Here is a 57,671-nt window from a genome sequence, read left to right on the forward strand (position 1 = left end):
TTTGACTCTTATTCTAAATAACCCTCCTCATTTCGAATTTTTTTATAATGCTCCCTATTATTTAAATTTGAAAACAATCCTTCGAAATCATTTGATACTTCAGTTAAATTTTTGACATTTTTTTCTGTTTGAATTTCAACTTTGTAATTACTGGAAGATATGCTAATAGCTCCAGAGATTGAACTTACACCGCCTATTATAGGCAGTATGAGCGAAATAAATTTTCTTTTGTGATTCATTGCGAACATCCTTAAATTATTTTTTTAGTTTATTTCTCCTTTTCTAAGCGAATTATCCCATTTTCCAATTTTTAATTCTTAATTTATTGAAATACAAAAAATTAGGGGATGTATGTAGCGATTTTGAACAAAAAAAGAAGTTTTTAATTAAAATATGACAAAGCTAACAATTCGAAACAAAAAATTTTGCGAAGCACAAAAGAATTGAAGCTAAAAAATTCAAGTTACAATTTATTTAAAAAATTTTTGAACAATCTAATAGACAAATAACTAAAGAATTGAAAATTTGCCCCATTGAAATTTCAATAAGGGAACACTTAATTAAAAAAGTGTTGCATTTTTTTATAATTAAAAAAATCCCCACCGACTAAGAAGGAGACTTATGAATTATTCACACATATATTATAGCGATAGATTGAAAATTGAACTAATGTTTAATCAATTAAAATTATCAATTAGAAAGATAGCTGAAAAACTTAAAATTAGTTCCTCGAGTGTTTCGAGAGAATTAAAACGCAATACAAATGAATATGGTTTTTATCTAGCAAAAGATGCGGAAAAAATCGCAGTGGAGAAAAGTCAGGTGAAGAGCATTTCATATTTCAGTAAAATACTAAAAATTTACTTCGATTTTTCTCGAAAAATTTGATAAGAAATATCACGGAATTAAGGCTACAGTTCATTACATAAAAGGGAGCTAACAATAATTAACGATCTTAGCAGAAAGAACCGTTTTTATTATGAAAAATGACTGGTCCCAAATCGCACGTACCCGGCCTTATTAAATTAGAAAAAATGATTTATGAAGTTAAAGGTTATTCATTTTTTAAATTCTAAAGCATACTCACTCTTAAATTAAATGCCCTTTATTTTAAAAAATATAAGTTTTTATTCAAAAAGTGTTTGTTCTCGCTAATAATTCATTTCTTTTATCCAGAAAAATCTTCAATTAGTGTCGAAAAATCTCTGAGATTGTGCTCTTTTACATTTAATGAATTAATGTCTTTTATTCCAATTGATGATTTATTTATGACTGTGATTTTTGTTTTCATTTCATATCAATTGTATTTCACATATGGTTGGTAGTAAGGGTAATCTCCTTCTTTTCAGCGTGATTCAATCAAATTTACGGTTTCTAATCAATTTATTGATTTGTCTTGGTTTGTTACTGAACTCAATTGTCTTATTATCAAATCACCTTTTGTCAAGTCTGCCTTAACATCGATTACTATGTCATTTTCAGGCATTGCCGATAGAATAATAAAATTGTCTGTAAAAAATTCATTATTGATTCCATTGAAATCTTCTAACTCATCTACAAATACATTTTTGTCTTTTAATAGATTTTTAATGATTTCGGACATACCTAAATCTTGTATCTCATTTTCTCTTATAGTTATATTTTTTGACAAAAATTCTTTAAACTGACCAAATGATTTGATAAGAATGTGATTACTTTCTGTTGATTCCATCACTCTGGTTTTATTAGTATGTGGCGATCTGTTCTCAATTATCAATTGATTTTCAAATAGCTTTTTGATAATGCTGGATGGTAAGCTACTTAGAATTTCCGAATTTGCTATTGTATCTATAAATCCAGAATAAAATAAACCATTATATTTAAGATCTAAGCTTTCCACACTTCTCTTTTGAAATTTATATTCTCCATTATTTTTAATAAGTATATGATTGTTATTAAAAATTGCTTTTAAGCCTCTTTTTTCATCCAATGTATCAACTCTATCTAATGATAAAAATGACATTGAAAGTCTATTTGCAATTTCTTCATTAGTTACTATTTTTTTTATTGGATTTTTATCTTTTATTGGTTTTATAACTCTTCCATCTGTATCTGCTGGATTTTTAATTGGATTTTTAATGTTGCTACTTGGTGGATTTTCAATTTGCTGATTACAAGAAACCAATGAGATAAATGAAATAACTGATATAACATTAAATAGTGTTAAATATCGATATTTTTTATTAAAATTTATTTTCATATTAAATATGTATAAGAAATTTTGTCAACATACTTGTACAATTTTTTGTTTTTCATTGTAGTAAGTCTTTTGACTCTTATTCTAAATAACCCTCCTCATTTCGAATTTTTTTATAATGCTCCCTATTATTTAAATTTGAAAACAAGCCTTCGAAATCATTTAATACTTCAGTTAAATTTTTACATTTTCATCTGTTCTAATTTTAACTTTGTAATTACTGGAAGATATGCTAATAGCTCCCGAGATTGAACTTATACCAACCATTAAAGGAAGTATAAGCGAAATAAAATTTTTTTGTGATTCGTTACGAACCTCCATAAATTATTTCATTTAGTTTAATTCTCCGTTTCTAAGCAAATTATCTCATTTTCTAATTTTTATTTCATAAACTTATTAAAATGTAGAAAAATTTTGAAAGTATTTTTCTCCCATTATTTATTAAAAAAAATATGCGTTTTTTCGGATAAGGATATTTTTTTGCATTTATAAGTAGGAGGGCACAAATGGAAAAAACAAAATCAAACCAAGCAGCCAAATTTAATGAATTTATTAAAAATCACAGTGACGGAAACACGATTGTAATAGATTCAATAGAAAAGTGAAGGGCATTATATGACTGACACGGAAAAGAAATTCAATTCAGAGTACTAAAAGATCACCGGCTTGAATTGCTAACATTATTTACTTACAAAGGTAAATATGCAAAAAACATAACTTATAAAGATTGAGTTTCACAATCTATTAAAGATATTACAAGTAAGGCTTCAGAACTCGAAGAAAAGGTTAAAAATGCGGAAATAAGAATCCGTTATTTAGAAATGAAAGTTAAAGAACTTGAAGAAAAACAAAAAAGAAATGAAAGTGACATTTTTATTCTAAAAGAAATACACCAAAAAATTTCTAGTGATGTTGCAAGGCTAAAAAGTTATCACAATTAATAAAATAAATAAAGCTTTAAATAATAATTAATGCAGCAAACAAATTGTTTTCGTTTTGCAAATAAATTAAAAGAATTGTTGTCTAAATTTAGAAGATGACAGTTCTTTTAATTCGCATCAGTATTGCTTAATACATTGATAAGTTGTAATATTTTTTTAGGAAATTGTAATTATTTGCAATTTCCTAAATATTAGTAACTTCATATTTTTAATTATGGCCGTTTAATTGTTAATTTAAATTTACATAAGTCATAATTTAAGTAAAAAATCTTAATTAATTATTTGCTCCTATTTTTTTGCTTGCAGAATGATTTATATTTTGATAAGTGAATTCAAAGTAAAAAATTTAAAAATATGCTAAAAAATTAAATAATGTCAAAAAAACATTGAAAAAGTGCATTTTTAAAATTAAAACACTATAATCAAGTTAAATAAATTATCAATTAATTCTAAGGAGTAGAAATGGAAATTATTAAATTAAAAATCGACGATATGCACTGTACTTCATGTGTATTTTCAATTGAAAAAATATTAGCAAAATTTGTTAAGGAATCTGGTTTAAAATTTACTCCGAATGTAGCAAAAAAGAGCTTAAAAATCGAATATGATAAATCTAAAGTGTCTAAAGAAACAATACTAGAAGCATTTACAAATAACGGTTTGCCATATGAGGAAATTTAGAAATAGATATTATCAAGTAATTAATAAAAAATATGAGTTTTACTTTGCTTGGATAATAGCAATAAGTCTATTATCCATTTTTATTGCAATGATTGTAGGTTCGGTTCGGGCTAGTTTTAATGATATGACTCTTATGCATCAACTTGAACATCCTGCTTTATTGATATACATGCTTATAGCAGCTACATATATTCAATTTTGAGTAGGATACAATTATTATTCTTTAATGTATAAAGAACTGTTTATCTGAAAATCACTTGGTATGAATACTTTGGTGGGGATGTCAACTCTTGTTGCATATTTGTATTCGGTTGTAGTTATGATTATGCGCTTTAGCAATTTGCAATTAGCTTTTCAAATGGAAATAGCTTTTGAAGCTGGAGCCTTAATTATTATGATTTTATTATCAGGTGATAAGATTGCTGATTTCATTAGAAATAAATCAATTAGTGATTTAGATGCTTTAGAAAAATTAAAAAGCAGAAACGCAATAAAGTTAGTTGATGGTCAAAATATAGAAGTAAGTGTTAACGATTTAATGATCGGTGATTTAATAGTAGTTGCAAAAGGTGCACTAATACCAGTTGATTCTGTAGTTGTAAAAGGACAAAGTGATTTTGATGAATCACTTTTAACTGGTGAATCATTACCAATTCATAAAAGTATTGGAGATAAAGCTATTTCTGGATCGATAAATTTAAATAATTCTGTAATTTTGAAAGTAGTCCGAATTGCACAAGATTCTTATATCAATCAAATAGTTGATAAAGTAGAAGAAATTCAGTCACAAAAAGGCAAAATCCAAAAACTTGCGGACAAAATTGCCAAATGATTTACTCCAACTGTAATTATTGTTGCTATTTTGGGATTTATTATTACTTACTTTTTAGGTGATAAATTAAACACAATTTATACACAAGCGGGCTTGGATACACATTTTTTAATAACCTGAAATTCAAATGCAATTAACGCAAATGCAGCAAGAATTTCATCTTCATTTTATGTTTTAATTTCTATATTGATTGCAGCATGTCCTTGTGCTATAGGTCTGGCAATTCCACTTGCTTTAGCAGTGGGTGTTTCAAAAGCGGCAAAAAGTGGAATTAGCGTTAATAATATTGAATCATTTGAAAAAATAAAAGAAGTTAAGGCAATTGCATTTGATAAAACTGGAACTATAACAACCGGTAAATTTAATGTCAATAAAGTTATTAATACAAGTGAGGATGAAGAAATATTGAAAACATTGGAAATGAATTCACTACATCCACTTGCAAAGTCAGTGGTTCAATTTTTAAATGATTATAAAAGCGTAGAATTGCAAGATATTAAAGAAGAGGCAGGAATCGGTGTATTTGGAAAATTTAACAATTTTGAATACTCAGCAACTAGTTTGAATTATGCTTTACAAAATAATTTCAATTTTAATGCAGTTAGTCAAAATACACTTAATGATGGAAGTGCAATTGTTTTTGCAAAAAATAACACCGTAATCAATGTCTATTTATTAAAAGATGAATTAAGAAAAAATACTACCCAGGCTCTAGCTAAATTAAATAATTTGAAAATAAAAAGTTTTTTAATAAGTGGCGATAAACTTGCTAACTACAAAAGAGTTTCGCAAGATTTAAATTTTGAAAGTACTTTTTTTGAAGTTAGTCCTGAACAGAAAGCTCAATTAATTGTTGACATAAAAAAAGAACATGGAAATACAGCATATGTAGGTGATGGAATTAATGATTTACTTGCTTTAGAAACAGCTGATTTTAAGATAACTTTTAATGAAGCAAGTGAAGCTGCTAAAAAAATTAGTGACATAATTTTATTAGATCCTGATTTGAATAATGTAAATGAATCAATTAAAATTGTTACTCAAATTAGAAGATTTGTAAAAAGCAATTTTGCGTGGGCATTTATTTACAACATCTTAGTTTTACCAATTTCGGTAATTGGCTTTATAAACCCGATTTTAGCTGCTTTATTAATGTCTATGAGTTCAATTTCAGTAGTATTTAACTCTTTGATTTTTAGACTAAGAAAAGTTAGAAAAGACTAGATATCTAAAATTAAACATATTATCAAAAAACCTGCTGATAAAAAAGCAGGTTTCCTAATTTTAATCTAATCTATCGTTGTAACTTCAACTAAATTCATGTGAAAAAATTCTAATTGTATCATTTTCTTTTACACCCATTTTTTGTAATTCATTTCAAATCCCCATTTTCTTTAAAATAGAATTAAATCTTCTTCAATTATCATCTGTAGTTAAGGGAATTCTATTGTATCAATATTCAACTTTTGAACCAAAAATATCGTAATCACCTTCATAGTTTTTTACAATTTCAAAATCTGGGTCATATGTAAATTCAACTTCTTTAGCTGTTTCTGCAGACGCTAAAGGTTTGTTAATTTCAACAAGCATTTTTCCAATTTCTAATTTTAATTTGTGTAGATCCGTTTGTAATAAACCAGAAGTTTTAAATACTTTTTTGTCAGGATATTTAGCTTTAAATTTTTTAAAATTAGCTTCGAAATCTTCTAAATCAAGTTTGTTGGCAATAATTATTTCTTCACGTTTAGTTAAATTGTTATCAAATTGATTTAATTCAAAAATTATTCTTTCATAATTTTCTATAACATTGATATTAGGAGTTCCAAAATCAATTACGTGTGCAATTAATTTACAGCGTTCAATATGTTGTAAAAAATTTAAACCTAATCCTTTACCTTGACTAGCACCTTGTATTAACCCAGGTAAATCAGCTACAACAAAGGAATTATCTCCTGCATCTACCATACCTAATTGAGGCACTAAAGTGGTAAAAGCATAATCTGCTATTTTAGGTTTAGCATTACTTATTACACTTAAAAGAGTGCTTTTGCCAGCATTTGGCAAACCAACAAAACCAACATCAGCTAATACTTTAAGAACTAATGTTAAATTTTTATTTTCACCTGGCATTCCTAATTCGTTTAAACGTGGTGCTTTATTTCTATCGGTTTTAAATTTAGCATTACCTCTACCACCTTTACCACCTTTAGCAATTAAATATTGATTTTCATCAATTACATCAGCAATTATTGAATCGCCTTCATAAACTAATGTACCAACTGGAACTTTAATAAAAGTATCTTCTCCATTAGCACCATAAAGGTTTTTTCTACCACCTTTTACTCCATCAAAACCAATTATATGCTTTTGTAAATATAAATGTAATAGTGTGTTTTTTCCTGTATCTCCGACAAAGTAAATATTACCACCGTTACCACCGTCTCCTCCTGAAGGACCACCTCTATCTACGTGTGCTTCTCTTCTAAAAGCGATCATTCCGTCTCCACCTTTTCCGGCTTTGACATTTAGTTTTACTTTATCGATAAATTTCATTTACTACTCCGTTTTAGCTTTTACTTTTACCTCATCACTTGGTATTATGCTATTTGCTACTTTTTCATCACCATCTTTTTCATCAGTTGAATTGAGAATAATATCGAAACTAACACTCGTATGATCGCTAATTATGTTCCCGAAGTAATCTTTTTCATTAGAATATTTTTTACCACGTTCTTTATCTTTTGCATCTTTAAATGCATCTCAATCAACTAATTTACTATCAGCTATAGAAAATAAATCTCATTTTCTTGCCGCTCTAGCTTGTAATGAACCTTTGTAAAAAATTTTATCATATGGGTTTGCATATTCACCAACTTTACTACTTAGAGTTGTAGCATCTTCTTTAGAATCATCAAATAAATTAACATACCCTTCATTAATTAAAGTTTCAAATGCTTTTGCTTCATTTCCCTGTCTAATATTAGTATCACCAAGAATAATTATTTCGTCATTTACGCCATCTATTCCATCAAATCATTTAGCTACTTCAGATAATTGTAATGCTTCTTCAACTTCTTGATTTCCTTGACCAGATAATTTAGTAGTTGCTAATTCGACTCTACTTTTATTTGTACCAGTATATTTACCAGGCGAATCTAGATGACCAGCAATAATTGTAAAATCATTGACAATATTACCTATAGTTTGAAATTTCATTCCAAAAGGCGGTCTTGCATAAATATAATCAATTTCTTTTTCAAATCTGCCTTTTCATGGCTCATTAATGTAGGCTTTACCAAAATCAGAATCTCCTTGGAATTTTAGAGGTTCTACTTTTGAACTTTTAAATAAGAAAATTATCCATTCTTTTTGAGATTCTTTGCCTTTACCTGATAATTGTGGCGAAATGAATCCATTTCATTTTGATTCTGGATCTAATTTTCTTAAACTTGTTAAAAGTGCATTAAGCGCTATTACATTACCTTGAGCATCTTTTTTATCATTTGAAATTTCATTAGCAGCAACAATATCAAAACCTTCACTAACCATTACTTTTGTTAAAATCTCAGTTTTATTTGCTTGTTTTTCATCACCACTATAATTCAATAAATTTCAAGAAGCAATTTTAATTTTTGTTGCTTCAATTGTCTCGTTATTTTCACCATTTCCAGGTTTAGGATCAGTTGTACCATCTTTAGGTGTTACTGGATTTGAGCTTTCATTACTTGGATCTTTTGGTGCAACCGGATTTGGATCACTTGGCTTTTCTGGCTTAGTTTCCTTATTATCAACTGGTTTTTTGTCATCAACTGGACCTTTATCTTTTTTATCAATATCAACAGGATTGGGTTGTTGGATAACTTCGACTATTTTAAAGCCGCTTATTTCCAATGTTACAAGTAAATAACGATCAGTTAAGTTTGTATCAGTAACTTTTACAGCAATATTTTTCTTACCTTCTTGATCGTTGTTAGTTGTAGAAACAATAGTTGCATTAACATTTGATTGTAAATTTATATCTAGATTTGTGTATTTGATTACATCGCTTCACGAACCAATAATGATTTCAGATGCAGTTAATGTATTATATTTTTGTTTTAATGTTACTTCACTATTTATATTGGTGATAAAATTTTTAAAATTATCAACGTTTGGATTACATGAGATTGCAATTGATGCAATTGGCATTACACTTATTAATGAACTACCTAGTAAAAATTTTGTTATTTTCTTCATTTGTCCTTACTTTCTTATTTCAACTTCGAAATGTTCTAATTGTTCAATTTTCACGTTTGAATCATTTAGAATCTTAAAAGCTACTTGTCCTTCTTCGGTATCTAAATACATGTTCGAATCATAATAAACTTTTGTAATGCCTGCTTGCGCAATCATTTTAGCGCAATTAAAACACGGAAATAAAGTAGTATAAATACTAGTTCCTTCAATATTAGCTTTACTATTTAATATTGCATTCATTTCAGCGTGAATTACATAAGGATATTTATTATCAGCAAAATTTTTCATATCTCTAGCTCAAGGTAAATTATCATTACCTTGTGGCATTCCGTTGTAGCCTAAACCGATAATTCTATTACGATCATTTACAATTACTGCGCCAACTTTGGTGTTAGGATCTTTAGACCTTAAGGAGCTAATTTTAGCTAAAGACATAAAATATGTCTGTCAATCAATTGGTATTGTTTTATTATTCATATATATATATTTTAAATTATTTTTTATGCTTCTTAAAATAGACAAGAAATATTGCAATTTTTTGGAAAAAATAAAAAAACGCTTATTTGAATAAGCGCTGAATATCATTGTCTGAAAAAAGCTAGTTCTTGCTTCGCAGACAGCTAAACCATTGGTTTAGCGGCAACCCCCTCGGGATTAGCTAAGACTATATTAACACAATAATTGCTAATATGGTATTTTTTAAAGAAATATTGCAATTTAGTTGAAATTTTGGAATTTTTTAACCTAATTTTTCTTAGACAATAAAAAATTTTGCTACTTTTTTCGTTTAAGGGTAAATTTTTGCATTTATTAATGTGTAATAAGGAGAAAATATGTCAGCAAAAAAAGAAAAAGACAAACATGAATTTGAAAAATTTTTGAAAATGCATAACATAAACGAAACTGGAGTTATAAATTCTAGAAAAAAATGAGACCAGCTATATAGCTGAAATAATAAACCAATCGAATTCAGTATACTGGAGGATTATCAAGTTAAAATTGATAGTACATTAAGATATAATGGTACTAGCATGAGAAATTTAAATTTTGAAAAAGAAGTATTAGTAATATTGGGTGAACTTAGAAACGATATTAAAATTTTGAAAGAAGACGTTGCTATTTTAAAGCAAGATGTAGCAATGCTAAAAGAAGAAGTTGAAATTTTAAAATCAGATGTTTCAGTGTTGAAACAATTTCATAACATATAAATCTAACTCATATTTTGGGCAAATTTTAATTAGAATTTTCAAAAAGACAACATTTAGTAAATTTTAAATTTTTAAAATCCATTTTCTATTTTTATTAACATCATTTCATTAATACAAGTTTGAATTAATTTTTGTAAAATTGAAATATGAATATAAAAAATTTTAAAACTTTTATTTTTGATCTTGATGGTACTTTATATGATTCAACTCATAAACTTCATCCAGAAAATATTAAACTAATACAAAAATTAAATGAAGCAGGAAAACAAGTTATTTTAGCTACTGGAAGAAGTATTAATTTGATAAAAAAAACTTTGACTGATGTAGATAGTGATTTTGCAACAATATCAATTAATGGTGGACTAGTTAAAGAATTTAAGACTGGTAAAATAATTCACCAAGAAAAAATAAGCGATAGTGATTCATTAGCAGTATTAAAACTTTTGAAAAAGTATAATATTGAAACTGCCATTTACACTGAAAATGGTCTTGTTTTCAATGTTGAGCTATCAAAAACTGATTCATGAGTTATAAAGCAAAACTGAGAAAATGCTGATTTAATAGAAAATGCAATAATAACAATTATTGATCAGCCAGAATTGATAAAAGGACACTCTGTGATGAAATTTGATATTTCTACTCAAAAAGTTAGTGCATATAATTTTAAAAAATTTCAAAATGAATTAGAAAGTAGTTTTTTAGATTTAATTGGCTATTTTTCTTCACCGTATGTTTTTGAATTAATGCCTAAAACAGTTAGTAAAGGAAATGCAATTAAATCAATGGCAAATTCTGGAATTATAAATTTAACAACAACCATTGCTTTTGGAGATGAAGCAAATGATATTTCAAGCGCGCAAATTGTTCCAAATTTTGTAGCAATGGCAAATTCCAATCCACTACTTTTAAGTTATGCAAAATATAAAACTGAATATACAAATAATGAAGCTGGTGTTGCTAAATTTATAAAAACTGTTATGGGGTTTGACTATGATTAAAATTAATGAAATTGATAATTTTATTTTTGATTTAGATGGAACATTGCTTGACAATGATTCAAAACTTTCTAGTCAAAGCATTTCGATGATTGATAAATTGCATAAATTAAATAAAAATATTTTTATTGCAACTGGAAGAAGTGTTTGTCTAATCACAAAACTAATTGCGCCATTAAATATCAAATTACCTATTTTTTCATTAAACGGAAACTTAACTGCAACTTCAAATCTAGATCGTATTTTTATCGAAAATAAAATGGATAAAAAAATTGTATTAGAATTTTTTGATGTTATGAAAAAAGAAAATGTTCCAAGTATTTTGTATACAAATTCAAATGTTTGACTTGTTAACCCTAATGAAATGGATGAAGTAAAAGTTTTACATAAAAAATTTGTAGATGAGCAAAACAAAATTAAATATGATTATTCCCAAATAATTCAAGTTAATTCCTATGATAAAGTTGATGCAAGTGAAATTATCAAGATTGAAATTGATACAATGCATTTACAGGCCTACGCTCTTGAAATTATCAATAGAGTTGCTTTTAAAAATCGTGAAATCATTAATGGTTATTTTGGATTAGTGGAAAAATTTGTAATTCAAAATAGAAATTTAAACAAAGGTTTAGCTGTAGAAAAAATTTTTAGCAACCTAAAACTAGATTTGAATAAAACAATGTCTTTTGGTGATGCCAAAAATGATGTACCATTGGCACAGATTGTTGCTTTTCCGGTTGCTATGAAAAATTCACATAAGGATTTAAAATCCGTTTCTAAATATGAAACAGAATTTTCTAATGATAAATCTGGAGTTGCAAAATTTATTGAAAAAATGTTTTAAAAAAACGGAATAAATTAATTTTCCGTTTTTTTAATTTCCTCTGTATCTATAGCTTTTTTTATTTTAGCACGATTAAATATTCTTGTTAATACAACAAAAAATAGAATGCTGATATTAGCTAAAATGATAACTATAAACATAATAAAACTAAATGGTTCAAATTGAGCAAATATAGAATTCATGCTATCAATTTCTGCTTGCGCTGCTGCTTGTGATGAAAATGCATTTAATAATGATGCATCATTTGCAATTTTTTGTAGATTGTTAAAATGTGTGCTTATATTTACTAAATTAGTAATTATAAAAGAAGTATAAATAAACAATATAACTGCCATAGCTGCAAAAAGAGCAATATTTACTAAGTATAAAATTTTCGAGTAAAACTTACGCTTTTTAAACAACATTACAATTAAAGTTATAAATGATATAAATGCTATAAATGTAATTAATGCACCAGCAGCAATTATGGCACCATTACTAATGAAAATAGAATTTTGGATTCTATCTCCTTCATTACCTGTAAGTCAACCTAAAATTTGAACTATACTTCCAGTGAATGTAAATGAATAATCTGTACCGCCTGCTGTTAGTATATATTGACTATTTACTGATATATTCCAATATGAAATTACCAAAATTGGAATTGAAATTAGTGCAATTAAAACCGCAACAACTATGTTAAAGTTTGCACCTCTATTTATTTTCTTTTTCTTCACTATTTAATTACTCCAATAAAATTCTACTTTATTTTTCAGCGATTTTCAAATGTGTTAAACCTAATTCAATTGGATTATTTTTTTTGTTAAAAAATAGTTTGTAGATTTCCATAACTGGAAAAATAGCTAAACCAAAACCAATTGAAATAATTCATAAATATCAATGATTTCCATTTGCTAAATCACCCGGCATATGAAATAGTCTTGATAATGGTCCGATTAATAATGCTATTAATATCATTATGAAACTAAACATAACTGATGATAAAACTATTCATGAATCTTTAAGATTAACTTTAAAAATTGATGATTCACTAATTAAATTTATGCTATTGAATACAGCAGCAAAACCAACAATTGCAAAACCAACAAAAGAACCATATAAATTCATTAATTCGCCTTTTGAAGTACTTTCGTTACTAATTAATAATTCTGCAATTTGAATGTCTGACATGTTCTTAATATATTCTATTCCTAGTGCATAACCTAGAAGCGCTAAAATTGATATAAATATACCTTGTCATATTAAATCAATACCCATTCTTCTTGCAAATATACTTTCATATTTTGAATATGGTTTTTGATTCATTACATTATTTTTGCTTTTTTGTAATCCTAAAGCAACTGCAGGAAATCCGTGAGTAAGTAAATTAATTCATAGTAATTGGCTTGCACTAAAAATAATAAATTCAGTTGAAGCAAAATAATTTTTATATACAAGACTAAAAACAATCATTCCTATAAATGCAACAACTAATTCTATTAAAGAAGTGGTAATTAAATTCTGAATTACTCTTTTAATTTTTAAGTAGATTTGTCTTCCGTTTTCAATAGCTTTAACTATAGTTGCAAAATTATCATCAACTACAATCATGTCAGCTGCATCTTTGGATACTTCCGTTCCTGTTATACCCATCGCTGTTCCTACATCAGCAGCTTTTAAAGCAGGTGCATCATTTACACCATCACCGGTCATTGAAACAACATGATCATGCTTTTGTCATGCTTTAACAATTCTTATTTTATTACTTGGAGAAACACGAGCATAAACTGTATATTTTTCAATATTTTTACTTAATTCTTCATCGGTTAATTTTTCAAGTTCTGTACCAGTTATTGCGCTGTCTCCTTCATTAAATATTTTTAATTCTTTAGCAATTGCAATAGCTGTATTTACGTGATCACCAGTTATCATTATTGTTTTAATTCCGGCAGCAATATTTTCTAATATAGCTTGTTTTGCTTCTTCACGCGGAGGATCAACCATTGCAATTAAGCCTACAAACTCAAGATCATGCTCATCTTCATGAGTTATTTTCTTATCCAAAGGAAGAACTTTTTTTGCAACAGCTAAAGTACGGTATGCTTTTGATGAAAATTCATTAATGCTTTTTTCAATTAAATTAATTTGTTCTTTTGTTAATCCGTTAATTCTATTCAAAATAACATCAGGAGCTCCCTTTGTAATTAGTATATTTTTCATTCCAATTTTATTTACAACAGACATTAGTTTTCTGTCACTATCAAATGGTAAATGTGAAATTCTAGGGTATTTTTTTAATAATTCATTTTTATCAATTTTATTTTCTAAAGCAAATTCGAGAATACTTGTTTCGGTTGGGTCACCAATTTTTATTAATACATTTTTTATATCATCAAAACTTACATTTGCATCAGTACATAAACTTGATAATGTAAATAATTCATTTTTTAAATCAATTGAATTAGATTTTTTAAACCCTTCTTTTAATGTAAATCAATTAACAATAGTCATTTTATTTTGAGTTAATGTACCTGTTTTATCACTACATAAAATTGACACATTTCCCAAAGTTTCTACTGTCTGTAAATTCTTGATTATAGCTTTTTCATTAGCCATATTTTTCATACCCAATGTCATAATTATTGTTGTAAATGTAACTAAACCTTCAGGTATTGCAGCTACTGCTAATGATACTCCGCCTATTAAAGCTATGCTTCAGGTATTAGCAATATTTTTTACATCTAATAAAACAATTGAAGCAATAAAATAAGCTATAAAAAGTACAATTCCAGTTCAAAAGAAAATTTTTCCTAATTTTTCTAATTTGATTTCAAGAGGTGTTTTTATTTTCTTTTCATTGTTTACTAATTGAGCAATTTTACCAACTTCACTATTAACTCCAACATTAATTACTTGTGCCACACCACTACCATTAATTACTGAAGTACCGCTGAATATTATATTTTTTCTTTCTGCTAGTGCTAAATTTGAATAGTCTTTATCACTTGCATTTTTTTCAACTGGTAATGACTCACCCGTTAATATAGATTCGTTAATTTTTAAATGAGCTGAATTGATAATTTTAGCATCAGCAGGAATTTTATCCCCGCTTTCAAAAATGATAATATCTCCTACTACCAACTCATGACTAGGTATAATAATTTGTTTTAAATTTCGAACTACTCTAATAGAACTTTCATTTAATTTATTAAGAGATTTGACTGCCTTATCAGCTTTTACAGTTTGAAATGTACTTATAGCACCATTAACTAAAATCACAAAAAGTATAATAAAACTTTCAAAGTAACCTATTGTTGTTTCAATTGCAGAAGTTGTTGCTAAAGTTGATTTGTAAATTGTTAAACCAAGACTGATAAAAGCAGCTACAAATAACATGATAGTCATTAGGTCAAATAAAGATAATATAAATATTAAAAATATTGATTTGTCTTTTTTTGAAGGCAATATATTCTTGCCATATTTTTCTCTATTTTGAATTATTTCGGAATCATTTAAGCCAGGTAAATTTGTCATGATTTAATTCTCTCATTTTTTAAAAATTATTTGTAAAAATGCCATGATATTAAAGGAATAAAAAAAGAAGAAATATAAATTTTATGACTTTTAAAATTAAGCGTAAATTCACGTAAAAATTTATTAAAAAAAATTACATCTTTAAAAACACATTAAATATAATCGAGTCATGACTGAAAATAAAAAAATTGATATTGATCAAAAATCAATATGAAAAATCAAAAATAAAAGTGTGAAATGATACGATTATTTAACCTTTATTTTTGGATTATTTTTATTAGCTTGAATCATTTCAGAATTCATTACAAAAACTGAAATAAATCCAGCTAATGAATTACAAGTTGTTATGGGGCAAGCTTCTGATATATTTACATTTACAACGCAATCAAACATTATTTTATCTTTTTCATTAATGTTGATTTCTTTTGTTGAACACAATAAAATTAAGCAAATGTTTTTAGCAAGTTTAATTTGAATAACTGTTACTTTTGTTATTTATTGAGTTTTAATTTCTTGAACTAGACCATGAGGAAATATTCACAGTAGTATTGATTCTATTATTACTCATGCTATTAGTCCGGTAGTTGCAGTTGTTATTTTCTTTGTCAAAAGAAAGGAATTTAAATTAGAATTATTGACAAGATGAATTGTTTCAATCTATTTAGTTATTTACTATTTAATGCTTATAACTGTATTTTTTGCAACACAAAATAACGCAACATTATTAGCTAATTATAATGCAAACGGCGGTGCAAGTCAAACAACATATTTACCTTATGTAATTATTTATGGTTTTGCAAATCCCTATAGACCGTTGTATGTTAATCTTTTAAATGCAACACCATTAAATATCTTTTTAAGAATTATTTTTGCAATAATAATTATTTCATTACTATTTGCTTTACCAATATTATTTACTATGGGATATTTAAAACTTTCAGGAATTAGCTTCCAAAAGTTTATGAAAAAATCAGATAATAAATACTTTAAGTATAAATTGATTTTTAATACACAAGAATCATATTATGAAATGAAGCCTATAAAATTTAAGAAATAAAAAATAACTGTCAAAAAATAGGCAGTTATTTTTTATTTCTTTTTGACAAAAAGATATGGTAGGACAGTTTTAAAATAAAGATATCCTGATAATATTGAAAATACATAGGCAATTATAATTATGATATTTATTAAGAATATATAAAGATCATAATTTAAATTATTTGAAAATTGCAACTCAGAATTTGCTATCGCAACTACAAAGATAATCAATATTCCTGCTGATTGAAAAACTGTTTTTAGTTTGCCTCAAATTGAAGCAGCAATACTAATGTTTTTTGCTGCCATTAAATTTCTGGAACCGTCAACAACTAAATCTCTAATTATAAAAAGTACTACTAAAAAAACATACGTTAAATTTAAAGTGGCAAGAAATATTAGAGTGGTTGTTATCATAATTTTATCTGCTAGTGGATCAAAAAGTTTACCGAATGTACTTACTACTTTTCACTTTCGTGCTAATAAACCGTCTACATAATCGGTTAACATTGCTAAGGCAAAAAATAATAAATTTAAGCTTAAAGCAAGTGTTGTTCCGATTTTGTTTTCCAAAAGCAAAGAAAATAAAATTATAACTGGAATAACAAATATTAATCTAGTTATTGTTAAAAAATTAGGGATATTAGTTTTCTTCAAAATCATATATTTTAGAAATTCTATCTTGAACTTTTTCAACTATTTCAGAATATTTTTCTTCATTAACTATTTTTTGTTCTTCATTTTTAAATCACTTTAAAGTAGACTCAATTTTTTTATCTCAAGAATTACTTCTGATATTTTCTAGTTCCTTAATTTCATTTCACAATCTTAAATATTTATTTTCTGAAAAAAAGAAAAATCGATAAATTTTTTGTTCAATTAATGAATCTAAAAATTTTTTTGTAGCAGTTGTTATCATTCCCATTTTTGCTTTTGTTTTACCATTTTTAAATAAATCAAGCATTTTCTCGTTTTCATTTATAAGTGCAACTACTTCGATGATTAATGTCATATATTTTTCTGCAATTCTCTTGTTTAGAATTTCTTCTTTATTCTTAATTTTTCGGTCAATTAATTTCCCTTTAACAAAACTATAACCAACAAAAGCTAAAACAAGAAAGACTAGCAAACCAATAATTATATATAATGCAATTTCATTCATTAATACCTCTTTTATTAAATAATTTTATTCTAAAAATCAATATTAAGCATTAAAAAAAGCACAACAAGTTGTGCCTTTGCATCTATAAGCCGCTTTTTGTACATATTAAATATGTGTCAATTATTTATCTAAAATTTTCATTTTCCTAATAGACATTCAATTCTGACTATTTAGGTTCCCCTACCATAATTTGGGTTTCTAGCTTGCGGAGTTTACCGCGTTTCACATTTCTCGTCTCTGTGGCACTTGTCGTCAAGTCACCTTGCTAGGATTTATTTGATCCTACACAAACACTACGAGCATCGCAGCTCGTGCTAGAGCGGACTTTCCTCTAGTTAATTAACCAGCAATTGACCGATGCAAAGTCAATTATGCAATAAAAATATAATTACTTAAAAAACTTATTAAATAAAAATTTATGTACTTTTTCGTTTAAGGAAGATTTTTTGCATTATTAATTGTGGAAATAAAATTACAAGAAGATGTTAGAGACTGTGGTTTGTCAATAATTGAAAGTTTTTATCAATACTATTACGGTTCTGAAATTGATGTTAATTTACTTAAATATCAGGTTAACTACGGCAGTCAAGGAATTAGTGTTAGCGAAATAAAAAATTTAGCCCAAAAATACGGGATAGATTTTGAATCATACAAAGTATCTTTCGAAGACTTACTTTCTATTAAAAATAATGAAAAATATGTTGCCATAATCAATAATAATGGTTTGCAACACTATGTGATAGTAGTTCATAGAAGTTCGAAAAAAATTATTTATTTAGATCCTTTTTTAGGCAAACAAAAAGTTACTTACAATGAATTTTCAAAAATTTTCTTAAACGTAATCTTAAGTGTTGAAAAAGGAACCATAAAAGACATCTCTCATAAAATTAGTACAAATATTTTTGAATCAATTGGACATAGTAAATGAAGTTTATTAGTTTTTTTAAGCATTATGTTAGGGATTGCACTCACATTTATTTCCAGTTTCTTTATGAAGATACTGTTTGACAATATATATGTTTTGAACAATTTAAATAAATTACTAACAATAGGAATAATTTTTAGTTGAATAATTGTAAATAAACTGTTAAATGATTTTTTAAAAAATTATTTAGTAATCAAAATCCAAAACAAAATCGAGATAGAAATAAGCGAAAACTTTTTTAGAAAAATATTGGAAATTGAAATTCAGGATTTCACAAAACTTAATTATTATGATTACTTAAGAAGATCAGGACTTATATCTCAAATTGCAGAATTTAAATCTAAATTTCTATTTAGTATTGTTAATGAACTATTTACATTAACAATTTCAACTATATTTTTATTTTTTATAAGCTATAAGTTATTTTTGATAACAGTAATTGCAACACTAGTTATGTTTGTAATTTCTATTTCTTTTCAACATTTGTATCTATTGAAATATAAAAAAGTATTAAGTGATTCAATGTTGTTTAGTACAAACTCAAATGATTTAATTTTTAGTAAAAAGCAAGCTTTAAACAATAATTCAAAAAAATATTTTTTAAGAAGATGAAAAATGAGTCAGCTTGCTTCGGAAAGTAGTCAATATAATTTTGTAAAAATGAACTTGTCAAAAACATTCATTATGAATTTTGTAACAAATATTTCTCCAATTTTAATCGGAATTGTCGGGGTATACCTTTTTAGTAATTCTGAAATCACAATTGGTAATTTATTAATGTATTTAAGTTTATTTAATTTCTTTAGCAGTCCCTTTTTGAGTTTTAGTGAGTTAATAACAAAACTACCTCTAATAAAGAAAAATATTGCTTTGCTCAATTTCGTACATAACTTTAAAACAAATGGTACTGAAAATAATTACTTGGAAGTCCAAAAAATTAAAAAAATACAGTTCAAAAATTTTTCATTTGGTTATGAAAAAGATAAGGAAATTTTAAATATTAAAAATTTATCAATTAATAGTTCTATTAGACTTAGCGGATATAACGGAAGCGGCAAATCAACACTTTTAGATATAATTTCGGGTCATTATCCACGAGCGGAATTTTTTATAAATGATTCGAATTTTATTCATTTGAATATCGAAAAATATAGAGATAAAATTTTTTACATATTTCCAAACTATTTTTTTAATAATGCAAGTGCCTTTGAATTTATTACATTTTCAAATCCTGAGTACATTCAAACATTAAAAGATAATCTCGAAAAATTTGATTTATTAGACATGTTATCTAACCTTAGGTTAGATTTAAAAACAAGTTTGGAAAATAATGCAGTTTATTTATCCAGCGGGCAAAAACAAACAATAATTTTATTAAGACTTTTTACAAGAAAATTTGATTTGATTTTATTGGACGAAGCATTTGAAAATATTGATGTTGAAAATGTTAAAAAATTAAAGAGTGCAATTTTAAGCTATCAAAATGAAGCACTATTCATTGAAATATCACATAATAAAAATTTTGTAACTGAAGGAAAAGAGATAGATCTTGAAAAAATTAGTAAAACCTAGTGGAATATTTATTTTATTATCAATTATTTTTTTTACTATCTCTGGGGCTGGAATTTACTTTTTATCTAACCAAACTATTAGTACAAGAATTCAAACAAATTTGGAGGTAGATAAAAATAATACACAAAAGCTTATTGCAAATTCAGATTTAGCTTACAAATTGAGTGAAAACCAAATAATCTATGTACATATAAATAGCGAAGTAAACGAATATAAAATTAAAAAAATAAAATTTACTGAAATGAATAAATTTGAAATTGATATTGAATCATTCAAGTCATCTACGCCTCTATTACCTAATTCTCTAATAGCCGTAAGTTTAGAATTAGATTTCAAAAAAATTTATGAGCTTTTTGTAAAATAAAAGAATGAAATTTATCAACATTGAAAACCAAACGGAACATATTTTTTTATTTGAAGAATTATTTGAAGAAATTCTAAAAAAACTACAATCAAAATTAAATGTGAAAAAACCTTTTCAAGTTGATGTACTTTTAAGTGAAGAAAATACCGTAAGAAAATTGAATAATAAATATAGAGGCAAAAATAAAACTACCGACATTCTTTCATTTCCATTTGCTGATCATGATTTTTTTAATTTTTTAGATTTTATTCCGCTAGGACAAATTGTATTTGATGTTAATAAAGTTATAGAGCAATCCCTTGAATTTAATCATAGTCTTAAAAGAGAATTCTCTTATCTTTTTGCACATGGAATTTTACATCTTAATGGTTTTGATCATCTAAATGAAAAAGATGAAAACCAAATGAATAATCTTTGCGAAGAGATTATGGATGAACTATCAATTTTTCGCACTTAATATTTAAAAGATTCACTAAATTATTCAATTGAAGATATATTAAACAAAACTAAGTATAATTTTCAAATGACAATGTACGAAGAATTAAAAAAATTATTAGATAAATCATATTCTCCTTATTCAAATTTCCCTGTAGCGGCAATTGTAATAGATGAAAATGAGAATAAATATTATGGTGTAAATGTTGAAAATGCAGCATATCCTTCTGGTTTATGTGCAGAAAGATCTGCAATGTTTGGTGGAGTTGCATACGGTTTAAAAGTCGGAACTATCACAGAAATAAATGTAATTAGTAAAAATAATGAACCTATTTCACCTTGCGGTGCTTGTAGACAAGTTATTACTGAATTTGTAAAAGATCAAAATTCAGTAATAAATTTGTTTTCTTATGATGGTAAAAAAATTAATAAATTTAAAATTAAAGAATTGATTCCATTACCAGTTGTAGCTTCAGATATTAAAGGGAATTAATGAAAATATTATTTACTAGTATAATCGGTAGGCCAAATACTGGAAAAAGTAGTTTGCTAAATCAAATTCTTAATTATGATTTGTCAATTGTTAGCAAAAAACCACAAGCTACTCGTAATAATGTCACTGGGATTTACACAGATGAAACACATCAAATTATTTTCACAGATACACCCGGAATCCACAAACCTCAATCAAAACTTGGTGAACATTTGAATAATCAGGCGGTTTCTTCATTGATTGACATTGATTTAGCTATTTTTCTGTCTCCAGCAAACGAAAAAATAGGACCTGGAGATAAATTAATTATCTCTTATCTACAAAGCGTAAAAAATAAAATTGCTGTAATGACAAAAGTTGATTTAGAAACAAATGTTGACATTTTGTCACAAAAAGCAAATGAATTAAAACAACTTGGTTTTAAAGATGTTTTTGCAATTTCACTAAAAGATAATAATTCTATAACCCAATTAATTGAAGAGATAAAAAGTTATTCCTACGAAGGTGAAGTTCAATATCCAGAAGATTATTTTACTGACGTAAGTGAAAAATTTATTGCTAGAGAAACAATTAGAGAAGAAACAATTGCACTTTTACATGATGAAATACCTCATTCAATTTCCATTGATATTACAGAATTTAAAGACAACTATCAAGAAGAAAGACTGATTAAAATATACGCTAACATATACGTAAAAAAAGAGAGTCAAAAAGGGATTTTGATTGGAAAAAATGGTTCAATGATTAAACAAATAGGAATTGCTTCAAGAAAGGCAATCTCAGATAAGCTTGATTCAAAAGTTGAATTATATCTAAAAGTTAAAACTAATAAAAATTGAATAAATGATGAAAATGAAATAAAAAAATTGGGTTATTAGTAATTATAAACTGTAAATCCTGAACTATCACTTCAAACGCTGAATTCAATATCTTCTTTAGAAAGATAATCATATACAAAAGTAAAAAGTACCCCGGATCCTTTGCCAGTAATTATTTGTAATTGATCATAATGTGAATTAAAAAATTGATAAAGAATTGATGTTATTCTTGCCGCTGCTTGATTCTCGCTAAATCCGTGTAAATCTAAATACATAAATATATTATGCTTTATTTATTTTATGATTTATGATATACACATGAAGAATTTTATTGAAGGTGAAATTAAATATTTTAAATGACAAGATGCAAGAGTAAAAAGATATTTTGTTATTTCGGTAATTTATAGATATTACTTGCTTGAGCAACAGCCTACAATACAAGAAATAATTGATGTTTATGATCCACATGAAAATGAACTTAAGTTAATTGAGTTCTTTTTTAAAACTAAATCACAGCTCGAAAAAATGATTTATCCATTTTTGAAAAATTCATGAAATTGAAATTCAATGCTTCCAATTTTAAAATCAATCATTGTATATTCAATACTTGAAATAAAATTATTTAAGAGACATCAAATCGTTATTTCAGAAGCGCTTGAGATATCAAAATCATTATTAACTGAAAAAGAAGCTAAATTCGTGAACGCAATTTTAGATAGTTTTGTAAAAGCATCGGAAACATATGTTAAGCAAAAAAGCTATAGTTAAAGAGTATAAAAAAAATTTTGATTTAAAAAAATACAAACACGAAATAAAAAAAAATTTACAATTTTCAATTTCTTATGCATTAAGTTTTTTTTGTAACAAAAGAACACCTGTAAGTGTATATGCAACTATCGAAAGTTATTTTTTGCATTATCAATTGAGCGATTGTGATGATGAATCATATATTAACTCAATTTTTAAATTATTCCTCTTAAATCTGAATCCCAATTTTGCTAATAATAAATGAGATAGTTTTATTAAATTTATATTTTTAAGAGTAAAACAAATAAATATGGGAGAAAGCAAAAATAAGTTTAAATCAGAAGAGTGACTAAAGTACTCTACACAAATTAGAAATGCCTACTCTGAATTCATAACTAATTTTGATCATAGTGACAAATTAAATAATGCTTTAAGAAAATTTTTGGGAGAATTCTAATGAAATTGTTTGACGAATTAGTTAAAAGAGGATTCACCGAATTTGAAGCAAGAGGCTTAATTTTGGCAAAAAAAGTAAGGGTTAATAATGAATATCAAATGTCATTAAATTACAAAATAAACGACAATGATAATATTCAAATTAAAACTACGAGAAAATATGTATCTCGTGGCGCACTAAAGTTAAAAGAAATTCTTGAAATAAATAATATTAATTTCGCTGACAAAACAATACTTGATGTTGGTTCGTCAACAGGCGGGTTCACACAATTGGCTTTAGAATATAATGCTAAACATGTTTTTGCACTTGATGTAGGAACTAACCAATTAGATTATTCTTTGCGAATTGACAAAAGAGTAACTTCAATTGAAAAAACTAATTTTAAATTGCTAGATAGTCTTAATTTATTACCGAAAATAGACATTATTATGGCTGATGTATCATTTATTAGCATTTATTATTTAATTGATATTGTGAAAAAATATAATCATATTAGAAATTTAATTTTACTATTTAAACCACAATTTGAAGCACCAAAAGAAATGGTTGGCCAAAACGGATATGTGGATGAATCGTTGCATCCAGAATTATTGAAAAAATTTGAACAATATTTGCAAACACACGGCTATGATAAAATTAAAATATTCGAAAGTAAATTAAAAGGGAAAAAATCAAATAACCAGGAGTATTTTTTTATTATCGGTTTTTAAGGAGAGGATTGTGAATCAAATAAAGTCAAAAAATGATTTAAGAAAATTATTTCCAATGGCAAGTAAAATAATTTACTTTGATAATGCTGCTGCTGCACTTAAACCCAAAAATGTTATTGAAGAAACTTCCAATTATTATTTAAATTTAGGTATTAGTAACAGAACTATAGAAACAGAAATAGGATTTAGAGTTCAAGAAAAAATTGATTTATTAAGAAAGAAAATTTTGAATCTAGTTGGTGTTAGTCAAAAATCTCATTCAGTAATTTTTACAAGCGGTACAACGGAATCATTAAATCTTATATCTGAGATGATTTCCAAATTATTGACACCTAACGATGAAGTCATAATTTCTAATAGCAACCATGCTTCTAATATTATTCCGTGAGTATACAATTCAAAAAAACTTGGTTTCAAAATTATTTCTAGTTCAACAATAGTAGATCAAATTAGTGATAAAACCAAAGTGATTTCAATCGGCCAACAAACTAATAATTTTGAAAATGAATTTGATTTTTTTGAACTTGTAAATATTTGCAAAAAAAGAAAAATAATTCTTATAAATGATGCTGCTCAAGCAATTATACATGGTACAGTTAGTGCCAATGATTCTACAGCATTAGCATTTAGTGCTAATAAATTATATGGACCAACAGGTTTGGGTTTTTTAGTTGTTGAAAACAATTTTCTATCCAATTTAACACCTTCAAAATACGGTGGCGGAACGGTTAAAGATATGTGAAATAATTCTGCAATTAATTTTGATCTTATAACTGATTATCGTGCTTTTGAACCTGGCACACTTAACATTGCGGGAATTTTTGGAATGGTTGCAGCAATGGAATTTTTTGAAAGTATTGACCATAAACACTTTTTAACCGAAATGGAAGATATTTCTAATTATATTTTTGAAAACTTAAGTAAATTGGAAAATTGAAATGTTTACCGCTCTAAAAGTAAAGCCATTATTATGGCTTCATTAAAGGGTGTTCATTCTCAAGATATTGCAACGTATTTAGGTAAAAGAAATATATACGTAAGACATGGCAAATTTTGTGCCCATTTAAATTTTTTGAATCAAGAAGATTCATTCATCAGAATTTCATTGGGAATATATAACACAATGGAAGAAGCCAAAATCTTAATTGAAACATTAAAAAAAGGTGGTGATTTTTTTGAATACTAAAGTTATAGATTTAAATGTAAGAAGAAAAATCGTTATGGAAAACTATAGAAAGTGTGATATTTATAATGACACACTTAAATCTGAAAATTCTGATTATTTGCACTCGAACACTTGTGCAGATGCTTTTTACATTAACATTAAAATAAATAATGAGCGTATTGAAAGCACACATTTAAATCATAATGGCTGTGCCATTTTTAAAGCTTCATCATGTATGTATCTAAGTATGATTCAGAAGATGACAATTTCTGAATTAAAAATATTTAACGATAATTATAAACAGTTGATTAGTGGAAAAAAATATGATGAAAAGTTAATGAAAGATTTATATGTTTTCGATAATGTTAAAGAACATTTAAATAGAATTACGTGTGCTTCATTAATAAGTGAGTATATTGACAATTTTTTGGAAATAAATAATGATGATTTGAATGGTTAGGTACTTAAATTTTCGTAAGCAATAAATATTTTAAATTAATTATTTTCTATCGATATTAATTATTAAAAGGTAATTACTTATTTATAATAAAAATCATGAACACATATTCAGTAGCAAATTTAAAACAATTAAATGGTTTAGATGCAGTTAGAAAACGTCCGGGGATGTACATCGGTTCTACAGATTCAAGAGGAATGCATCACTTAGTTTGAGAAATTTTTGACAATTCCGTAGATGAAGTTTTAGCTAAGTATGCAAAAAAAATAAAAGTAACTTTAACTAAAGAAAATTCAATTATTGTAGAAGATGATGGAAGAGGTATACCTGTTGAAAAACATAGTACCGGATTAAGCGGAGTAGAATTAGTTTTTACCGAATTACACGCAGGTGGTAAATTTGGAGATGGGGCATATAAAACAGCAGGTGGATTACATGGTGTTGGCGCAAGTGTAGTTAATGCTTTAAGTAATTTTGTCAAGGTTTGAGTTTATAAAGACGGTAAAGAGTATTTTACCGAATTTATAGATGGCGGAAAAATTAAAACTAAAACAAAAGTTGTTGGTTCAACATCAAAACAAGGCACAAAAGTAGAATTTCAACCAAATGAAATAATTTTTAAAAAAGCAGTTTTTAATTTTGATTTAATAAGTGAACGCTTTCAAGAAGCAGCTTTTTTAAATAGTGAATTAGAAATAATTTTGAAAAATGAAATTAATAGTGAAATTAAAAAATTTAAGTATTCAAATGGTCTTGTTGCATTTATAGAATTTATAAATGCATCTAAAAAGAAAGCTACTGATATTATTTCGTTTAAAAGTGATGCTTCAGATATTGAAGTTGATTGGGCTTTCCAATACACTAACGATTATAGTGAAACAATCGTTTCGTTTGTAAATAACATCAAAACAAGAGATGGTGGAGTGCATGTAACTGCATTCAAAACAGCTTTTACGAGAATTATCAATGATTGAGCTTTTGAAAGAAAATTAATAAAATCAAAATCATTTTTTGATGGTGAAGATATACGAGAAGGTCTTTCTACTGTTTTATCTTTGAAAGTACCTGAAAATATTCTAGAATTTGTAGGTCAAACAAAAGATAAATTAGGAACACCTGAAGCAAAGTTAGTTGTCGAAGATTTCATAATAAATTCAACAAGAAAATGGCTTAATGAAAATGCCAAAGAAGCTGAAAGAATTATTCAAAAAATCAAAAAAGCCTATGATTCAAGAATGGCAGCTAGAAAAGCTAGAAAAGAATCAAGAACTTTAAAAAATAAAATGAAAGAAAAGCAAATTCTTTCAGGTAAATTGACTCCAGCACAAAGTAATAATCCCGTTGAAAAAGAAATTTTTTTAGTTGAAGGAGATTCAGCTGGCGGGTCAGCAAAAAGTGGAAGAGATAGAAAATATCAAGCAATTCTTCCCTTACGTGGAAAAGTAATAAATACCGAAAGAGCTAGATTGATTGACATATTAAAAAATGAAGAAATTGCCACAATAATCAACACGTTAAATTGTGGTATAGGTGAAGATTTTAATATTAATAATTTACAATATCACAAAATTATAATTATGACAGATGCCGATACAGATGGAGCGCATATACAAGTTTTATTACTTACTTTCTTTTTTAGATACATGAGAAAATTGATTGACAATGGCCATGTATACATTGCTTTACCACCACTTTTCAAGATAACCTACAAAGATTCTAAAAAATCAGTAAAATATGCTTTTGATGAATCTGAACTTAAAGAATTAACTGTAAATAAAAGTTATGAATTACAACGTTATAAAGGTTTGGGTGAAATGAATGCTGAACAATTATGAGAAACTACAATGGACCCTCAAAACCGTTCGTTAATAAAAGTAACTTTGGAAGATATTGCCATAATCGAAAGAAGAGTTTCGACTTTAATGGGTGATAATGTTGATTTACGTAAAGAATGAATTAGTAAAAATGTCAATTTTAATAATGAAGATGATTTTAAAATCGAAGTAAGCGGTAATAATGTCTAAAAAAAATGCAGTAAATAACGAAGAATTTTTAATTCAAAATCTTGACGAAATAATGTCTGAACGTTTTGGGAAATATTCTAAATATATTATCCAAGAAAGAGCATTGCCCGATTCAAGAGATGGTCTTAAGCCGGTACAACGAAGAATTTTATATTCTATGCATGCTTTGAAATTGCATAATCAAAATCCATATAAAAAATCAGCCAGAGTTGTTGGTGATGTTATCGGAAAATACCACCCACATGGTGATACTTCGATTTATGATGCAATGATTAGAATGGCACAAGATTGAAAAATGGCAATGCCGTTAGTTCAGATGCACGGTAATGTTGGTTCAATTGATGATGATCCTGCTGCTGCTATGAGATATACTGAAAGTAGATTAGCAGCTATTTCAGATTTAATGCTTGAAGGTATTGACAAAGGGATTGTAAAATTTGCTCCTAATTTTGATGATACCGAAACTGAACCTACTGTTTTACCTGCCTTTTTTCCTAATTTATTAGTGAATGGATCTAAAGGAATAGCTTCTGGATTTGCAACAGAAATGCCTCCTCACAATTTAGTTGAAGTATTAAATGCCGCAATTGCCAAAATTAAAAATCAAAATTTGACAATTCAAACATTGATGAAATATATTAAAGGACCTGATTTTCCAACTGGGGGAATAATACATGGAAATAGCGAAATTGAAAAAGCCTTTGAAACTGGTAGAGGTAAAATTGTTTTAAGTTCAAAATATGAAATCATCAAAAATTCAAAAGAACATTATATTTCTATTACTCAAATTCCATACGGCGTTGTTAAATCAAAATTAGTTTTTAGTATTGATGAATTATTATTGAAACATAAATTAGCTGGTGTCAAAGAAGTTCTTGATGCAAGTGATAGAAATGGAATTGATATTCACATCAAATTAGAAAAAGATGCCGATCCTGATTCGATAATGAAATTTTTAATTTCAAAAACAGAGTTGCAAATTTATTACAATTATAATAATATTGCGATTGACAATGGTTTTCCTACATTAATGAATTTGAATGCACTTTTAGGTAGTTATTTAGACCATTTTGCAGAAATTAATACTTCAATAATTAAATACGATTTAGATAAATCTGAAAAAAGACTAGAAATAGTTGAAGGATTTATAAAAGTAGCGTCTATTACTGACAAAGTAATTAAAATAATCAGACAAAGTGAAAATGGTAAAAAAGGTGTAATCGAAAACCTTCAATCTAATTTTGATTTTACCCTTAGGCAATCTACATCAATAGCAGAAATGCAACTTTATAGATTGAGTCAAACAGATTTTCTTTCATTCCAAGGTGAAAGAGATCAATTGATTTTAAAAAATCAGGAATTAAAATTACTTTTATCAGATGAAAATGAATTCAGAAAACATTTGATTAAAATTTTAAAAGAAATAATTAAAAAATATGGTGTCGAGCGAAAAACAATTTTAATAGATGATGATTTAGATAAAAGTTACAATATCGAAAATTTAATAGAAGTTGAAAATGTCAATGTAATAATTACTGCAAATTCATATATATCTAGAGTAAGTTCAAAAATTTATCAATCTAATAGTTTTGATACCTTACCTTTAAATGATGATGATTATATTAAATTTGATTTAAATGCCAATACAAAGCAAAAATTATTAATTCTAACAAACAAAGGTAATTATATTTTGATACCTGTTTATAGACTTAAATCCTTAAAATGAAAAGAACCTGGTCAACATATAAGTGAGTTTGACTATTTAGATAATGATGAAAAAATAATTAATGTCTTAGTTATGAATGAAATAAATAATACTCAAGGATTCATTTATTTTGTAACTAAATCCGGAATGGGTAAGCGTTCATTAATAAGTGATTTTGAAACCAACAGATTTGGTAAAAAAATAAAAGCAATTACTTTAAAAAAGGGAGATACATTAGTTAGTTCATCAACTTCATTTGGGAACGGAATTATTTTAATTTTTACTTCGGCAGACACAGCATTAAAATTATCAGAAACTGAATTACCAATTTTAAAGTTAAGTGGGCAAGGGAATATAATTGCTAAATTATCTCCTGATGAAGAAGTTAATTTTGCGTTCATAATGCTAAAAAGTCAATCAGCAATTTTAATATCTAATAGAAATTTCTATTTGCCAATTAAAATTAATGATTTCAAATTTAATAACCGAAACACTAAAGGACAAAAATATTTTGAACAAACCAAGAAAAATAATCATACAGTTATTGATGCTGCTATATTTGAAAACAATGAACAAGTTATGTTAGTTGAGCCAAATAATGTTTCACAATTTAACTGGACTCTAGCATTAAAAAAAGATGATCAAAAAATGTTTTTATCTTTAGGTAAAAATGTCAATAATGTATTGGTAAAAAGAGAAAATATTTTCTTACCATTATCAACAAACTATCAAGAAAATATTAATGAAGTTAAACAATCGGAAGTTTCAACATCTTTACCTCAAAAGGAAATTGAAATAACACTTGAAGCTCCTGAAAATAAAACAATTGCTAAACCGAATATTAAAAAGGATAGACCAATTAAAGATATTGAAGTCGACATTGATAAAGCATTTGAAAAATTCCAAAAGCTAGATATTGAAGCAATCTTAAATAGAGATAAGAAAAAAAAATAATGAAGCATTAATTATAAATTTAAATAAGAATTTAAGTAAAACCTATTTTTTTATTACTAAATGATAACTTCTCAAAATTAACGGTCTTAGTAGAAAGGGCCGTTAATTTTTGTTACTACATATTTTGGTTGATGGCACAATAACACTATTTACTTGTTATGCTTTATTTTTAATATTTGAGTATTATCCAATTTATTCTTTTTAAGAATGTGTCTATTTACATATACCTGGTTGAAAACAAGTAATGTAATAGCTAATGTTTGAACATTAATTTGTATATTTGCTTTGTATATCATTTCATTAGCTGCTTTTGTATTATGAGCAAAGTCATTTCTAATTGCTGCACTTTCGTCATATATTTTTTGCGCTAAAAAGTATCTTAAAACCAATCTGAATTCATTATCAAATATTTTATTTCATTTTTTAGGATGCATTTTGATTAGAAAATCATTTAAATTTATAGATTTTGATTGTTCTTTGTAATTTTGTTCGTTTTCACGAATTAAAAAAGACACATTTCTCATTAAACTTTCAATTATTTGTGTGGCACGAGTTACTCTTGTGTACCCAAGATCTTTTCACTCTTCTGGACTAGTTTTTTGAGTTAGCATTTTTAAAAAATTTCTTAAATACCCAACTAATTGACTTGATAAAGAATTAACATCTTTTGAATAATATTTATTAGGAAAATATATTTCTAATTTTTTACTCATTGCTTCAATAGTATTTATAAATTTAGTAAATGTTTGTTCACTTATTAAAACTTCCTCGTTTATAAAATCTTCAATAATTTCTAAAGTCTTATCTAAATGATTGACTCTTTCAAGTGTAAAAAAGTCTTCCATATGTGCAATAAAGTCTTCGTTATTTATTATTTCTCCATCCAAAGAAAATTTGTGTTTTCATTCAATTACTTTATCGTTTAATTTATCACTACTTAAATTATGAGTCAGACTTATAATGGTTGCAAATTCCTTTGTTATTTCAGAATCATTATCAAGTTGCTTAGAATTATCAGATTCCAAAATTAAATTTGCATTTTCAATTGCCAATGAAGAAATTTTACTTTGTTCATAGTCTCAAATTAAATTATTCAATTTTAAAATTTTATTTTGTAACTTATCAATGTTTTCGTTTATTTTTTTATTTTCTTCAGAAATAATTTTAAAATCTTTGTCGAATTTTTTAAATTGAGAATTTAGATTTTTTTCAATTAAAATTATTTGATTTTGAACATCTTTTATTTTTATTCACTTATCCGTTAATCTTTCACTTTTATCTACTAATTCTATGCTTTTATTAACCTTATTTTTATCATTGAATTTATAATTTGTTTTTTTACCGCTATATTTACTTTTTTTATTATTTTCTATGCTCACAAATGTCCCCTTTGATGTTTTTTACAAAAGCTACTACAGCACGCCTAATATTTGATTTACTTCTATTTTTAGAACTGCACTTATTTAAAAAAGTTTCATAATCTGGTTCTAAACAATATTTTTTGAATAAATTACATATCTCTCGTGAGTAGTGCAAATTTGATGTGAAATTATTTTCGTTATCATTAATAATTTTACTTTGTAATAGTAAAAAATTATTAAAATCGTTTTGAAGTACATTATTTGTTTTCAAAAATTTTTCTGGAACATAATCTAAATAATTTTGATTTGATTTCATTAAAAATCTAATGTAAGTTGCACTTGCAATATTTTCATTTGCAGATAAACTATTGTATTCAATTTTTCTTTTAATTACAATTGGATGTACATTTAGTTTTTGATTAAAAATTTCTTTAAGATATTCAATGGCCAATATATCATTGGACCCCAAATTTAAACCAAGCAATTCATTAACTATTCGAGCATATGATTTTGTAAAATTATTTTTCACCTCTAATTTCGCTAATTGTGCTGCATACATATTCAATTTTTTAATGTCACCTAATTCCGAACCAAAACATATGTGGCTAATATTGTGTTTTTTAAATTCACTAATAATATATTTAGCAAAGTAAGGTGCAGCTTGTATGGTATAACTAGTTTTCAATTTAACGATTTCATGAGCTCCGTATTTCAGTGCTAACCTTCTTTTTTCTTCAAACGGAATAACAGAACTTGAGCCTCTTTGAGTATAACTTGCGGATAAAAAAATTACAATTCTTGCATTTGGATAATTTATTTTTAGATAATCAAGTTGAAATTTATGTCCATTATGAAATGGATTGTACTCGGCTATTATTGCAATATTCATTTTTTAATTATAAAACTATATATAATTTTTTTATGCCAGAATTGCCAGAAGTAAGAGTGAATGCAAAAGCATTAAATGATACGGTTAAAAACAAGGTTGTGAAATCAATAAAAGTTTGAATGCCAAAACTAATTAAAGAAATTTCTGAACAAGAATTCATTAATTCCCTAATCGGAAAGAAAATTACAAAAGTTGATAACCGAGCTAAATTTTTAGTTTTTCATTTTAGTGATTCAACAATAATGCTGTCTCATTTAAGAATGTCCGGTCAATATTTTTATTACAGTGCGGCACCATTATTTTTAGAAACAAATGTCCACATAATTTGATATTTTAGTGATGGATCAGAATTGCATTATAAAGACCCAAGACAGTTTGGAACATTTCACATAAGAACAAATGATAATTATTTGAAAATTAAGCCACTAGTTAATGTTGCACCAATCCCTGCTAATGTCGATATTGACGTTTTATATTCAAAGATGAAAAAAAGTTCACGTGCTATTAAAACATTTTTATTAGATCAAAGTAATGTTGCTGGTTTAGGAAATATTTATGTTAATGAAGCGTTATGAGATGTAAAAGTTCATCCTTCAATTGAAGCAAAAAATATTAGTAAATTAACATTAAAAAAGATCATAGATTCATCAACAAGAATATTAGATAAGTCTACTGCATTGGGCGGAAGTACAATTGACACGTATGCATCATTAAATCAAAAAGAAGGAAATTATCAAAATTTCCTTCAAGTCCACGGTAAGGACAAACATTTATGTAGTCGGTGTGGTACCGAAATCGAAAAATATTACGTTAATGGTAGGTCAACATATTTTTGTCTAAATGAGCAAATCTAGATAGTTGTAGGACTAGTAATTTGACTATGTTTTTTTGGAATTAATTTTATCAATTTGTGATTATCAATGTTAGTTTCAAGTGATTTTTGCAAGCTAGACATTATCAGTAATTTGTTTTCATCATCTATTATGTCATCGGCCTTATGATTTTTGACAATAATTGCTCTATGAAAATCATTTATTGTAATTAAGTAATTATGCAGTATGTCTACATATAGTTTGCATTCACCAACTGTTATTTCTAAGTCGCTTTCATAAGTTTTATTTTCAGATAATGTAATAAAGTAATATTTATCCTCTTCTGAACCAACTATAAGTGCTTTTGAGTTAATTTTATTATCCTCAAGCATTTTTTTGTTTCCAATTTCTATTGGTGTTAATATTTGTAAAATCATTATTTTACCTTTCTGTTAAATTTGTTATGTATTATTTTTCCAATTACTAGTGCACTTATTGTAATAGTAATTATTAATGGCACGAGCCAATATGACAAAGCTAATTTATTTGATTCTAAGCTTTTATTTATTTCATCTGTAGTGGCATTGTTTAATATTGTGTTTACTGCTTCACTACTATTGTTATTGTTTTGAATTATCACAAACAGACTATTTAAGAGTGTCTCATTTGCGGATTCTATTTCTATTTTTACTTTATTAATATTATTTGGTCTTAACAAGGTTAAAAAAGTACCGGGTGTAGATAGATTGATTGCTTTAAGTTCGCTTGAGTAATCAATACCAAAATTTGAGAATTTTTCTTGAAAAAAAGAAGTAATTAATTGATACATTTTACCACCATCATTAGTTTCCAAAATCAGGTTTTCGATTTTTAAATCTCTTAAGTCAATTATAAATTTGTCACCCTCTGAAATAGAATTTTTTACTACAACATTAAATTCGTTAATAAAATATTTTTGATTTGGAAGCAATGTTATCTGTATCTCAAAATTACCATTTCTATTTATAGGTAGCAAAATTTCATCTAGATCCTTAATAAAGAAATCTTTTTTATAGTATATTTCATTTTCATAACCTATTTTTGTTAATTCAGCTTCTAACAAACTAATAAATTCAATCTTGCTTTTTGCATTTAATAAAATTGAATTTATCTTCATTTTTGATAAATCATTATTTTTAGGGACAAATTCCCCATCAAAATAATTATAGATAATTAATTTTTCATAGATGTGTATATCATCACTACTAGATGTTATTTCTATTTGATATTTTATAGTATCTGAAGCGCTGTGATGAACCGTTGACAATCGTTCTAATAATTCAGAACTTAATCCTTGAATTTTGAATAATTTAGAATATTTTGGACCTACACTCATGGAAATATGGTTTTTAATAGAAGTTATAATTGACGTCTTGTTAGTCAATCCATTTAAATTAAGCTCGCTAATATTAAAATCTAGTAGAGTTGGGAGTTTAATTTGTTTTTTATCAACTTGACTTATTGGATATACCATAAATTCAAATCCGTTTGTCATAGTGGGACTAGAGTGATTCCAAATTAATGCTCTTTCAGGAAATATTGAATTTTCTAAAAATACATCGCTTCCTAAATTTTGTCTATCAAAGTATTTAATCTTTTCATTCTCATGATCTTTTCATTCAATATCATTAAAATTATTTTCATAATTTATATTTGTCAGGTCAAAATTTTCATTTTTAATTGAAAATATAAACCACTTATCATGATCGTTTTGCTCAAATTTTAATTTAAAATATTCATCAGCATTTAGTTGATCAACACCGAATTTGAAAGCAAAATCTTTTGAATTACTTAATTCTATATTCATTTCAGATGCAATTAAAATATTTTGATGCTCTATAGACTTAATTAGATTTTCGATAAAGTTATCACTGACAAATATTTTTAATTTATTTAATAGTTGTTTTATTACTCCGGTTTTACTTCACTCACTATTTTCATCAAGATTATCACTAAGTTTATTATTGTTTTTGGTAACGCTATTTTCATTTTGTTTTATTTTTTGATCACTTTCAATTTTGGGTAAATTCTTAGTTTCAAAATTATTCAAAATATTTTTTGGATCATTTTTATTACCGGCATGAGTATTATTAAATTTTAAATTGTTGCTGTTATTGCCCAATTTTTTACCGATATAAATGGCATTATTATTATCGTTATTGTTGCCTTGTTTTTCTGAGCTGTTAATTTTTTTTACAATTGAATCAACTTCTGTTTTGTTTAAATCAACACTATCGAGATAGGGCAATTCATATGTAATATAATCAACTCATCCTTGTAGCAATTTACTATAGTTTTGAAAAATATAATTTACGACAGTAGTTGGATAATTCTTGTTTAAATATATTTTTAATATTTGACCATAAATTGATTTATCCGCTTCGATGAAATATTTTTCAAAAAATTTATCAAACTCTGGACTAGTTTCACCGATGAAATGTAAGTAATATTTGTCTAGTTTAGATTGTTTATGTAAGAATTTAAAAAGATGCAGCCCAGTTTCAGATATATAATATGTATTATCTTTTTTAAATTTTGATTTATCTAATTTTTCGTCAATATATGAGTCATTTACATTCTTTTTGTAACCATGAATTATTTCATATTCATCATTGCTTTCAATTGTTATTCCTTTATCGGATTTGCTAAAGTTTACAAAACCTCCAATTTCATTCTTATTAATCAATTTATTCAACTGATTAGAGTAATGTAAATATTCTTTCCTTTTGACAAAATAATTTTTTGTAATTAATCCTGTAATTGGATCTATTAACGGATTGTAATATGGATTTTCATCTTTATTCTCGTTTAAGTATTGAGTTAATATTTTTTTTTGATGTGAATTTTTTTCGGGATTCCAACCAAAATATTTACTTTTTAGAACTTGATTATCAACATTTTTATAGAAATTAATTGTTTGCAATACCTTATTATCTAAATCCTTAATTTCGATTTTTATTTGAAACTCATTTTCTCAATTTTTTTCAATATCATATTCAAATATATTGTCTAAAACTGCTATTTTAACATCGTTTACTGCAATGTATTTTTTACTTAATTTATTTGACTTATAAATAACTTTCGGGAACTGATTGACAATAATTGTATCAATTCCATTCTCATTTTTATGTGTCGGAATTTCAGATTCGTAATTTCCATTTTTTCAATTGTTTTTTCTATAAATAAAATTTAATGTGTCTTCAAGAAGCAAATTGTATTTTGGTATTTCTTGAAATTGTATCTTAATTTTTTCAAATATATGATCATGAATTCAATTATCATTTTGAAAAAAAGTTAGTTTTGGTGTTGTTGTTATTGTGTTAGATTTAATAGATGTTTTATCCAGAGTCCATTTGAAACTATAATTTTTTATAGCTGTACTTAAATTATTTAATTGATATATTGTATTAACAACAATGTTTTCGCTTTTATTTATGTTTTTGTCTCATGTAATATATTTAGCAGTATTTGATTGAACTTTGGCCATTTCTTTTTTTAATGTATTTATATATGAAAAGACATCATCGTTTATATAGTATTCATAACTAATGTCAAATACTTTTTGAATGCTAAATAAATCAATTTGTGAATTGTCATTAGATGATAAATTTAAAGTGTATTTTTGAAATTGATGTTGAATTTTTAAAATACGACTATATATGTGTGGTTCAATTAAATTTTTTAGTTGATTTTCAGTTAGCGTATTAGTATTTTCTGATTTTGGTAATTCTAGGTAGTAATTGCTTTTTTCTTTGCTATGCAACGGATAGTGTATTCTTATTTTGTCACTAGAACTAAATGAATGAGGTAAGTCAACACTTTTTGTTGCCTTGTTGATATACATTAATTTTTCGTTTACATATATCTGTGGCCCTGGATTATAAAATAGCTGACTGTTATTTTTAAATTTTGATAAAAATACTGCCCTTACTGCTCCAGTGTTTATATTTTCTGATCACCTATGAGTTTTAGTTAATTTATTTTCTACCCTAATGGAATTTTCAATTTTGTAATTAGGCACTAAATCATTAGATGCTATTGTGAATATAGGCAAAATTGAAATAAAAATTAACATGAATATTTTTATAAATTTAATAGCAATATTTTTGTTCAATTTCATTGTAATTTATATTAATCAAAAGTCTTTCATAAGGGCCAATTGACAATAATGCTTCTCCTTTTCTTGCTACTGAAAGGTATTTTTTTTCAGGCTCTGTTAAGCCCCCACTTGTTTTATATAATTGATGAACATTTTCAATATCAGAAGGCTTCATGTTTAAAAAGAAATTGTATTGTGAATTTGCCAATATAGCACTCGCCTTTCTTTGATCACTACCATAAAGATTAAAATCCGATGGGTTTTGGGTCGCGATCATTAAACCAGCATTATATTTTCTAATTCTTTTGGATAATTGATATAAAAAATCAAGAACCATTTTATTTTCATCATTTATAAAAATGTGTGCCTCATCAATAAAAATTAATATCTTTTGACTTTTTGAATTCATATTATTATTTATGATTAGTTGAATATTTTTAAGTATTGTATATATGCTGTTTACTAAAACTCTAGCATCATTTGTTTCGTATATTTTTTTTACATTGACTACAGAAAGATTATTGCTTCAATTTACATTTGAATATTTACAATACATTTTTTGGAATTTACCATCTTTATCAAAATCCCTTTTGAATAAATTTAATATATTTTCATCTATATTGCCAAATCCAATCCAATCATTTAATAGCGGGCTTTCATCTAATTCTCTTGTTTCAAATCATTTAATATAAAAACTAGAAATACTTCACTCTATTTGATTAAGTTGGTCTTCATTTAAAATAGGATAAAGAGATGAAAATCAACCTCTAAGTCAAAATGAATGTTCATTTGTAACTTTTATTTTATCATTATCACTATCTTGAATCAGTAGTTTAAAAGGGTTAAAACTTGTCTCGCTTGTAAAATGAAAATCTACTCAATTTCCATTGTGATATTCTGAAAACTTTTTATACTCATTTTCAGGATCAATAACAATAATTTTGTTCCCGGCTTTTAGTTGATACGAAATAAGTTTTTTCGCCAAAGTGCTTTTTCCACTTCCGCTAGTTCCTAATATTACTACATTAGAATTTTTTCTATAATTGTTAATTTTAAATTGATCAAAAACAACAGGTTCATCATTTTTTGTTTGACCAAGGTAAAATAAATTACCATCATTGTATGTAGAATAAAAGAAAGGCCATGATTCCGATAGTGTATCACTAGGCAAATATATGTTTCCTTTTTTGTTACTTATCCCATTTAAAAATAATTATTTAAAATAATTCAATTGTAATCAATTTCCACTATTTAATTTGATTGAATTATTATTATATTCATTTCGATTAGTTACATTTTTGTCACTGATGAGAAGAATACTAGAAGAATAAACCTGACAGTTATTTCTAACTATTTTCCGTGAAAGTTCATGTAAATTACTAAGGTTTTCATCTTGTGCATCTTTTTCTACTTGGTCTTCAATATTTAATTTATTTACTCTAGAATTCAGTAAAGTTCTATTTATTAAATTAGATGCCTCTGACGTGTTTAATTTATTGACATGTCATATTACTTCTTGCGAATTTTCTAGAATGTATCTTGCTCAACCCGGCTCTATTCTAAATGGTAGCGAATGAACTTTTTTAATTGAAATCTCTTTGTTATTTATGACAATACTATTTTGTTTAATGTTAATGCTCACATTTTTAAGTAATTTATTAAAGTGATTATCTATTTCTAATTCATCCTTAAAATCTAAGTTATTAAAATTTATTTTTAACCTAAATAGAATTTTAAACAATAGTTTTACTAATTTATTAGTGTCTAATTTGTAAAATTTAAATCCAGATAAAAGTACTTCATTTTCGAATAACTTATCATCATTTGAATTTTCTTTTTTGTAAATAACAATATAAAATTTGAACGATTTTTTCAATCTAGATTTTATTTGTTTTAAATCATTTACATAAGCTGAATTTCAAATATCTTCAGCACCAAAATTAGAATTTTTAAAAAATTTTTCATTTTCGTTCAAATCACTTGTTTCGTTAGTTTTTACAATTGTAAAATCAAAATTAAATTTATTAAAGGCTTGTTCAAATTTTAGGAATTCATTGTCTTGAGCATCGGCATCTAATATTGAAATATCCTTACCTATAATTTCGTAAGCGATCAATTCTCTATTTAATACTTTTTTCTTAAGTATTAATTTATCTTTTAAAACAAAATATGGGAAACCCACTTCGGATGCAATAATTTTCTTTTTAGATGTAGAATAATTAAATAAGCGCCATATAATTGTGTAATATTTCGTTTTGTGTTTATTGTTATAAAACGTAAGTAAAACTAGGGGCAATGATAGAAAAGCAATTATAACTAGTTTTATAATATTGTTTTCAAAAGGCAAATTTCATATTGTCAAAAATACAACAAGTAGGCTAATTATTATGTACAAAAGATCTAATAAATTTATGTGTTTGTATATTTTAAGATTTAATTTATTTTCTTCTCTGGGAACTAACATTAATAGGACACCTTCCTTATTGTTTTGTAATTAATTGATTTTGAAACTTCATCACTATCATTTTTAAGATATCTTAAATTACTTTGAAAATTATTTCGTAGTGATCATTTACTAGGGTGAAATAAGTTGGCGAATTTGATATTATTTCCGATACTTTCACTAAATTTTGAAATGCCAGTTAAATATGAAATTAAAAATAAGCTAGTTATAATAATATTTAGCGTTGGGTTTTTATAAACATCCGTAACGTAATTTGTACTTGTGGAAACTATTATCCCACCTAATTTGAAAAATAAAATCACAGTAAATATTTTTAATGAATTACTTATTATATTTTCAATTAAATATTTTAGTTTCGAATTCGAATCTTCAATTTTTCAAATTACAATTATTGGCGAACTTAAAATTAATAGTCCAACTTTAAATTGCAATGAAATAACATAAACCATTAATTTTAATATCATTACAATTGAAATTAATGCAACTACAAACAAAACAATAGCTGTTCCAATACTTCAATTCATATCCCTTCAAACATCAAATGATGGAGGATTTGAACCGTTTTCTTTAATATATTTAAGCCACTCAACATAATCCATAGCTTCTGGCTTCAGCCCAATTAAAAGCGAATCGGTTAAGCTTAGTGAATTTAATGATTTAGTTTGGGAGATGTTATTTAGTGCAATATTAATAACTAAATTCGCAATAAAAAAACTGATAGGTATTAATAATATTATTAAAAAGATGCTAGTAATATTTTTTAATGAGTTTCTAATTTTGAAAAATTGATTTTTTTCACTTGATAAAACCATATTTTTAATGAAAAGAAAGATAAACATTGTGACTAAAAAAAGAACAGAAATCAATGATATAAAAATATATATACTTGAGACATTAAGTTTCCCATCATCATTATTAAAAACAACTTTTTGCACAAATAAAATTTCTGATATGTTAAAAAATTTTTCTACCATTCTTAAAATTGATAATGGTGCATTTACAAATATTTGTCAAAAAATATAAAAAGCAAAATATCTTAATGTTTCACCTAAATTTCAAATACTCATTATTTCATCAACTTCATTAAAATGTTAGTCAATTGAGAACTCGAGCTTGAAATACTTTGGTTTGCTAGTTTAGTTTGCATTAATGTTATTGCAATATTACTTAATCCTCAAATAATTAATACAGCAACAAATGTTATAGCAACTCATTTGATAGAATTAAGGTATCTTGCTCTTAATTCCGGTCGGTTGGCAACTGTTGACAATTTAACAAAATAAAAAATTGCTAAAACAATAAGAACAATTGCAATTACTCCGCTAAATGCACCCATAACTGCATTTATTGAATTTCTAATATTATCACTAATGCCACTTAAATCACTTTGTGAAATTTCATTTGAATAATTTATTTGCATATTTCCTCCTTACGCTTAATAATGCAAATAAAAATCCTTAAACGAAAAAAGACATAAAAAAAATTCCAAATAAATGGAATTAATTCTAGAAATTCCCTAAACCAGGAATTCCACCACCACCTTTAAGATTTTCTCCTAATGCCTTAACTTGTTTTTGCATTCTGTCAAATTCAATAATTAAGCGATTATATTCTTGTGCATTTCTTCCGCTACCATTAATTATTCTTTGTTTTCGAGAAGCATTTTTCAATAATTTAGGATTTTTTCTTTCTTCTATGGTCATTGATGAAATTATAATTTCAAATAATTTGATTTTTTCTTCTGCTTCATCAATTTGTGCTGAACTTATTTTTTTAGAAAGTCCTGGAATCATTTTGATAAGTGCAGACATTTTCCCTAATTTGCGAATTTGTTTTAAATTATTCATTAAATCATCAATTGTATATTCTCCACTAAACATACGATTCATCATTTTTTTAGCATCTTTTTGATCAATAACTTCTTCTGCTTTTTCAATTAAGCTAAGAACATCACCCATTCCCAGAATTCTTTGACTCATTCGATCTGGATAAAATAAATCTAAATTATTAATTTTTTCACCAGTACCAATATATTTAATCGGCACATCTAAAACTTCTTTAATTGATAAAGCAGTTCCACCTCTAGCATCACTATCTAATTTTGTTATTATTGCACCTGTTAAATTAAGTCTTTCGTGGAAAGTTTTCATGACATTAATAACTTCTTGACCACTTAGAGCATCAACTACATAAATAATTTCATTAGGTTTAAAAACTTTTTTTATTGTTTCTAATTCAATCATTAATTCTTCGTTTATTGAAAGTCTACCGGCTGTATCTAAAATAATTAAATCGTTTTTGTTTTTATAAGCTATATCTAGTGATTCAGCAGCTGTGACATCAGGTTTTACATCAGTACCATTATCAAAAAAATCAACGTTTATTTGTTTAGATAAAATTTTAAGTTGCTCAATAGCAGCTGGTCTATAAATATCAGCACCAACAAGCAAGGGATTTTCAACTTGCTTTTTCTTTCGAAAATAATTAGCTAATTTTGCACTTGTGGTAGTTTTACCTCCACCTTGAAGTCCTACCATCATAATTTTAAATGGTTTATTAGTAACTTTAATTTCACTAGGTTTTTTACCTAAAATTCTTGTCAATTCTTCATCAACAATTTTAATAACAGTTTGTGATGGATTAAGTTTACCAACTACTTCTTGTTCTAGTACCTTATCTTTAATTGCTTTAATAAATGTTTTAACAACACTTAAATTTACGTCAGCTTCTAAAAGTGCAAATTTAATTTCTTTAGTAACTTCTAATATATCTGATTCACTTAGAACAGTTTTTGTTTTAACTTTATCTAAACTTTTTTGAATTCTTTTTCCTAAAAATTCTAACATTGCCATAATCCCTCTTTTCGTATTTTTAATTTTATCAAAACATGAAAATCATTATATTAATTATTTAGAACCTAAATCAGTTTTTTCGATTATGAAAGCTCCTCTTTTTATATAAATAAATTTTTCAATAATATTGATTTGATGATCTAAAATCCTTTCAACATTTTTTAATGCAATAATAAAATTGTATAAATAATCTTGTTGATTTTCAAGTGTTAATCTTTGTGTTACTATTTTTATATTTTGAATGTATTTGCGTTCAAATGATTCTTTTTTTGACAAAGCAAATTCAAGAACATGATTTGGATCTGTTGCTTTAAATTTTTCAAAAATTTCAAAATATTTTTTAAATACATTAGTGTGCAAAGATTTTAAATTTTCTAAATAGTATTGATCGCTATGGTAATTAAATTTTAAGAATTTAGATATATTTTTTGCATAGTCACAAATTCTTTCTAAATCACTACTTGATGAAATAATAGCAATTAAAAATCTTAAATGATTTGCAAGTGGCTGATCTTTAGAAATTATTCAAACTGCTTCATCAATTATATTTGCTTCAAATTGATTTGATTCAAATTCTTCTTTATCTATTTGGACAAAATATTCTTCTGCTTTTTCATTATTTTTTTCTATTAAAGCATCAATTGCTTTTAAAGTAGTTCTATGAATTTTGATAGAATGACGAAAAAATTTTTCAAATATTTTGCTTAAATTTTCTTCTGAATTTCTTAAATTTTCATAATTTCTTGACATATTAACCTATCTTTCCATTTATATAATTTCTTGTTTCTTCATGTTCTGGATTTGTAAAAATCTTTTTAGTTTCACCATGTTCAATTAATCTGCCTTGATAAAAATAAAAGGTTTGATCACTAATTCTTTGAGCTTGTGCCATTGAGTGAGTTACGATGATAATTGTAAAATCCTTTTTTAATTTTAAAATTAATTGTTCTATTTTGGCAGTGGCAATAGGGTCAAGAGCTGATGTAGGTTCATCCATTAGTAAAACTTCAGGTTTAAGTGCTATAGTTCTAGCAATACATAATCTTTGTTGCTGTCCTCCACTTAATTCAGTTGCTGATTTTGTTAAATCATCTTTTACTTCATCTCACAGTGCTGCACCTTTTAAAGACTCTTTAACAATTTTGTCTAAAACTTCTTTTTTTCTTATTCCGTGTGTTCGAAGTGGAAATGCGATATTTTCATAAATTGATAAATTAAATGGAGTAGGTTTTTGAAACACCATTCCAACTTTTGAACGTAATTCAATTTTGTTAATTTTTCTACTTTTAATGTTAAGTCCATTAAAAAATATATCGCCTTCACTTCTTGTGTTTGGTAGTAATTCATTCATTAAATTAAACACTCTTATAAAACTACTTTTCCCACTTCCAGAAGGACCAATGAATGCGCTTACTTTTTTCTTTTCAATAGTTACATTTAAATTTTCTAAAGCTCGTCTTTCTCCGTAATATAAATTAAAATTTTTAACTACAAAAACATCTTTTTCATTAACTTCAATTGTTGTTGTTTCTGGGAATTGCTTTTTATTTTTTAACAGATTTAATTTCATGATTTCCTTTTTGTTTTTTTAAAAATAATTTTTTTACTTTGAGCCGATTTTTAGGATTTGAAAAATATGGTATTAGTAATTGTGAAAATAAAACAAGTACTAAAATCAATATAATTGCGATAAATGAAGCTTCATACATAATTCCTTGAGCAGATGAAGATGGATTAAATAGTTGTGCAAATATTCTTGTAGTTAATGTTTGTCCAGGTAAAAGTATATTAACCCGATTCGAACTTGTTAAACCTGCTGTTAAAAATAATGGAGCTGTTTCAGACATAATTCTACCCATTGCTAATATTACAGAAGTAATTAATCCTTGCATAGCAGCAGGAAGTATTAATTTAAATATTGTTTCAAATCTTGAGATCCCAAGTGCATATGCATTTTGTCTAATGTCTGGATTTACATTTGATAGTGATTGTTCAATTGTTCTAACTAATGTAGGTATTATTACGATTACTATTGTTAAAACTCCAGCTAGTATCGAATTAGAATTAGGTCCACCTGCAGCTAAACCGAGTGTTTGTAGAAAAAATGTTGTCCCAAAAATACCAAATAAAATTGACGGAGTAGAAGCAAGCGAATCGACAAAAAACATAATTGTTTTTTTCAATTTCTCATTTTGATTATATTCAGTTAAATATATTGATACACCTAAAGCAAACGGTAAGGCTAAGAAGATACCAAGGAACACAATTATTAATGTATTAAATATTGCTCTTCCTGTACTATCTAAATCAAAACTTGTAATTGTTTGAGTAGGTAAACTTAATGCGTTAATACCATTGAAAAAAACAGATATTAAAATTCACGAAATAAATCCAATTGCTAGACTAAATGAGAGCATTTCAAAAAATACTTTTCTATAAATGTAAACTTTTTGAAAATAAGATCTTTTAAATCTTTCGGAAATAAATTTATGAACCTGATCTGTATTATTCTTTTCTAATTTATGTTCATGCTTGTAAATAATATATTCTAAACAATGTGAAATTTGATTTGGAATAAATAAAATTACATTACTTATAAATGAATTTATTTTTTTTAAAAATGAGTATTTACTTAGTAATTTAGGATTGCTAAAAACAAAAACAAAGAAATTTAATAGCATCACAAAAATTAAAAGTAATATTCCAAAAACATTTAAAACACTTCTAATTTCCATTGTCGCATTTTCTCCAAAATAATTAGACGCAATAATTGAACCTAAGGTTTTTAAACTTGACATAAAGATATTTGAATTACTAGAAAAGACAGTATTATAATTTTGACTTACTAAAATAAAATTAAGTGCCATTGTTTCACCTATTGCTCTACCAATAGCAACAATAGTTGCAACAATAATTATATTTTTAGCACGCTTTAAAATTACTTTATAAATTGTTCTAGTTTTAGTTAGACCCAAGGCAAGTCCAGAATGAAATATTTCAACTGGTACTGATTTTATTCCATTATAGGAAAGCAAAATAATAGTTGGCAAAATCATAAATGAAAGCATAATACTTGCATTTAAAATCGAAAATGATGCAGACACATCTAATAAAATTGATAAAAGCGGACCGAGTGAATTAATTGCAAAAAGTCCAAAAACTACTGAAGGAATTGCAGCTAAAATATTAATAATAATTAAGAGAATTTTTGCAATTTTTTCTTTAACTCTAAAGTGCAAAAATATTGCCGTTTTAACTCCAATAGGCAAAGCAATTAAAATAGAAATTGTAGTTACAATAATTGTAATTGATAAAGGCAATCAAATTGATGCAGATTTATTTTCACCACTTAATTTAAAACTATCACTAAAAATACTCAAGCCATATTCTTTTCATCCATCTATTGAACCAACAAAAATAAAAATTACAACTCCGATTAATATTAAAACTACTAATCAAGCAAATATCATTGTTGTATATTTAAAAAGTGAATTTTTTAACTGTTTATTTTTGATAATTTTTTCATAACTTTTTTGCATTATAAAATTCCAAATTTCCCTTCTTCACTTAAAGAAAAATCATCTGTTCAAAAATCTTGAATATAGTCTTTATAAACAATGTTTCAATCAACATTGTCATTTATTTGAAAACCGTTTTTAAACATTTCTAATTTTTCAGCTCGACTTAGTTGAATTAATCCTAAACTATTAAAAACATTATCAACATTAGTTTTATTTGCTTCACCAAAAAGCCCATTAAATACAACAAATTCAATAAATTTTTTTGTCCCCGTATTTGCACTATCTATACTAATCATAGTATTAAAAGGTCTTACTCAATTATATTTACCTGATCCTAAATTTTCAAGTGTTGGTAAAACATATGATGATATTTTGTTTTCATCATCATTAGAATAACTTAAAACTGTAAAGCCATCATTTGTTATTTGTTCTAAATTGTTGATAACATACCCTGCACTTAAATAAATAATACTTCCGTCAATTTGACCGTCAGTTTTAAAACGATTATATGCTTCGACATTAGCTTCAGAAGTTGTTATGGCTTTATTTCCGTATTCACCATTTGTTAAAATATTTTTGATTGTTGTATCAAGTTTTGTTTTGATTTTCAAATGTGAATCTTTTAAAAATGCTTCAGCAGTACCACTTACATTTGATCCACCACTTCTTACGAATGGAACTAAATTTATGTTATTTAATTTTTCATTGTCATTTGATTTAGTATGAATTAAAGTAGATAAACTAACATGATCTACTCCTGCAAAAGCTTTATAAATTTCATTTATATTTGCAGCTGAAATTCCTAAATTTTTTGCATCTACATTTGTAGGCAGTTTTACTAGCATTGCAATTCCATCTTTAGCTAATGTGACTGTTTTAATTTTTCTATTTTTTCATTGTTGAGTTAATTTTTCGCTTGCTAAAACAGTGCTTTTTGGATTTTTACTTGAATTACCTAAAGTTGTACCATTTTCAGCAATTAAAGTAATTCCAAGTCCAGATCCACCTGCTTGAACATTTATTTCGGCTAAATCATCAAATTTTTGATAAGCATTTCTAATTTGTGTCATAAACGGCAACACACTTGATGAACCTTTTGCATCAATTACTGTTTCTGGTATGCATGAAACTATAGTTGCACTGGAAAAAAGCGTAGTTATCCCAATAGTGATAGAAATAAAAGGCTTGAAGAATTTTTTAAACATTATCCGCAATTATGTTATCAAATTTGATTAAAAACGGCAAGATATTAACTATATTTTAATTTAAAAAATTTAGAATTACAATTTCAGAAATTTTTGGTAAACTTATCTTATTCTTTAATGATTATTTAAATATTAGGATTTAAAGTCACAATTTAAATTATAATTTAAAGGTAAGTTCAAGAGGTAAGTGAAAATGTTCAAAAAAATAAGTGGTTTATCCTACTATCAATTGTCAGATTTGAAAGAATTGACTTTTACTCGTTTGATAAAATGACAAAACTTATTGAGAATAATTACTTTAGTTGTAATATCAGTAGCAATTTTTTTCACTGTATTTTTTGTAAATCAAAATATTAACACAATATTAAATAACACAGAAATAAGTTCTACAAATTCAGAATCAATGATTAGTGCTGGTGTTGTAAGATTAATAAATTCAGCTGCATCATTCACATTACTTTCAACTTTTGTAGGAATTGCAAACAAGAGAATATTTGAAGATCATAAGCGCTTAGACATTTATTTTTATTGATATTTATTCTATGTTGTTGCCGGTGTTTTAATGTTCATTATCCCGCTTTATGTACCAGAATTAAGTTATTCAAGCTTATCTTCACCAAATAGTGAATTTGTTTGATTAGAAAATATTTCAAAGTTGCGTTGAATTCAATATTCAGTTTTAATTTTTATCGTTATTGAATTTTTTCATTCGATTTATGTACTTAAAATTGAAATTTGGATTAAACCTAGCCAAAGAAGATATTTAAAAAGTAAGTTGATAGCTTTATTTTTTATTGCAATATATTTTTTAGTTTTTATCGGAATTACGTCAGGGCATTACATTGATGTGTACAATAATTTTGTATTATTTGGTAATGGCTTTGTTGATCAATATCGACAAGATGGGATTTCAAGTTTAGTTTTTAGATTTGTTGGCTATTTTATTTTATTGCTTTTGTTATTTTTGCCAATATTATTGTGATTAATTGAAATGTCCAATCTAACTAAAAAAAATTATAGATCCGGATTAAGATTCACTTGAGTGGCTTTAACAATGATTGCAACATTAATAAATACGACAATAAACTTTTTCAATAATCAATCAAATAGAGCAGCTATAAATGATAATAACTATATTTTGCTTGGTGTAGCAATTGGATTTGCAGTAGTTATTGCCTTATATGTATTTTTAAGAAAACCAGTTAGAACGAGTTCGTTATATATACAAATATATTTAGGTTTTACATTGTTTGTTCTAGTTACATTGCATTTGATTTTTAATTCCATTTTTGGATTTTCAACTACATTTGGAATTATAAATCTAATATTTATTTCCTTTGCTATGACACCAGGCTTAATTTATGTCCTTCTAACAAAAAGGAAACTAGAAAAAAAATCTAAATTAATAAAACTATTTTATTTTTTTCTAAGCGCATCAATGTCGCTTTTAACTTTATTATTATTAATTTCACAATATTTTGTAACAATAAATGATGCTATAAATTCAGAAAACTTTAATACATCTACATTAATAGGTGTAATACTAGATTTTATATTCAATAGATTGAATTTGTGAGTTTTATTTTATTTATTACTATCAGTTTTATCAACATTAACAATTGCTTGAATACTAATTAGATTTTCTCGCAGCGTTGTTTTAATTAATGAAAAATATGTTAAAAAACAACAAGAAAAAATAGATAAATTAGTTTTTCAACTAAAACAAAAAGGGGTTTAATATGAAAAAAGATTTAAATTGATTTTGATCATTATTCAAAACAAACAATAGAAAAATTAAAAAAGCAAAACTTTTGAATAACGCAACTATTCAGCAATTTAATGAAATTATTGAAGATAAAGAAATATTTCATGCATCATTAATGAATTTCAAATTGGGTATTTATTTTAGACTAAATTTAGTGCATGATGACCCTTCATTTGATGAATTAATGAATAGATTAAAGCAAGATATTGAAACAAAAAGAATGATCATTTTTGATAAATGGACATTATCTTGAGAAGAAAAAGAAAATTTAATTGTTCCAGTTTTACTAAATACAGATGATCTTCCTCCACACGGAGATGCAGCTGATTATTCTAAAAGCAGTAACACAACAACTTCTCAAATATGAAAATTAATTACAGATGATATTGATTATCTTTTTGAAAATGAGCAACTCCATTTATTGATAACACCTGATATTATGGTATATGACCGCGTTGAAGGGAAAAAGGTCGCATTATTTGGGGAAGGATATTTAAGTGGACAAGTATAATGCTTTACTCAAAATAAGAAAAAATTATAAAAATATATATTCATTAGTAAATTTAAATTTTATTCAAATATTGTCACAGTTTCAAATTCTAAGTGAAAAATTCCAAGGTCAAATGGCAGAAGCCGGCAGATTGAAATGCACTTATGGTGAACTTAATAAAATTTATAAAATTAAGTCAACTTTTTTTGAAGGTCATAGATATATTGTTGAATCAAAAAAGATGTTAATTTATGTTGCAGAAAAAGCAAAATATTCAGCACTATCTTTTAAAAGAACTGATGAAGAAATATTAGAACTTTATAAAAAAAATGATTTATTTATACCAATTGGTGATTATGCTATTGAATTTGCTAAAAAAAATGGAATTCCAATTTATATACAATATGAAACTATTGATATTTCGCATGTTGAAGAACTTCAAGTTTTAGCTTATCAACTTTACATGTCTAAAAAAATAATATCTTTACATATGACATTTCCAACTAATAAATTAGAAGATGGAAATACAATGACAATATTACCTGTAAAAGATTTTATGATTGAACAAAAAGATGTTAAAGTTAATATAAAGAATGTTGACATATATCCTAATTTATCTGATTACATAAAAAATACAAATCTTATCTATTTAGAATTAACCCTAACAGCATTAATAATTGAAGCTTCTTTTTATTCAATGAAACAAAAAATAATTAGAATTAAGACATTATTAGAAACTGTTGAAGATAAAATCAAGAAGATAAATAATGAAATCTTAAAAGAAAAAAGAAAAACACTAACAGAAGAAATTATCATTACAACTCAATAAGGAGATGAAAATGAGTAGAATTGGAAACAAAGCTAATCAATTGGTTGATGCATTAACAACATTAGTTTTTAAAATTCCTTTTCTGAATAAGTTCTATAAAAAAAATCTCCCACTTAATTTAATAATTTCTGATGAAAAGAAATTCAAAAAAACTGGTATTGAAATAGACTTTGAAAAAAAATATAAAGTTTGATGAAAATTAGATAACAACGGAATGTTTTTCAATAATTACGCATCTAAAGGTACAATTGCTTCTGATGTTTTATTGCTAAAAATTCAAGTTGATAATAATGGTAAAAATAAATTTAGAAAATTTTTAATTGAAAATGCATATATTGATTATGAGCAAAATTATTTCAGAATTTCTTTTTTTAGAAATATTTCGGAATTAAAAAATTTTACTAAAAATGAAAATTATTATTCAAAGTCTGAAGTTAACAAAATTTCTAAAGCCACAATTAAACTATCAAAAATTTACTCTGCAAAAGAAGAAATTGGATTACTCCCAGAAGAAATAATAGGCTATTTTAATGCACAAAAACAATCAAAAAAATGGAAGCTTTTGAAACAAAATAAGCTAACTTGTAAGAAGGAAATTAACAATGATGAAAAAGAAATTTAATAAAAAAATATACATTGCTTCTGCAAGTGCTTTAACATTGCCTGTTGTTGCTATACCTGCAATTGTTTTGAATTTGAATAATGATCAAAACACACAAGTTGAAAATAAAATAACCACTAACTTTTTAATTGAAACACAAGTTGATTCATTAACTGCTTTTGCTCAATCTGCAATCAAAGGACAATTAGCAAGAATGAATGAAATTATGAAAGCTGATTCACTAAATGATAATTCAAATACTACATGATTTTCAGATGTATCAACACATCAAAATTTAAGAGAACGTAACTTAATTAAAATTTTTACCGAAATAACTTCACCTAGTTCCACTTATTATTCAACATTAAGCGATGCCTTAATGTTAGGAATTAAAAATTATTTGATTTCAGTTCAATTTACTAGTGAACAATACACTTTAATTGGTGCAAATCAAGTTAAACTTGAAACTATACTTAATACAGTACCAAACGAAAAACTTCAGCAATATATTAATCAATTTTTTTCAAATTGAGAAGCATTTTTCAATACTAAACTTACTGCTAATGGAAGAGGATATGAATGATTTTCAGATGTGTTATCAAATGTAAGTTCTATAAACGAAGCATTTAAATACGATGATCCTTCATTTGAATCAACACCCAATTCAGAAAGTTACAATGATGTAGTAAATTTGATTTCAAATTATAGTGGGCAGTTTGTATTACAAAAATTAAATTTCAGTCAAATTATTTCAAATGTACAAACAGAATTAAAAACTAATTATGAAGCAGATTTAAAAACTCTACAGAGTAAGGAATTTCAAAGTAATATAAAAATTAACCTTGATAGCAATTCATTAAAACTAACTGGAGATGGCAAATATCTAAATTTTAATTTCTTTGAAAAAAATGATTTTAAATCCACTTTGGAAAATGCTAATAATTTTAGTAGAAATGGCTATTTACCTTACTTAATTTCTGACTCAATTGGGAGCATTTTTACTATTAGAAATAATTCCGGTTTGGATGCTACATTTAGAGTAAAAACAGCTCTTGGTAATGCAACAAATAATTACACACAAGTTTTTGAAACGGAAATGAGTGTTGATACTTCTGTGGAGTATATATTGGATCAAATTAATAAAGGTTTTAGTAATGAAACACTAGAAAATACTATTTTTACAGTTGCCGAAAATAAATATAGTGCAGATAAAATCACAGAAGCTGATTTAATTGAAACTGATATATTGAAAAAATACCGTTCTGTTTTTAATATTGAGTATAGTGATTTTACTTTCAACACTTCAGCACAAGTATTAACTAGAACTTCTAATGCAACAAGTTTAAATAATGCAACCGTTTCTATAAAAACAATAAATAATTCACACACAGTAGCTTACAAAAATAATTTTTATCTAAATAAATTAATTCCAGATAAAGCAGCTGAAATTTTAGATGCACCTGAAATTGCTTCATCATTAACTGCTTTAGGAACAATTACTCCTGGCGGTGTAATAATTAAAAATCAAACTAATTGAAATGAATATATTACGTATAATGAAGCAGATACTCAAAAATATAAATATACAACTCAAAGTGTTAATTATTTAAATGAAAATAATACCCTAAACGAAAATAAATTGAATGTAGAAACAACTGTTAGTTTAGTTTCGAATCCAGAAATTCAAAAATCATATACTTCTATTATTTCTAATGTAAAAAGTTCCACTAAAACAACTGAATCAGATTTAAGATATTTTAGAACAGATCAAAGTGAAGCAAATACATCTTTAACTGAAAGTTATGGTACTGCTTTTAGTAATTATTTAAAAAACAACGCAGCTGCAGTAGAAACACTTTATATAAATTCTGTTGGCGAAACACTTGAACAATACAGCTATGATAGTGTTAATGACATTCCAACAATAACTGCAAATCCAATTCGTTATAAAGCCGTTCATGATACATTCAAAAATAAATATACTTCTAAAGTTGCAACTGCATACGGTGCTGCTACTAGTCAATCTGAAATCATTGATTCAAGTGATACAGCAATGCTAGCAGCAGGTGCAGCATTAGCTGCTACATTAGCATCTCAAGGACTAGATTTAGATAAAGATGCTTTACAAAAAATTAATGAATCTCTTACTGATGCTCAAAAAAAATCCTTAGCTGCTTTAACTAATGGTATGTCTGAAAATGAAGCAGCTCAGTTTTTAAATGATTCTTCATCAGTAGTAGCAGCTTTCTTGAAAAATTCATTAAATGCAGATCAAACAATTAATTTATTGCAACAAATTGCAAATATAAATACAAGCAGTGTTAGATTAGCAACAGATTCAATTGCTGGATCAGTTAAATATGTAGGACTAGGTTTAGTATCATTTTTTACTCTGATGACTTTAATAGTTGCAATAAGAGGATCGTTAATAAAAGGTAAAGAAAATAAAGGTAGAAAAGCAGCTATTGTTGGCTTTACATCTGTGATTACAGTAATTGGAATCATCATAGTTATTGTATTGTTATTAGCAATACTTTCGGTAATTTAAGGACAAAAATGTACAAAGATAAAGATAATATTTTATATAAAGAATTTAATGCACATGCTAGTAATAAAAGTAGTACTTTAAAGCAAAATTTTAATAAAAATGTTAATGATCATGTTTCTAAAAAAAGTAGTTCACAAAATTTGTATATTGAATCAATTAAAGATTACATCGTTAAAATAAGAGGAAAATATCCTTTTAGATTTGGACAAATTTTTCACTTAGGACAGCAAAATGTTGAAGGTATTTTAATTAGAGCAACTGAAGAAAGTGCTTTTTTGTTAGTAAATCAAACCCATATAAGTAGTATTAAAGCTGGCGATATTGCAAAAAACTTTTTGCAAGCTTTTGAAGTTGAAACTAGAAAAAATTTTTACAATTCAATAATTGATATTGAAGGTAATAAAATCTATTCTGAACATGATTCAAAATTCGGAGATGATGTTGTCTATAAACATCGTTCTCAAATTTTTAATATTGCTGCAAACATGATGGAAAGAGTTGATTTAAATGAACCATTAGAAACTGGTATTTTTACAATTGATGTTTTAATTCCTATCGGAAAAGGACAAAGAGAATTAATAGTTGGTGATGCAAAATCAGGAAAAACAAGCATTGCTTTAACAACTATAATTAATCAAAAAAATAATGATATAAGAATTGTCTATGTAGCAATTGGCACAAAATTAAATGATTTAAAAGTAATTTATAAAACACTAGCTGAGCATGATTTAATGAAAAAAGTAATTATCATTTATGCTTCAAGTGATAATGCTTACGAGCAATATTTAGCACCATATGTAGGCATGACACATGCTGAAAATATTCGCGAAAGCGGTAAAGATGTTTTAATTATTTTTGATGATTTAACAAACCATGCAAACATCTTGCGTGAATCTGCTTTATTAATTAATAAACCTGTTGGTAAAGAAGCATTTCCGGGAGATTTATTTTACTCACATTCTTCTTTATTAGAAAGAGCTGGTAAATTTGCTACAGGCGGTACCATCACTGCTTTGCCTATAATTAAAATTTTAAATAACGATATCACTTCATTACTTTCAACTAATGTAATTTCAATTACAGATGGTCAAATTGTTTTAAATAGTGAATTAAAATCAAATGGAATAATGCCTGCTATAGATATCAATAAATCAGTTTCTCGTACCGGAAGCAAGGTTCAATCAAAAGTTCTTTCAAAAATAAGTAGTAACATTTTAAAAATTTATACACAGTACGAACACAATAGTGGATTTGCAGGATCAAGTTATGATTTTAGTGATGCAATTAAGGAAATTATTTCAAAAGGACAAGCACTATTTAGTGTTTTAAAACAAGATGAATACCGAATTTATTCAAGAGCTTTTATTTTGATCTTAGCTTATATAATCGAATGAAGAATACTAGAACAAAAACTTAATGCAAATGAATTGGTGCGCTTTATTCATTATGTTTTACACAATACATTAACTGGTCAAGCAATAATTAAAGCTGTGAGCCAAACTAAAAATAATATTGATGAAACATTATTAAAATTCTACATAACTGATTTGCTAAAACAATATGAGAAATTAAAACAGGATTCAAAAATGTTTGATTTTGACAAACAAACATTTAGCATTACGCCAAAGCAATGACAAAAAATTAAGGAGACATTATGAACGGAAAAATAGTAGCAGTTTCTTCTGATGTCGTTGATGTATTTTTTGAAAACGTTAATTCAATTCCCGAAATAGGAACAATACTAAAATCATCTGATCAAAAAACCAGCATGATAGTTGAGCAAATTCTAAATAAAAACACAGTTAGAGCAATTTTAGTTTGAGTAAGCAAAATTCAATTGCAAATAGGTGAAGAAATAATTAATACAAATAAGAGTTTTCAAGTGCCCGTTGGACCTTCGACAAACGGTTTAGTTTTCAATGTTATTGGTGAACCATTAAACAATACATCTCTATCAGACAATATATTTAAAATCGACATTAATGAACCTAGTGAAAATGCTCCAGATTTTGGTTTAAGAAATAATATTGTTGAAACTGGAATCAAAATTATTGACTTTTTTTTACCTGTTTTGGAAGGTTCTAAAATAGGTATTTTCGGTGGAGCTGGTGTAGGTAAAACAGTTGTAATTAAGGAATTAATTTTTAACGTTTCAAATAAAAGCGAAAATTTTAAATTTTTTTTTGTAGGTACTGGAGAAAGAACTAGAGAAGGTAAAGAACTTTATAATGAACTAGTTGAATCTGACCTTTTAGATAAAACTACAATGTTTATAGCACAAATGAATGAACCTTCTGGTGCAAGGCAAAAAATTGTCCCAGTTGCATTGCGATCAATTGAATATGCTAGAGATGTTGAACAAAAAAATGTGTTAACTTTTATTGACAATATTTATCGATACGTTCAAGCAGGTAGCGAATTATCTTTTTCATTAGGTAGAAAGCCATCGGAAGCCGGTTATCAAGCTACTTTAGTTAGTGAAATATCTTCGATTCAAGAAGGACTTAAGGCTAATAAAAATGGCTCAATTACTACTTTTCAAACAGTTTTTTTACCAATGGATGATATTAATGATCCAGCTTCCGCTGCAATATTATCTCACTTAGATAGTTCAATGGTACTTTCACGTGATATTGCTGGACAAAATTATTTTCCTGCAATAGATCCATTACAATCAAATTCAATAAATACATCACTAAAAATTATCGGAAAAAGACATTCACAACTTTTAACTGAAGTTAAATCTGTTTTACAAAAATATAAAGATCTTGAAGACATGATTTTGATTCTAGGATTAAATGAACTTGAAAAAGATAAGCAAATTATTGTTAAAAAAGCTTTACAACTTAAAGCCTACTTTACTCAAAATTTTCATGTTGCCGAAAATTTTACTAAGCGACCTGGCGTTTATGTAAAAAAGGAAAATATGCTTCAAACAGTCGAGAATATTCTTGAAGGAAAATATCTAGAATTAGATGATTTTAACTTCTTGTATATTAAAGATTTTTCAGACTTAGATGATAAACTAAATGAATATAAGAATAAAAAAGTAGAAGCTAAAACAGAGTAAAAATATGCAAAAAAAATATGAAGAAAATTTTATGACATTATTAACGAATCACTTGAAAGAAAGTGGTTTTGTTTTTCAAGGTAGTGAAATTTATGGCGGTCTTTCAAATACTTGAGATTACGGACCTTACGGAACAATTTTAAAAGATAAAATTTCAAATTTTTGAAAATCTTATTTTATTAAAAATAGAAAAAATTCATATTTAATTGATTCTAAAATTTTAATGAATCCACTAGTATGAAAAAGTTCGGGTCATTTAAGTAATTTTACTGATTTATTAATTGAAAATAAATTGACTCAAAAAAGATATAGAGCAGATCATTTACTCGAAGCATTTTATAGTGAATCGGAAGTTGCAAAATTCACTCAAGAACAAATGCTTGATTTAATTAAGAAGCATTATCCAAATATTGAAAATAAAAAAACTGAATGATCAGAAATTCGTAAATTTAATTTAATGTTCGAAACATATCAAGGAGTTATTGAAGGCAAAAAAGACACAATATATTTGCGTCCTGAAACAGCTCAAGGAATTTTTATAAATTTTAAAAATGTTCAAAGAACAATGAGAGCTCATTTGCCTTTAGCAATTGGTCAAATTGGTAAATCGTTTAGAA

General features: G+C 26.1%; 52 protein-coding genes and 1 other RNA gene (1 of these 53 running past the window's edge). 29 read left to right on the top strand and 24 right to left on the bottom strand.

Annotation, left to right across the window (positions count from 1 at the left end):
• Positions 1-8: 8 nt before the first annotated feature.
• Positions 9-239, bottom strand: a complete 231-nt coding sequence (locus CG473_RS02460) for a hypothetical protein (RefSeq protein WP_133509950.1) — start codon at positions 237-239, stop codon at positions 9-11.
• A gap of 382 nt (positions 240-621) precedes the next feature.
• Here CG473_RS02460 and CG473_RS02465 point away from each other — a divergent pair, with 382 nt between their 5' ends.
• Positions 622-891 carry a helix-turn-helix domain-containing protein gene (locus tag CG473_RS02465; RefSeq protein WP_094254734.1) on the top strand — a complete coding sequence of 90 codons (270 nt, stop codon included), beginning with the start codon at positions 622-624 and terminating at the stop codon, positions 889-891.
• Positions 892-1,168: 277 nt separating this feature from the next.
• Here CG473_RS02465 and CG473_RS02470 read toward each other — a convergent pair whose 3' ends face one another.
• Positions 1,169-2,239, bottom strand: coding sequence for a hypothetical protein (locus CG473_RS02470; protein WP_094254735.1), 1,071 nt, complete (start codon positions 2,237-2,239; stop codon positions 1,169-1,171).
• Between the two features lie 503 nt (positions 2,240-2,742).
• On the opposite strand from CG473_RS02470, the gene CG473_RS02475 reads away from it, so the two are divergent.
• The 3 genes from CG473_RS02475 (at position 2,743) to CG473_RS02485 (ending at position 5,914) form a co-directional block, all read left to right on the top strand.
• Positions 2,743-3,177: a V-type ATP synthase subunit I domain-containing protein gene (locus tag CG473_RS02475; RefSeq protein WP_094254736.1), complete on the top strand. Its 435-nt coding sequence runs from the start codon at positions 2,743-2,745 to the stop codon at positions 3,175-3,177.
• A 462-nt stretch (positions 3,178-3,639) separates the two neighbouring features.
• On the top strand, positions 3,640-3,858 hold the full coding sequence (locus CG473_RS02480; protein ID WP_094254737.1) for a heavy-metal-associated domain-containing protein: 219 nt from the start codon (positions 3,640-3,642) through the stop codon (positions 3,856-3,858).
• The gene (locus tag CG473_RS02485) at positions 3,845-5,914 is read left to right on the top strand and encodes a heavy metal translocating P-type ATPase (RefSeq protein WP_094254738.1); all 2,070 of its coding nucleotides are present in this window, start codon (positions 3,845-3,847) and stop codon (positions 5,912-5,914) included. Before CG473_RS02480 ends, CG473_RS02485 begins: the two co-directional genes overlap by 14 nt.
• A 60-nt stretch (positions 5,915-5,974) precedes the next feature.
• Here CG473_RS02485 and obgE read toward each other — a convergent pair whose 3' ends face one another.
• Genes obgE through CG473_RS02500 form a run of 3 tightly spaced genes read right to left on the bottom strand, consistent with a single transcriptional unit; the run spans position 5,975 to position 9,403 of the window.
• A complete protein-coding gene (obgE, locus tag CG473_RS02490) occupies positions 5,975-7,243 on the bottom strand; it encodes a GTPase ObgE (protein ID WP_094254739.1) in 1,269 nt (422 codons plus the stop codon).
• Between the two features lie 3 nt (positions 7,244-7,246).
• A complete protein-coding gene (locus CG473_RS02495; protein WP_094254740.1) occupies positions 7,247-8,926 on the bottom strand; it encodes an endonuclease/exonuclease/phosphatase family protein in 1,680 nt (559 codons plus the stop codon).
• Between the two features lie 6 nt (positions 8,927-8,932).
• On the bottom strand, positions 8,933-9,403 hold the full coding sequence (locus CG473_RS02500; protein WP_094254812.1) for a deoxycytidylate deaminase: 471 nt from the start codon (positions 9,401-9,403) through the stop codon (positions 8,933-8,935).
• Positions 9,404-9,759: 356 nt separating this feature from the next.
• On the opposite strand from CG473_RS02500, the gene CG473_RS02505 reads away from it, so the two are divergent.
• From CG473_RS02505 to CG473_RS02515, 3 genes are all read left to right on the top strand, one after another.
• A complete protein-coding gene (locus tag CG473_RS02505; RefSeq protein WP_094254741.1) occupies positions 9,760-10,134 on the top strand; it encodes a hypothetical protein in 375 nt (124 codons plus the stop codon).
• A gap of 146 nt (positions 10,135-10,280) precedes the next feature.
• On the top strand, positions 10,281-11,132 hold the full coding sequence (locus CG473_RS02510; RefSeq protein ID WP_094254742.1) for an HAD family hydrolase: 852 nt from the start codon (positions 10,281-10,283) through the stop codon (positions 11,130-11,132).
• Complete coding sequence (locus CG473_RS02515; RefSeq protein WP_094254743.1) at positions 11,125-11,973, top strand: HAD-IIB family hydrolase; 849 nt, start codon at positions 11,125-11,127, stop codon at positions 11,971-11,973. Before CG473_RS02510 ends, CG473_RS02515 begins: the two co-directional genes overlap by 8 nt.
• Before the next feature lie 14 nt (positions 11,974-11,987).
• On the opposite strand, the gene CG473_RS02520 is transcribed toward CG473_RS02515, so the two are convergent.
• The gene (locus CG473_RS02520; protein WP_094254744.1) at positions 11,988-12,689 is read right to left on the bottom strand and encodes a hypothetical protein; all 702 of its coding nucleotides are present in this window, start codon (positions 12,687-12,689) and stop codon (positions 11,988-11,990) included.
• Between the two features lie 28 nt (positions 12,690-12,717).
• Positions 12,718-15,486: a cation-translocating P-type ATPase gene (locus CG473_RS02525; protein WP_094254745.1), complete on the bottom strand. Its 2,769-nt coding sequence runs from the start codon at positions 15,484-15,486 to the stop codon at positions 12,718-12,720.
• A gap of 169 nt (positions 15,487-15,655) precedes the next feature.
• Here CG473_RS02525 and CG473_RS02530 point away from each other — a divergent pair, with 169 nt between their 5' ends.
• Positions 15,656-16,543 carry an MAGa3780 family membrane protein gene (locus tag CG473_RS02530; protein ID WP_094254746.1) on the top strand — a complete coding sequence of 296 codons (888 nt, stop codon included), beginning with the start codon at positions 15,656-15,658 and terminating at the stop codon, positions 16,541-16,543.
• 32 nt (positions 16,544-16,575) lie between these two features.
• Here CG473_RS02530 and pgsA read toward each other — a convergent pair whose 3' ends face one another.
• The 3 genes from pgsA to rnpB form a co-directional block, all read right to left on the bottom strand.
• Positions 16,576-17,178: a CDP-diacylglycerol--glycerol-3-phosphate 3-phosphatidyltransferase gene (pgsA, locus tag CG473_RS02535; protein ID WP_166623195.1), complete on the bottom strand. Its 603-nt coding sequence runs from the start codon at positions 17,176-17,178 to the stop codon at positions 16,576-16,578.
• Positions 17,165-17,683: an MHJ_0274 family protein gene (locus CG473_RS02540; protein WP_094254748.1), complete on the bottom strand. Its 519-nt coding sequence runs from the start codon at positions 17,681-17,683 to the stop codon at positions 17,165-17,167. Before CG473_RS02540 ends, pgsA begins: the two co-directional genes overlap by 14 nt.
• Before the next feature lie 80 nt (positions 17,684-17,763).
• Positions 17,764-18,045, bottom strand: an RNA gene (gene rnpB / locus CG473_RS02545) — RNase P RNA component class B.
• Between the two features lie 98 nt (positions 18,046-18,143).
• On the opposite strand from rnpB, the gene CG473_RS02550 reads away from it, so the two are divergent.
• The 5 genes from CG473_RS02550 to era all read left to right on the top strand — a co-directional run bounded on the left by CG473_RS02550 (position 18,144) and on the right by era (position 22,350).
• On the top strand, positions 18,144-20,180 hold the full coding sequence (locus CG473_RS02550; RefSeq protein WP_094254749.1) for an Mbov_0121 family peptidase domain-containing ABC transporter: 2,037 nt from the start codon (positions 18,144-18,146) through the stop codon (positions 20,178-20,180).
• Complete coding sequence (locus CG473_RS02555) at positions 20,158-20,544, top strand: MAG1140 family protein (RefSeq protein ID WP_094254750.1); 387 nt, start codon at positions 20,158-20,160, stop codon at positions 20,542-20,544. Before CG473_RS02550 ends, CG473_RS02555 begins: the two co-directional genes overlap by 23 nt.
• A 4-nt stretch (positions 20,545-20,548) precedes the next feature.
• Positions 20,549-21,001 carry an rRNA maturation RNase YbeY gene (gene ybeY, locus CG473_RS02560; RefSeq protein ID WP_094254751.1) on the top strand — a complete coding sequence of 151 codons (453 nt, stop codon included), beginning with the start codon at positions 20,549-20,551 and terminating at the stop codon, positions 20,999-21,001.
• Positions 21,002-21,067: 66 nt separating this feature from the next.
• Positions 21,068-21,472, top strand: a complete 405-nt coding sequence (cdd, locus tag CG473_RS02565) for a cytidine deaminase (protein ID WP_341799051.1) — start codon at positions 21,068-21,070, stop codon at positions 21,470-21,472.
• Positions 21,472-22,350, top strand: coding sequence for a GTPase Era (gene era / locus CG473_RS02570; RefSeq protein WP_094254753.1), 879 nt, complete (start codon positions 21,472-21,474; stop codon positions 22,348-22,350). The genes cdd and era overlap by 1 nt, the downstream gene beginning before the upstream one ends.
• Here era and CG473_RS02575 read toward each other — a convergent pair.
• Positions 22,347-22,565 (bottom strand): Smr/MutS family protein, encoded by a 219-nt coding sequence (locus CG473_RS02575; protein ID WP_094254754.1) that lies wholly within the window; start codon positions 22,563-22,565, stop codon positions 22,347-22,349. The two genes, era and CG473_RS02575, sit on opposite strands and share 4 nt — an antisense overlap.
• A 43-nt stretch (positions 22,566-22,608) precedes the next feature.
• Between CG473_RS02575 and CG473_RS02580 the strand changes: the two genes are divergently transcribed.
• The 7 genes from CG473_RS02580 to CG473_RS02610 all read left to right on the top strand — a co-directional run bounded on the left by CG473_RS02580 (position 22,609) and on the right by CG473_RS02610 (position 30,509).
• Positions 22,609-23,058, top strand: a complete 450-nt coding sequence (locus tag CG473_RS02580; RefSeq protein ID WP_166623196.1) for a transcription antitermination factor NusB — start codon at positions 22,609-22,611, stop codon at positions 23,056-23,058.
• Positions 23,033-23,494: a hypothetical protein gene (locus CG473_RS02585; RefSeq protein ID WP_094254756.1), complete on the top strand. Its 462-nt coding sequence runs from the start codon at positions 23,033-23,035 to the stop codon at positions 23,492-23,494. The genes CG473_RS02580 and CG473_RS02585 overlap by 26 nt, the downstream gene beginning before the upstream one ends.
• Positions 23,494-24,204, top strand: coding sequence for a TlyA family RNA methyltransferase (locus CG473_RS02590; protein ID WP_094254757.1), 711 nt, complete (start codon positions 23,494-23,496; stop codon positions 24,202-24,204). The genes CG473_RS02585 and CG473_RS02590 overlap by 1 nt, the downstream gene beginning before the upstream one ends.
• Before the next feature lie 10 nt (positions 24,205-24,214).
• Positions 24,215-25,390: an aminotransferase class V-fold PLP-dependent enzyme gene (locus tag CG473_RS02595; protein WP_094254758.1), complete on the top strand. Its 1,176-nt coding sequence runs from the start codon at positions 24,215-24,217 to the stop codon at positions 25,388-25,390.
• Complete coding sequence (locus tag CG473_RS02600; protein ID WP_133509981.1) at positions 25,380-25,829, top strand: iron-sulfur cluster assembly scaffold protein; 450 nt, start codon at positions 25,380-25,382, stop codon at positions 25,827-25,829. The genes CG473_RS02595 and CG473_RS02600 overlap by 11 nt, the downstream gene beginning before the upstream one ends.
• A gap of 95 nt (positions 25,830-25,924) precedes the next feature.
• Complete coding sequence (parE, locus tag CG473_RS02605) at positions 25,925-27,850, top strand: DNA topoisomerase IV subunit B (RefSeq protein WP_094254760.1); 1,926 nt, start codon at positions 25,925-25,927, stop codon at positions 27,848-27,850.
• A gap of 52 nt (positions 27,851-27,902) precedes the next feature.
• Positions 27,903-30,509 (top strand): DNA topoisomerase (ATP-hydrolyzing), encoded by a 2,607-nt coding sequence (locus CG473_RS02610; protein WP_425320038.1) that lies wholly within the window; start codon positions 27,903-27,905, stop codon positions 30,507-30,509.
• Positions 30,510-30,658: 149 nt separating this feature from the next.
• On the opposite strand, the gene CG473_RS02615 is transcribed toward CG473_RS02610, so the two are convergent.
• Together CG473_RS02615 and CG473_RS02620 are read right to left on the bottom strand one after the other, a co-directional pair.
• Positions 30,659-31,888: a hypothetical protein gene (locus tag CG473_RS02615; RefSeq protein ID WP_094254762.1), complete on the bottom strand. Its 1,230-nt coding sequence runs from the start codon at positions 31,886-31,888 to the stop codon at positions 30,659-30,661.
• Positions 31,872-32,759 (bottom strand): nucleotidyltransferase family protein, encoded by an 888-nt coding sequence (locus CG473_RS02620; RefSeq protein ID WP_094254763.1) that lies wholly within the window; start codon positions 32,757-32,759, stop codon positions 31,872-31,874. The genes CG473_RS02615 and CG473_RS02620 overlap by 17 nt, the downstream gene beginning before the upstream one ends.
• A gap of 32 nt (positions 32,760-32,791) precedes the next feature.
• Between CG473_RS02620 and mutM the strand changes: the two genes are divergently transcribed.
• Complete coding sequence (gene mutM, locus CG473_RS02625) at positions 32,792-33,613, top strand: DNA-formamidopyrimidine glycosylase (protein WP_094254813.1); 822 nt, start codon at positions 32,792-32,794, stop codon at positions 33,611-33,613.
• Here the strand turns inward: mutM and CG473_RS02630 are convergent.
• The 11 genes from CG473_RS02630 to CG473_RS02680 all read right to left on the bottom strand — a co-directional run bounded on the left by CG473_RS02630 (position 33,610) and on the right by CG473_RS02680 (position 47,751).
• Positions 33,610-34,008 carry a hypothetical protein gene (locus CG473_RS02630; RefSeq protein WP_094254764.1) on the bottom strand — a complete coding sequence of 133 codons (399 nt, stop codon included), beginning with the start codon at positions 34,006-34,008 and terminating at the stop codon, positions 33,610-33,612. The genes mutM and CG473_RS02630 overlap by 4 nt on opposite strands.
• A complete protein-coding gene (locus CG473_RS02635; RefSeq protein WP_094254765.1) occupies positions 34,008-37,730 on the bottom strand; it encodes a hypothetical protein in 3,723 nt (1,240 codons plus the stop codon). Before CG473_RS02635 ends, CG473_RS02630 begins: the two co-directional genes overlap by 1 nt.
• Positions 37,702-38,880 carry a VirB4 family type IV secretion system protein gene (locus CG473_RS02640; protein ID WP_133509982.1) on the bottom strand — a complete coding sequence of 393 codons (1,179 nt, stop codon included), beginning with the start codon at positions 38,878-38,880 and terminating at the stop codon, positions 37,702-37,704. Before CG473_RS02640 ends, CG473_RS02635 begins: the two co-directional genes overlap by 29 nt.
• Before the next feature lie 42 nt (positions 38,881-38,922).
• A complete protein-coding gene (locus tag CG473_RS02645; RefSeq protein ID WP_094254767.1) occupies positions 38,923-40,173 on the bottom strand; it encodes a hypothetical protein in 1,251 nt (416 codons plus the stop codon).
• Positions 40,173-41,240, bottom strand: coding sequence for an Mbov_0396 family ICE element transmembrane protein (locus CG473_RS02650; RefSeq protein WP_094254768.1), 1,068 nt, complete (start codon positions 41,238-41,240; stop codon positions 40,173-40,175). The genes CG473_RS02645 and CG473_RS02650 overlap by 1 nt, the downstream gene beginning before the upstream one ends.
• Entirely contained in the window at positions 41,240-41,593 is a 354-nt protein-coding gene (locus CG473_RS02655) for an Mbov_0395 family pilin-like conjugal transfer protein (protein ID WP_094254769.1), read from the bottom strand. Before CG473_RS02655 ends, CG473_RS02650 begins: the two co-directional genes overlap by 1 nt.
• 85 nt (positions 41,594-41,678) lie before the next feature.
• Positions 41,679-43,025: a signal recognition particle protein gene (gene ffh / locus CG473_RS02660; RefSeq protein ID WP_341799052.1), complete on the bottom strand. Its 1,347-nt coding sequence runs from the start codon at positions 43,023-43,025 to the stop codon at positions 41,679-41,681.
• 54 nt (positions 43,026-43,079) lie between these two features.
• Complete coding sequence (gene phoU / locus CG473_RS02665) at positions 43,080-43,775, bottom strand: phosphate signaling complex protein PhoU (protein WP_094254770.1); 696 nt, start codon at positions 43,773-43,775, stop codon at positions 43,080-43,082.
• A gap of 1 nt (position 43,776) precedes the next feature.
• Positions 43,777-44,595, bottom strand: a complete 819-nt coding sequence (gene pstB / locus CG473_RS02670; RefSeq protein ID WP_094254771.1) for a phosphate ABC transporter ATP-binding protein PstB — start codon at positions 44,593-44,595, stop codon at positions 43,777-43,779.
• Complete coding sequence (gene pstA, locus CG473_RS02675) at positions 44,570-46,564, bottom strand: phosphate ABC transporter permease PstA (protein ID WP_094254772.1); 1,995 nt, start codon at positions 46,562-46,564, stop codon at positions 44,570-44,572. Before pstA ends, pstB begins: the two co-directional genes overlap by 26 nt.
• Positions 46,564-47,751, bottom strand: coding sequence for a PstS family phosphate ABC transporter substrate-binding protein (locus CG473_RS02680; protein WP_094254773.1), 1,188 nt, complete (start codon positions 47,749-47,751; stop codon positions 46,564-46,566). Before CG473_RS02680 ends, pstA begins: the two co-directional genes overlap by 1 nt.
• 193 nt (positions 47,752-47,944) lie before the next feature.
• Here CG473_RS02680 and CG473_RS02685 point away from each other — a divergent pair, with 193 nt between their 5' ends.
• The 8 genes in view from CG473_RS02685 to CG473_RS02720 are tightly spaced (at most 10 nt apart) and all read left to right on the top strand, a layout consistent with a single transcriptional unit that may run on beyond the window.
• A complete protein-coding gene (locus tag CG473_RS02685; protein WP_094254774.1) occupies positions 47,945-49,489 on the top strand; it encodes a hypothetical protein in 1,545 nt (514 codons plus the stop codon).
• A gap of 1 nt (position 49,490) precedes the next feature.
• Positions 49,491-50,027, top strand: coding sequence for an MSC_0623 family F1-like ATPase-associated protein (locus tag CG473_RS02690; RefSeq protein ID WP_094254775.1), 537 nt, complete (start codon positions 49,491-49,493; stop codon positions 50,025-50,027).
• Positions 50,014-50,835, top strand: a complete 822-nt coding sequence (locus tag CG473_RS02695) for an MSC_0622 family F1-like ATPase gamma subunit (protein WP_094254776.1) — start codon at positions 50,014-50,016, stop codon at positions 50,833-50,835. Before CG473_RS02690 ends, CG473_RS02695 begins: the two co-directional genes overlap by 14 nt.
• A gap of 10 nt (positions 50,836-50,845) precedes the next feature.
• Positions 50,846-51,457 carry a hypothetical protein gene (locus CG473_RS02700; protein ID WP_094254777.1) on the top strand — a complete coding sequence of 204 codons (612 nt, stop codon included), beginning with the start codon at positions 50,846-50,848 and terminating at the stop codon, positions 51,455-51,457.
• Positions 51,438-53,984 carry a hypothetical protein gene (locus tag CG473_RS02705; RefSeq protein WP_094254778.1) on the top strand — a complete coding sequence of 849 codons (2,547 nt, stop codon included), beginning with the start codon at positions 51,438-51,440 and terminating at the stop codon, positions 53,982-53,984. The genes CG473_RS02700 and CG473_RS02705 overlap by 20 nt, the downstream gene beginning before the upstream one ends.
• A gap of 8 nt (positions 53,985-53,992) precedes the next feature.
• On the top strand, positions 53,993-55,654 hold the full coding sequence (locus CG473_RS02710) for an MSC_0619 family F1-like ATPase alpha subunit (protein WP_094254779.1): 1,662 nt from the start codon (positions 53,993-53,995) through the stop codon (positions 55,652-55,654).
• Complete coding sequence (locus CG473_RS02715) at positions 55,639-57,054, top strand: MSC_0618 family F1-like ATPase beta subunit (RefSeq protein WP_243720098.1); 1,416 nt, start codon at positions 55,639-55,641, stop codon at positions 57,052-57,054. The genes CG473_RS02710 and CG473_RS02715 overlap by 16 nt, the downstream gene beginning before the upstream one ends.
• A 4-nt stretch (positions 57,055-57,058) precedes the next feature.
• On the top strand, positions 57,059-57,671 hold the 5' end (the start) of the coding sequence (locus CG473_RS02720; protein WP_166623197.1) for a glycine--tRNA ligase. It continues 752 nt past the right edge of the window; 613 of the gene's 1,365 nt are visible here — the first part of the coding sequence; it begins with the start codon at positions 57,059-57,061; its stop codon lies off the right edge, out of view.

This window comes from Mycoplasma testudineum (assembly GCF_002245785.1).
In the GTDB taxonomy this organism is placed as follows: Bacteria; Bacillota_I; Bacilli_A; order Mycoplasmatales; family Metamycoplasmataceae; genus Mycoplasmopsis_B; species Mycoplasmopsis_B testudinea.